The sequence below is a fragment of the Vibrio salinus genome (assembly GCF_021272385.1).
GTDB lineage: Bacteria > Pseudomonadota > Gammaproteobacteria > Enterobacterales > Vibrionaceae > Vibrio > Vibrio salinus.
Map to the genome: position 1 here is coordinate 173015 of NZ_JAJSDZ010000009.1, position 55259 is coordinate 228273.

66 protein-coding genes and 1 pseudogene (2 of these 67 running past the window's edge) are annotated in these 55259 nt (G+C 43.7%); 48 read left to right on the plus strand and 19 right to left on the minus strand.

Translation table 11 applies throughout. The annotated features are described in order from the left end of the window. Window positions 1–963: the 5' portion of a glycerol dehydrogenase gene (locus tag LRQ06_RS08835; protein ID WP_232766002.1), read on the minus strand. Its footprint begins 129 nt before the window's first position; the window shows 963 of its 1092 coding nt (coding positions 1–963); it begins with the start codon at window positions 961–963; its stop codon lies beyond the left edge, outside the window. Window positions 964–1301: 338 nt separating this feature from the next. On the opposite strand from LRQ06_RS08835, the gene motX reads away from it, so the two are divergent. From motX to rplQ, 32 genes are all read left to right on the plus strand, one after another. Continuing rightward, window positions 1302–1937, plus strand: a complete 636-nt coding sequence (gene motX, locus LRQ06_RS08840) for a flagellar protein MotX (RefSeq protein ID WP_232766003.1) — start codon at window positions 1302–1304, stop codon at window positions 1935–1937. Window positions 1938–2108: 171 nt separating this feature from the next. Continuing rightward, the gene (gene rnr, locus LRQ06_RS08845) at window positions 2109–4568 is read left to right on the plus strand and encodes a ribonuclease R (RefSeq protein WP_232766004.1); all 2460 of its coding nucleotides are present in this window, start codon (window positions 2109–2111) and stop codon (window positions 4566–4568) included. After that, window positions 4568–5308 carry a 23S rRNA (guanosine(2251)-2'-O)-methyltransferase RlmB gene (rlmB, locus tag LRQ06_RS08850; protein WP_232766005.1) on the plus strand — a complete coding sequence of 247 codons (741 nt, stop codon included), beginning with the start codon at window positions 4568–4570 and terminating at the stop codon, window positions 5306–5308. The genes rnr and rlmB overlap by 1 nt, the downstream gene beginning before the upstream one ends. Before the next feature lie 82 nt (window positions 5309–5390). Beyond that, window positions 5391–6170, plus strand: coding sequence for an outer membrane beta-barrel protein (locus tag LRQ06_RS08855; RefSeq protein WP_232766006.1), 780 nt, complete (start codon window positions 5391–5393; stop codon window positions 6168–6170). A gap of 329 nt (window positions 6171–6499) precedes the next feature. After that, window positions 6500–6811 (plus strand): 30S ribosomal protein S10, encoded by a 312-nt coding sequence (gene rpsJ, locus LRQ06_RS08860; protein ID WP_004410492.1) that lies wholly within the window; start codon window positions 6500–6502, stop codon window positions 6809–6811. 14 nt (window positions 6812–6825) lie between these two features. Then, entirely contained in the window at window positions 6826–7455 is a 630-nt protein-coding gene (gene rplC, locus LRQ06_RS08865) for a 50S ribosomal protein L3 (protein WP_232766007.1), read from the plus strand. Window positions 7456–7471: 16 nt separating this feature from the next. After that, window positions 7472–8074, plus strand: coding sequence for a 50S ribosomal protein L4 (gene rplD / locus LRQ06_RS08870; protein WP_232766008.1), 603 nt, complete (start codon window positions 7472–7474; stop codon window positions 8072–8074). Further along, a complete protein-coding gene (rplW, locus tag LRQ06_RS08875; protein WP_232766009.1) occupies window positions 8071–8373 on the plus strand; it encodes a 50S ribosomal protein L23 in 303 nt (100 codons plus the stop codon). The genes rplD and rplW overlap by 4 nt, the downstream gene beginning before the upstream one ends. A gap of 16 nt (window positions 8374–8389) precedes the next feature. Beyond that, window positions 8390–9214 carry a 50S ribosomal protein L2 gene (rplB, locus tag LRQ06_RS08880; protein ID WP_232766010.1) on the plus strand — a complete coding sequence of 275 codons (825 nt, stop codon included), beginning with the start codon at window positions 8390–8392 and terminating at the stop codon, window positions 9212–9214. Between the two features lie 20 nt (window positions 9215–9234). Beyond that, window positions 9235–9513 (plus strand): 30S ribosomal protein S19, encoded by a 279-nt coding sequence (gene rpsS / locus LRQ06_RS08885; RefSeq protein WP_004398469.1) that lies wholly within the window; start codon window positions 9235–9237, stop codon window positions 9511–9513. A 9-nt stretch (window positions 9514–9522) separates the two neighbouring features. Next, window positions 9523–9855 carry a 50S ribosomal protein L22 gene (gene rplV / locus LRQ06_RS08890; RefSeq protein WP_124938718.1) on the plus strand — a complete coding sequence of 111 codons (333 nt, stop codon included), beginning with the start codon at window positions 9523–9525 and terminating at the stop codon, window positions 9853–9855. Window positions 9856–9874: 19 nt separating this feature from the next. Then, window positions 9875–10573, plus strand: a complete 699-nt coding sequence (gene rpsC, locus LRQ06_RS08895) for a 30S ribosomal protein S3 (protein ID WP_232766011.1) — start codon at window positions 9875–9877, stop codon at window positions 10571–10573. A gap of 11 nt (window positions 10574–10584) precedes the next feature. Further along, on the plus strand, window positions 10585–10995 hold the full coding sequence (gene rplP / locus LRQ06_RS08900; protein WP_232766012.1) for a 50S ribosomal protein L16: 411 nt from the start codon (window positions 10585–10587) through the stop codon (window positions 10993–10995). Beyond that, window positions 10995–11186 carry a 50S ribosomal protein L29 gene (gene rpmC / locus LRQ06_RS08905; protein ID WP_232766013.1) on the plus strand — a complete coding sequence of 64 codons (192 nt, stop codon included), beginning with the start codon at window positions 10995–10997 and terminating at the stop codon, window positions 11184–11186. Before rplP ends, rpmC begins: the two co-directional genes overlap by 1 nt. Next, window positions 11186–11440 carry a 30S ribosomal protein S17 gene (gene rpsQ / locus LRQ06_RS08910; protein ID WP_232766014.1) on the plus strand — a complete coding sequence of 85 codons (255 nt, stop codon included), beginning with the start codon at window positions 11186–11188 and terminating at the stop codon, window positions 11438–11440. Before rpmC ends, rpsQ begins: the two co-directional genes overlap by 1 nt. Before the next feature lie 158 nt (window positions 11441–11598). Then, complete coding sequence (gene rplN, locus LRQ06_RS08915; RefSeq protein WP_232766015.1) at window positions 11599–11970, plus strand: 50S ribosomal protein L14; 372 nt, start codon at window positions 11599–11601, stop codon at window positions 11968–11970. Between the two features lie 13 nt (window positions 11971–11983). Beyond that, window positions 11984–12298 (plus strand): 50S ribosomal protein L24, encoded by a 315-nt coding sequence (gene rplX / locus LRQ06_RS08920; RefSeq protein ID WP_232766016.1) that lies wholly within the window; start codon window positions 11984–11986, stop codon window positions 12296–12298. Window positions 12299–12312: 14 nt separating this feature from the next. Next, window positions 12313–12852, plus strand: a complete 540-nt coding sequence (rplE, locus tag LRQ06_RS08925; RefSeq protein ID WP_232766017.1) for a 50S ribosomal protein L5 — start codon at window positions 12313–12315, stop codon at window positions 12850–12852. A gap of 17 nt (window positions 12853–12869) precedes the next feature. Further along, the gene (gene rpsN / locus LRQ06_RS08930; protein ID WP_232766018.1) at window positions 12870–13175 is read left to right on the plus strand and encodes a 30S ribosomal protein S14; all 306 of its coding nucleotides are present in this window, start codon (window positions 12870–12872) and stop codon (window positions 13173–13175) included. 29 nt (window positions 13176–13204) lie between these two features. Next, on the plus strand, window positions 13205–13597 hold the full coding sequence (gene rpsH, locus LRQ06_RS08935) for a 30S ribosomal protein S8 (protein WP_232766019.1): 393 nt from the start codon (window positions 13205–13207) through the stop codon (window positions 13595–13597). 15 nt (window positions 13598–13612) lie between these two features. Further along, a complete protein-coding gene (rplF, locus tag LRQ06_RS08940) occupies window positions 13613–14146 on the plus strand; it encodes a 50S ribosomal protein L6 (protein WP_232766020.1) in 534 nt (177 codons plus the stop codon). A 9-nt stretch (window positions 14147–14155) separates the two neighbouring features. After that, window positions 14156–14509: a 50S ribosomal protein L18 gene (gene rplR, locus LRQ06_RS08945; RefSeq protein WP_232766021.1), complete on the plus strand. Its 354-nt coding sequence runs from the start codon at window positions 14156–14158 to the stop codon at window positions 14507–14509. Window positions 14510–14523: 14 nt separating this feature from the next. Continuing rightward, a complete protein-coding gene (gene rpsE, locus LRQ06_RS08950) occupies window positions 14524–15024 on the plus strand; it encodes a 30S ribosomal protein S5 (protein ID WP_073579735.1) in 501 nt (166 codons plus the stop codon). 7 nt (window positions 15025–15031) lie between these two features. Then, a complete protein-coding gene (gene rpmD, locus LRQ06_RS08955) occupies window positions 15032–15208 on the plus strand; it encodes a 50S ribosomal protein L30 (protein WP_053438826.1) in 177 nt (58 codons plus the stop codon). Between the two features lie 5 nt (window positions 15209–15213). Further along, window positions 15214–15648, plus strand: a complete 435-nt coding sequence (rplO, locus tag LRQ06_RS08960) for a 50S ribosomal protein L15 (RefSeq protein WP_232766022.1) — start codon at window positions 15214–15216, stop codon at window positions 15646–15648. A gap of 20 nt (window positions 15649–15668) precedes the next feature. Next, on the plus strand, window positions 15669–17006 hold the full coding sequence (gene secY / locus LRQ06_RS08965) for a preprotein translocase subunit SecY (RefSeq protein WP_232766023.1): 1338 nt from the start codon (window positions 15669–15671) through the stop codon (window positions 17004–17006). A 41-nt stretch (window positions 17007–17047) separates the two neighbouring features. Further along, window positions 17048–17161, plus strand: a complete 114-nt coding sequence (gene rpmJ / locus LRQ06_RS08970) for a 50S ribosomal protein L36 (protein WP_039969906.1) — start codon at window positions 17048–17050, stop codon at window positions 17159–17161. A 147-nt stretch (window positions 17162–17308) separates the two neighbouring features. Then, entirely contained in the window at window positions 17309–17665 is a 357-nt protein-coding gene (gene rpsM / locus LRQ06_RS08975; RefSeq protein WP_232766024.1) for a 30S ribosomal protein S13, read from the plus strand. 19 nt (window positions 17666–17684) lie between these two features. Continuing rightward, window positions 17685–18074, plus strand: a complete 390-nt coding sequence (gene rpsK, locus LRQ06_RS08980; RefSeq protein ID WP_001118870.1) for a 30S ribosomal protein S11 — start codon at window positions 17685–17687, stop codon at window positions 18072–18074. A 27-nt stretch (window positions 18075–18101) separates the two neighbouring features. Beyond that, a complete protein-coding gene (gene rpsD, locus LRQ06_RS08985) occupies window positions 18102–18722 on the plus strand; it encodes a 30S ribosomal protein S4 (protein ID WP_232766025.1) in 621 nt (206 codons plus the stop codon). A gap of 24 nt (window positions 18723–18746) precedes the next feature. Continuing rightward, window positions 18747–19739 carry a DNA-directed RNA polymerase subunit alpha gene (locus tag LRQ06_RS08990; RefSeq protein WP_232766026.1) on the plus strand — a complete coding sequence of 331 codons (993 nt, stop codon included), beginning with the start codon at window positions 18747–18749 and terminating at the stop codon, window positions 19737–19739. Window positions 19740–19765: 26 nt separating this feature from the next. Further along, window positions 19766–20146 (plus strand): 50S ribosomal protein L17, encoded by a 381-nt coding sequence (gene rplQ / locus LRQ06_RS08995; RefSeq protein ID WP_232766027.1) that lies wholly within the window; start codon window positions 19766–19768, stop codon window positions 20144–20146. 86 nt (window positions 20147–20232) lie between these two features. Here the strand turns inward: rplQ and LRQ06_RS09000 are convergent, their stop codons facing one another. The 3 genes from LRQ06_RS09000 to bamJ all read right to left on the minus strand — a co-directional run bounded on the left by LRQ06_RS09000 (window position 20233) and on the right by bamJ (window position 22858). Next, on the minus strand, window positions 20233–21501 hold the full coding sequence (locus tag LRQ06_RS09000; protein WP_232766028.1) for an O-acetylhomoserine aminocarboxypropyltransferase/cysteine synthase family protein: 1269 nt from the start codon (window positions 21499–21501) through the stop codon (window positions 20233–20235). A gap of 122 nt (window positions 21502–21623) precedes the next feature. Beyond that, a complete protein-coding gene (locus tag LRQ06_RS09005) occupies window positions 21624–22130 on the minus strand; it encodes a DUF2780 domain-containing protein (protein ID WP_232766029.1) in 507 nt (168 codons plus the stop codon). A 107-nt stretch (window positions 22131–22237) separates the two neighbouring features. Further along, complete coding sequence (gene bamJ / locus LRQ06_RS09010) at window positions 22238–22858, minus strand: BamJ family beta-barrel-assembly machinery protein (RefSeq protein WP_232766030.1); 621 nt, start codon at window positions 22856–22858, stop codon at window positions 22238–22240. Window positions 22859–23091: 233 nt separating this feature from the next. Here bamJ and LRQ06_RS09015 point away from each other — a divergent pair, with 233 nt between their 5' ends. After that, a complete protein-coding gene (locus LRQ06_RS09015; RefSeq protein ID WP_232766031.1) occupies window positions 23092–23673 on the plus strand; it encodes a LysM-like peptidoglycan-binding domain-containing protein in 582 nt (193 codons plus the stop codon). Between the two features lie 11 nt (window positions 23674–23684). Here LRQ06_RS09015 and LRQ06_RS09020 read toward each other — a convergent pair whose 3' ends face one another. Further along, on the minus strand, window positions 23685–24152 hold the full coding sequence (locus LRQ06_RS09020) for a GNAT family N-acetyltransferase (RefSeq protein ID WP_232766032.1): 468 nt from the start codon (window positions 24150–24152) through the stop codon (window positions 23685–23687). Window positions 24153–24327: 175 nt separating this feature from the next. On the opposite strand from LRQ06_RS09020, the gene cobA reads away from it, so the two are divergent. The 5 genes from cobA to cysC all read left to right on the plus strand — a co-directional run bounded on the left by cobA (window position 24328) and on the right by cysC (window position 30053). Continuing rightward, window positions 24328–25209: a uroporphyrinogen-III C-methyltransferase gene (cobA, locus tag LRQ06_RS09025; protein ID WP_373054817.1), complete on the plus strand. Its 882-nt coding sequence runs from the start codon at window positions 24328–24330 to the stop codon at window positions 25207–25209. Between the two features lie 57 nt (window positions 25210–25266). After that, on the plus strand, window positions 25267–26169 hold the full coding sequence (cysD, locus tag LRQ06_RS09030; protein ID WP_232766034.1) for a sulfate adenylyltransferase subunit CysD: 903 nt from the start codon (window positions 25267–25269) through the stop codon (window positions 26167–26169). An 18-nt stretch (window positions 26170–26187) separates the two neighbouring features. Continuing rightward, the gene (cysN, locus tag LRQ06_RS09035; RefSeq protein ID WP_232766035.1) at window positions 26188–27615 is read left to right on the plus strand and encodes a sulfate adenylyltransferase subunit CysN; all 1428 of its coding nucleotides are present in this window, start codon (window positions 26188–26190) and stop codon (window positions 27613–27615) included. A 76-nt stretch (window positions 27616–27691) separates the two neighbouring features. Further along, window positions 27692–29422, plus strand: coding sequence for an SLC13 family permease (locus LRQ06_RS09040; RefSeq protein WP_232766036.1), 1731 nt, complete (start codon window positions 27692–27694; stop codon window positions 29420–29422). 10 nt (window positions 29423–29432) lie between these two features. Further along, window positions 29433–30053 (plus strand): adenylyl-sulfate kinase, encoded by a 621-nt coding sequence (cysC, locus tag LRQ06_RS09045; RefSeq protein WP_232766037.1) that lies wholly within the window; start codon window positions 29433–29435, stop codon window positions 30051–30053. Here the strand turns inward: cysC and LRQ06_RS09050 are convergent. The 6 genes from LRQ06_RS09050 to msrA form a co-directional block, all read right to left on the minus strand. Continuing rightward, window positions 30050–30937 (minus strand): TIGR03899 family protein, encoded by an 888-nt coding sequence (locus tag LRQ06_RS09050; RefSeq protein ID WP_232766038.1) that lies wholly within the window; start codon window positions 30935–30937, stop codon window positions 30050–30052. The two genes, cysC and LRQ06_RS09050, sit on opposite strands and share 4 nt — an antisense overlap. Window positions 30938–31200: 263 nt before the next feature. Further along, on the minus strand, window positions 31201–31695 hold the full coding sequence (locus LRQ06_RS09055; RefSeq protein WP_232766039.1) for a DUF3299 domain-containing protein: 495 nt from the start codon (window positions 31693–31695) through the stop codon (window positions 31201–31203). Between the two features lie 6 nt (window positions 31696–31701). After that, window positions 31702–32961 carry an ABC transporter permease gene (locus tag LRQ06_RS09060; RefSeq protein WP_232766040.1) on the minus strand — a complete coding sequence of 420 codons (1260 nt, stop codon included), beginning with the start codon at window positions 32959–32961 and terminating at the stop codon, window positions 31702–31704. Further along, window positions 32958–33674 carry an ABC transporter ATP-binding protein gene (locus tag LRQ06_RS09065; RefSeq protein WP_373054818.1) on the minus strand — a complete coding sequence of 239 codons (717 nt, stop codon included), beginning with the start codon at window positions 33672–33674 and terminating at the stop codon, window positions 32958–32960. The genes LRQ06_RS09060 and LRQ06_RS09065 overlap by 4 nt, the downstream gene beginning before the upstream one ends. 47 nt (window positions 33675–33721) lie before the next feature. Continuing rightward, window positions 33722–34363 carry a zinc uptake protein ZrgA gene (zrgA, locus tag LRQ06_RS09070; protein WP_232766041.1) on the minus strand — a complete coding sequence of 214 codons (642 nt, stop codon included), beginning with the start codon at window positions 34361–34363 and terminating at the stop codon, window positions 33722–33724. A 396-nt stretch (window positions 34364–34759) separates the two neighbouring features. After that, window positions 34760–35392 (minus strand): peptide-methionine (S)-S-oxide reductase MsrA, encoded by a 633-nt coding sequence (msrA, locus tag LRQ06_RS09075; protein WP_232766042.1) that lies wholly within the window; start codon window positions 35390–35392, stop codon window positions 34760–34762. A 146-nt stretch (window positions 35393–35538) separates the two neighbouring features. Here msrA and tamA point away from each other — a divergent pair, with 146 nt between their 5' ends. The 4 genes from tamA to LRQ06_RS09095 all read left to right on the plus strand — a co-directional run bounded on the left by tamA (window position 35539) and on the right by LRQ06_RS09095 (window position 42112). Beyond that, the gene (gene tamA, locus LRQ06_RS09080; protein WP_232766043.1) at window positions 35539–37251 is read left to right on the plus strand and encodes an autotransporter assembly complex protein TamA; all 1713 of its coding nucleotides are present in this window, start codon (window positions 35539–35541) and stop codon (window positions 37249–37251) included. Continuing rightward, complete coding sequence (gene tamB, locus LRQ06_RS09085; RefSeq protein ID WP_232766044.1) at window positions 37248–41021, plus strand: autotransporter assembly complex protein TamB; 3774 nt, start codon at window positions 37248–37250, stop codon at window positions 41019–41021. Before tamA ends, tamB begins: the two co-directional genes overlap by 4 nt. Before the next feature lie 10 nt (window positions 41022–41031). Next, the gene (locus LRQ06_RS09090) at window positions 41032–41388 is read left to right on the plus strand and encodes a gamma-glutamylcyclotransferase family protein (protein ID WP_232766045.1); all 357 of its coding nucleotides are present in this window, start codon (window positions 41032–41034) and stop codon (window positions 41386–41388) included. 193 nt (window positions 41389–41581) lie between these two features. Continuing rightward, window positions 41582–42112, plus strand: coding sequence for an inorganic diphosphatase (locus tag LRQ06_RS09095; protein ID WP_161156565.1), 531 nt, complete (start codon window positions 41582–41584; stop codon window positions 42110–42112). Between the two features lie 91 nt (window positions 42113–42203). Here LRQ06_RS09095 and fbp read toward each other — a convergent pair whose 3' ends face one another. Further along, a complete protein-coding gene (gene fbp / locus LRQ06_RS09100) occupies window positions 42204–43223 on the minus strand; it encodes a class 1 fructose-bisphosphatase (protein WP_232766046.1) in 1020 nt (339 codons plus the stop codon). Between the two features lie 273 nt (window positions 43224–43496). Here fbp and mpl point away from each other — a divergent pair. From mpl to thiQ, 5 genes and pseudogenes are all read left to right on the plus strand, one after another. Next, window positions 43497–44856, plus strand: a pseudogene (gene mpl, locus LRQ06_RS09105) (UDP-N-acetylmuramate:L-alanyl-gamma-D-glutamyl-meso-diaminopimelate ligase). Continuing rightward, entirely contained in the window at window positions 44849–45478 is a 630-nt protein-coding gene (locus LRQ06_RS09110; RefSeq protein ID WP_238483978.1) for a flavin prenyltransferase UbiX, read from the plus strand. The pseudogene mpl and the gene LRQ06_RS09110 overlap by 8 nt, the downstream one beginning before the upstream one ends. A 256-nt stretch (window positions 45479–45734) precedes the next feature. Further along, window positions 45735–46712 (plus strand): thiamine ABC transporter substrate binding subunit, encoded by a 978-nt coding sequence (thiB, locus tag LRQ06_RS09115; RefSeq protein ID WP_232767127.1) that lies wholly within the window; start codon window positions 45735–45737, stop codon window positions 46710–46712. A gap of 9 nt (window positions 46713–46721) precedes the next feature. Beyond that, window positions 46722–48308 carry a thiamine/thiamine pyrophosphate ABC transporter permease gene (gene thiP, locus LRQ06_RS09120; protein WP_232766047.1) on the plus strand — a complete coding sequence of 529 codons (1587 nt, stop codon included), beginning with the start codon at window positions 46722–46724 and terminating at the stop codon, window positions 48306–48308. 4 nt (window positions 48309–48312) lie between these two features. After that, on the plus strand, window positions 48313–49017 hold the full coding sequence (thiQ, locus tag LRQ06_RS09125; RefSeq protein WP_232766048.1) for a thiamine ABC transporter ATP-binding protein: 705 nt from the start codon (window positions 48313–48315) through the stop codon (window positions 49015–49017). A 39-nt stretch (window positions 49018–49056) separates the two neighbouring features. On the opposite strand, the gene yjgA is transcribed toward thiQ, so the two are convergent. Beyond that, window positions 49057–49584 carry a ribosome biogenesis factor YjgA gene (gene yjgA / locus LRQ06_RS09130; RefSeq protein ID WP_232766049.1) on the minus strand — a complete coding sequence of 176 codons (528 nt, stop codon included), beginning with the start codon at window positions 49582–49584 and terminating at the stop codon, window positions 49057–49059. Window positions 49585–49692: 108 nt separating this feature from the next. Here yjgA and pmbA point away from each other — a divergent pair, with 108 nt between their 5' ends. Then, a complete protein-coding gene (pmbA, locus tag LRQ06_RS09135) occupies window positions 49693–51036 on the plus strand; it encodes a metalloprotease PmbA (RefSeq protein ID WP_232766050.1) in 1344 nt (447 codons plus the stop codon). Between the two features lie 66 nt (window positions 51037–51102). On the opposite strand, the gene mgtE is transcribed toward pmbA, so the two are convergent. The 6 genes from mgtE to LRQ06_RS09165 all read right to left on the minus strand — a co-directional run. Continuing rightward, window positions 51103–52461, minus strand: a complete 1359-nt coding sequence (gene mgtE, locus LRQ06_RS09140) for a magnesium transporter (protein WP_232766051.1) — start codon at window positions 52459–52461, stop codon at window positions 51103–51105. Between the two features lie 117 nt (window positions 52462–52578). Continuing rightward, complete coding sequence (locus tag LRQ06_RS09145) at window positions 52579–52857, minus strand: HPr family phosphocarrier protein (protein ID WP_232766052.1); 279 nt, start codon at window positions 52855–52857, stop codon at window positions 52579–52581. Window positions 52858–52864: 7 nt separating this feature from the next. Further along, window positions 52865–53722: an RNase adapter RapZ gene (gene rapZ, locus LRQ06_RS09150; protein ID WP_232766053.1), complete on the minus strand. Its 858-nt coding sequence runs from the start codon at window positions 53720–53722 to the stop codon at window positions 52865–52867. Window positions 53723–53747: 25 nt separating this feature from the next. Further along, window positions 53748–54197 (minus strand): PTS IIA-like nitrogen regulatory protein PtsN, encoded by a 450-nt coding sequence (ptsN, locus tag LRQ06_RS09155; protein ID WP_232766054.1) that lies wholly within the window; start codon window positions 54195–54197, stop codon window positions 53748–53750. Window positions 54198–54199: 2 nt separating this feature from the next. Then, a complete protein-coding gene (gene hpf, locus LRQ06_RS09160) occupies window positions 54200–54487 on the minus strand; it encodes a ribosome hibernation promoting factor (RefSeq protein WP_232766055.1) in 288 nt (95 codons plus the stop codon). Between the two features lie 22 nt (window positions 54488–54509). Further along, window positions 54510–55259: the 3' portion of an RNA polymerase factor sigma-54 gene (locus LRQ06_RS09165; protein ID WP_232766056.1), read on the minus strand. Its footprint extends 732 nt past the window's final position; 750 of the gene's 1482 nt are visible here — the last part of the coding sequence; its start codon lies beyond the right edge, outside the window; the stop codon is at window positions 54510–54512.

A 55259-nucleotide genomic window follows, 5' to 3' on the forward strand; every position in this document is an offset into this window, starting at 1 on the left:
ATGAACTCGTTCAGGATTGGTCACACCGATATCCTTTAATGTTACTGGTAGTCCAACGGACAAACAGAAACGAATCACCTGGTTGATTTCTTCCATGGATGCATTTTCCAGAATCAGTTGAGCGATTGTACCGAAGGCGACCAGGCTTCCGTGCATGGTATCTTCGCATTCTTCCAAAGCGGTAAATCCATTATATACGGAATGAGAAACAGCTAATCCGCCATTATCTGCACCAACACCACTCAAATAAGTATTGGCTTCTATGATGGATTCTACCGCTGGGGTCAGCAAGCCTTGTTCAACAGATACTTTTGCTTTATACCCATCATTCAACAACGTTTCATAGCAGAGTTTGCAAAGCGCCATGGCTGATTTGGTAATGCCACCATTTTCAAGACTTGGCGAGTTTGTCTGATAACAGGCCCTGGCTTCGAAATAGGTACCGAGCGCATCTCCCATTCCTGCGATAAGAAATTTCACCGGCGCTTTGGCAATAATGGATGAGTCGACAATGACAGCATCCGGATTTTTAGGGTAGAAGATGTACTGATTGAATGTGCCATCATCGTTGTAAATAACGGAAAGTCCAGTACACGGCGCATCAGTAGCGACAACGGTTGGCATGATAACAACAGGCAGTCCTTCGTAGTATGCTGCAGCTTTTGCGGTATCAATTGCGCTCCCACCACCGATGGCACCGACGACTTCAATTTTGTTTTCCCGTATTATGTTTTGTATCCGTTTTATTTCGCCTGTTGAACTGATACCACTGAATACTTCAAAAATCAGTTTTACATTGGTTCCGGCAAAGCTTTGCTCGACTTTAGGTTTCCCTTGTTTATAACCACTGTTACTGCACACAAAGAGAAAGGACTTTCCTAATTCCTTCGTATTTTCATTTGTTTCAAGAAAAGCATCTTTCCCCTGTACATATTTTGCAGGTGCTCTCATCAGATTTAGCATATTTTTATACCTTTGTTTATAAACGTTTATTGGTAACTAATTATTTTTATTAAATTTATGGGGCTTATCTAACTACCTCTCCGTTTCCAGGGGTAGTGCTACTGATTTACTATGTGACTAACTGCTCATTTTTTGGGTTAGTTCAACATGAGTAACGTGCATCATAAGCGGGGGTGAGACAGTATTTTGTTTTCTGTCGGCTACAATGAAATTGAGTTGGTTGTTTTTTGTTCACATAAATTTTGTGCTAAAGTCTGGTTAAGCTAAGCCGATAGAGTATCTGAACCCGGACTGCTGTGGGTGATGAACAGGTTTTAATTCCAAATAAGAGTACGGCTATGATGCTACGGAAAGTGGCGGTTTCGTTATTATTGCTGACAAGTGCTTCGGTATATTCTGCTGATGTGGCGGATGTTGGAGCGCCTGTGCCCATTTATTCCGAAGCTGAACTAATAAAATTAATTAATCAGAATAAACATCTGGAACGAATCAAAGCCGATAAGTGTCAGCTGGTTGAAGATATTGTTGCGCGTGCCACCCGCATTAATCTGCCATCTTATGAATTTCTTTATGGGGATATGCTTGCCTGGGGGGTTTGTGTTGATCAGGATGTTGATCTGGGTATCTATTACATGGAAAGCGCTGCTCATCAGGGATTACCCGCTGCACTAGAACGTTTGGGAAGTTACTATGCTAACGGAATTCTGGTCCAGCAGGACAAAGAGCGGGCAATACCTTATCTTCGAGAAGCATCAGCGATGGGCAATCTGAATGCCCGTATTCAACTGGCCGAATTATTGTTGCGTAATTATGGTAGCCCGCTTGATTTTGAAGATGCTTACCGTTGGCTTTATCACTCTGTTACCGCCGATACCAGAATGCACAAACGAATTGCGTTACTGAGAAAAGGTTTGGCAGAGCGTATGCCTCAAAATATCATCGCCCGGGCGAAGACGCGGGAAACGTTTTGGTAAAGGACCAATTTTAAGCTTTTCATCTTTTCAAACATCTCTTTAAAATAAGCTACTGATTTATCACAAATCGTAGCTATTTCTGACTATATTTATTGATATATCCTAATTAGTGTTTAGAGTAGATACCTAAACGTAGTCGTTTACTAACGCAAGACCTACCTGGAATCCTATATGTCTGACACGATTCAAAATGATCCTTATGCCGATCGCGAAGCAAGTAATTATGAAAATCCAATACCGAGCCGGGAGTTTATTTTAGACTTTCTGAAGCAGGCGAATGTTCCGATGAACCGGAATGACCTGTTTGAAGCATTGGAGCTTTCCGGCGAAGAACAATATGAAGGACTCCGGCGTCGCTTGCGGGCAATGGAACGTGATGGGCAGCTTGTTTTTACAAGGCGTCAGTGTTACGCGCTTCCTGATAAGCTGGAGATGATCAAAGGATATGTGATCGGGCACAAAGATGGACATGGGTGGGTAAGGCCTGATGGTGTCACCGGTAAAGATGCTGATATCCTATTGCCTCACCACCAGATGCGGACGTTAATTCATGGTGACTTTGTTTTGGTTCAGCCGACAGGTAAGGATAAAAGAGGACGCAAAGAAGGCCGGTTGGTCCGGATATTAGAAGAGCGAAATGACCAGATCGTAGGACGGTTCTTTTTTGAACAGGGGTACTCTTATGTTGTTCCTGACGATTCCCGGATCAGTCACGATATTCTGATTCCTGATGAGCATAAATCCGGTGCCCGGATGGGGAATGTGGTTGTCATCGAAATTACGGACCGGGGTGGCCGGGGTCGAGGTATGATGGGCAGAGTGGTTGAAGTCTTGGGAGAAAATATGGCTCCCGGGATGGAAACCCAGATTGCGATAAGAACACATCAGATTCCCCATGAATGGCCGGAAGAAGTTGAACTTCAGGTCAGGCAGTTCGGTAATGAAGTGCCTGAGAAGGCGAAAACCGGCCGGGTGGATTTACGTGACTTGCCTTTGGTTACTATCGACGGAGAAGATGCCCGGGATTTTGATGATGCGGTTTTTTGTGAAGCGAAAAAAACAGGCGGATGGCGTCTGTGGGTTGCGATTGCTGACGTGAGCTATTATGTCCGGACAGACACTGCCCTTGATAAGGAAGCGATTAACCGTGGTAACTCGGTTTACTTTCCTTCTCAGGTTGTGCCAATGTTACCGGAAGTTTTATCCAATGGGCTATGTTCTCTGAATCCTCAGGTTGATCGGTTATGTATGGTTTGTGAAATGACCATTTCAGAAAACGGTCGGCTTTCCGGATATAAACATTATGAAGCAGTGATGAATTCGCATGCCAGATTAACGTATACCAAAGTGGCTGCAATACTGGATGGTGATGCAGAGCTTAGGGAGCGTTACTCGGATATCATCCCGCATCTTGAAGAGTTGCACCGTATGTATCAGGTGTTGAAAGTGGCCAGAGAGCAGCGTGGTGCCATTGAGTTTGAAACGGTTGAAACCAAATTTATCTTTAATGCACAGCGTAAGATAGAAAGCATTGAGCCCGTTATCCGTAATGACGCGCATAAGCTGATTGAAGAATGTATGATACTGGCCAATATTGCTTCGGCTTCTTTTGTGGAAAAAGCGAAAGAGCCTGCATTGTACCGTATACATGAGTCTCCGGGAGAAGAGCGTCTTACCGGATTCAGAGATTTTCTTGGTGAGCTGGGCTTAAATCTTGCCGGTGGGCTTGAGCCGGCTCCGACCGATTATGCGGCTTTAATGAAATTGATCAAAAATCGGCCTGACAGTGAATTAATCGGAACCATGTTGCTCCGGTCGATGAAGCAGGCGGTTTATAATGCTGACAATTGCGGCCATTTCGGTCTGGCATTGAAACGTTATGCTCACTTTACCTCTCCAATTCGCCGTTATCCGGACTTGCTGCTTCATAGAGCCATAAAATATCTGATTGCTAAACAAGACGGTCATAATACGGATCGCTGGACACCGACCGGAGGATATCATTATGGATTTGATGATATGGATTATTATGGTGAACAGTGTTCAATGACTGAGCGCCGGGCCGATGATGCGACCCGGGAAGTATCAGACTGGCTGAAATGTGAGTATATGCAAGACCATGTCGGCGAAGAGTTAGAAGGTGTCATTGCTAACGTTACCGGTTTTGGTTTCTTTGTCCGGCTGACCGAATTACATATTGACGGATTGGTACATATCTCTACACTAGCGAACGATTATTATCAGTTTGATCCTATCGGGCAGCGGCTGATTGGTGAAAGTTTTGGCCATATTTACCGGCTGGGAGACTCCGTAAAAGTGAAAGTTCTTGCCGTGAATCTGGATGAACGGCACATCGATTTTGAACTGACGGATACCAGCCGTCAGTTACGTGGCAAGGGCAAAACGGCGAAGAAAAGGGCAGCAGAAGCCCGGGCCAAAGTTCGTGGAAAAAAAGCTGCCGCCAAAAATAAAGCGGTACCTTTTATCGAACCGACACTCCGGCCGGATAGCTCCGAACGAAAGGATAGTGAAAGTAGTAAGTCTAAGTCACGTAAGAAAAAACCGGCAGAAAAAGCCCGTAAGAAAAAAGCGAAAAAAAAGCAGTCAAAAGCGGCAAGAAAAGGTAAATAATGAGTAACGAATTTATATACGGCATCCATGCAATTAATGCGGTATTGGACAAAAGCCCAGACCGGTTGATTGAAGCATTTGTTTTGAAAGGCCGTCATGATGAACGTTTGATGCCGGTGATTAATCAGCTGCAAAAAATGGGTATTTCCATTCAACAAATGGGAAGAAAAACTCTTGATGACAAAGCTCGGGGAGCTAACCATCAGGGGATTATCGCCAGAGTTAAGCCGGCGAAGGCTCTGAACGAATATGATCTTGATGACATCCTGGAACGTACCGAAAAACCGTTATTACTGGTGTTAGATGGTGTGACCGACCCTCATAATTTAGGCGCATGCCTGAGAAATGCGGATGCAGCGGGCGTTGCGGCTGTTGTTGTACCTAAGGATAAATCTGCACCAATGACTGCAACGGTCAGTAAAGTAGCCTGTGGCGCGGCAGAAACGGTGCCTTTGATCCGGGTGACGAACCTGGCTCGTACGATGCGGGCTTTACAGGAAAAAGGTATCTGGTTTGTCGGTACAGCCGGCGAAGCGACACAGAATATTTACCAGTCAAATCTGACGGGGCCGCTTGCTATCGTGATGGGCGCCGAAGGCGATGGTATGCGCCGTCTGACTCGTGAAACCTGTGATGATTTAATTAAGATTCCAATGGCAGGAAGTGTATCCAGTCTGAATGTATCCGTTGCTACGGGGATTTGCCTGTTTGAAGCGGTTCGCCAGAGATTAGAAAAGTAGAAGCCGTCCGATGATCGATTCCTTAACCGGTTACCATTGTTTGAAAGGCTTATACGATCTGTAAAGGATTGAGTGGCTTGAGATGAAAAAAAGAACCTATTTATTTTCTTCGGTGTTTCTGACATTAATTTCGGTGCAGGCTCTGGCGTCTGAGGCGCAATTTGATGTTGACCTGCTTGCATCGGATTACAGTTATAAAGAGCCATCTATAATGAGCCTGAAGGGAACGTTGATTGGTATCGGCGCAAATTTAACCCTTCGAAATGAAGGGTTGATGTACCGGTTGGAAGGAAGCTATCAGAAAGGCAATTTGGATTACACCAGCACATCAACTGGTTCAGATGATGGAATTCCTAACTACATCTACGAATTAAGAGGCATGCTGGGAGTGGATATGCCGGGTAGCGGTGCTTTAGTTACCCCATATACCGGACTGGGACTTCGCAGATTAGTTGATAAATCTTCCGGAAGACTAACCACAACAGGGAATTGGGGCTATGAACGGACTCAGGATTACGTATATATCCCTGTCGGCGTTTTTTGGCAATCCGCCGTTAATGGTTGGGCTATTAAAACAAATCTAGAATATGACTACCTTGTATACGGACATAACCGTTCCGAAACCGGGTACGTTACCGGTTATGATTTAACGTTTGAACAAACCAGTGGTTATGGACTCAGAGGGTCAGTTTCCCTTGAAACACCATTGCAATGGGGAGCCATTTCTTCTGTCGGGATTACACCTTATATTAACTACTGGAATATCGATTCATCAGACCGTAGGGTTGTGGGAAATCAGGCGTATATTGAGCCGAAAAATACCACGGAAGAATTGGGTATAAAAATCCGATTTGGTTTCTGACTCTAAAAGTGTTTCTGGTGTTGTTTGTTTTTTATTCAGTGCTTGCAAGTCATTCGTAAGTCTGTATAATACGCCCCCACTGACGTTATGTCAGTTGTGAACCAATGAGCAGCGAGGAGTAGGCCCGGCCTAGTAATGTATACTCAGCTTATGTTCGCAGTTAATTAAAATTTAGCTCAAGTGAGTTAATCATCTATTAGCTGACAACGCGCCCGATTTGGGTGCTACGGTTTCACATAAATCAATCGACATTCTCTCATTTTGAAAAGAAAGTGAGTCAGAGTGGCGATATTGTTTGTGTAATTTAATTAGAATTGGAGCTCTGTCTCATGCAGAACCAACGTATCCGTATCCGCCTTAAAGCTTTCGATTACAAATTGATCGATGCTTCTACAGCGGAAATCGTTGAAACAGCAAAACGTACCGGCGCACAGGTTCGTGGTCCAATCCCACTGCCTACCCGTAAAGAACGTTTCACTGTTCTTATCTCTCCACACGTCAACAAGAAAGCTCGTGATCAGTACGAAATCCGTACTCACAAGCGTCTAATCGATATCGTTGAACCAACAGATAAAACTGTTGATGCATTGATGCGTCTAGATCTAGCTGCTGGCGTAGATGTACAAATCAGCCTAGGTTAAGGGAGATTAGAAGAATGATTGGTCTAGTCGGACGTAAAGTGGGTATGACCCGCGTTTTTACTGAAGAAGGCGTTTCTATCCCAGTAACTGTTGTTGAAGTGCAAAACAACCGCGTAACTCAAGTTAAAACACTTGAAAGCGATGGTTATGCTGCAATCCAGGTTACTGCAGGCGCTAAAAAAGCAAGCCGTGTAACAAAACCAGAAGCTGGTCACTATGCGAAAGCAGGTGTTGAAGCTGGTAACGGTTTGTGGGAATTCCGTTTAGAAAACGGTGAAGAGTTTGAAATTGGCGCTGAGCTGAAAGTTGAACTTTTCAATGAAATCAAGAAAGTAGACGTTACTGGTACATCGAAAGGTAAAGGTTTCCAGGGTGCTGTTAAGCGCTGGAATTTCCGTACTCAAGATATGACTCACGGTAACTCATTGTCTCACCGTGCTCCTGGTTCTATCGGTCAATGTCAGACTCCAGGTCGCGTATTTAAAGGCAAGAAAATGGCAGGTCACATGGGTGATGAGCGTGTAACGACTCAGAACCTGGAGATCGTACGTGTTGACGCTGAGCGCAATCTGCTTCTTATTAAAGGTGCAGTCCCAGGCTCAACTGGCGCTAACGTGATCGTTAAACCAGCTGTTAAAGCATAACGTCTAGGAGTAAGTAATGGAATTGATGGTTAAAGGTGCTGACGCACTAACTGTTTCCGAAACTACTTTCGGACGTGAGTTCAACGAAGCTCTTGTTCATCAAGTAGTTGTTGCATTTGCAGCAGGTGCTCGTCAAGGTACTCGTGCTCAAAAAACACGTTCAGAAGTTTCTGGCGGCGGCGCTAAACCATGGCGTCAAAAAGGTACTGGCCGTGCACGTGCTGGTACAATTCGTAGCCCAATCTGGCGTACAGGTGGTGTTACTTTTGCTGCGAAACCACAGGATCACAGCCAAAAAGTAAACAAAAAAATGTACCGCGGTGCTATGAAAGCAATTCTTTCTGAGCTGGTTCGTCAAGAACGTTTAATCGTTGTTGATAACTTCTCAGTAGAAGCACCAAAAACTAAAGAGCTAGTAGCTAAGCTTAAAGAACTTGAACTTAACGATGTTCTTATCGTTACTGGCGAAGTAGACGAGAATCTATTCTTAGCTGCGCGTAACCTGTATAAAGTTGACGTACGTGACGCTGCGGGTATTGACCCTGTTAGCTTAATCGCGTTTGACAAGGTTCTAATGACTGCAGCCGCAGTTAAGCAAGTTGAGGAGATGCTGGCATGATCAGTGAAGAGCGTCTACTAAAAGTTCTACGTGCTCCACATATCTCTGAAAAAGCGACATTGGTTGCCGAAAAAGCAAACACAGTTGTTTTTAAAGTATCAATCGATGCAACTAAAAAAGAGATCAAAGCAGCGGTAGAAAAACTATTTGAAGTTGAAGTTGAATCTGTAAATACCCTTATCACTAAGGGTAAGACCAAACGTCAAGGTCTACGCCAGGGTCGCCGTAGCGACGTTAAAAAAGCGTACGTTACTTTGAAAGAAGGTCAAGATCTTGACTTTGTTGGCGGCGCGGAATAACAGGAGTAGTTGAAAAATGGCTATTGTTAAATGTAAGCCGACTTCGGCTGGTCGTCGTCACGTAGTTAAAGTTGTTAACGCTGACCTTTACAAAGGTAAGCCTTATGCACCACTTCTAGAGAAAAACTCTAAAAACGGTGGTCGTAACAACAACGGTCGTATTACTGTTCGTCACATTGGTGGCGGTCATAAACAACACTACCGTGTAATCGACTTTAAACGTACTAAAGATGGTATCCCAGCTAAGGTTGAGCGTATTGAATACGATCCAAACCGTAGCGCGAACATCGCTCTAGTACTATATGCAGATGGTGAACGTCGTTACATCATCGCACCAAAAGGCATCCAAGCTGGTGATTCAATCCAGTCTGGTGTTGATGCACCAATTAAAGCAGGTAACACGCTTCCTATGCGTAATATCCCTGTAGGTTCTACAGTTCACAATGTTGAACTTAAACCAGGTAAAGGTGCTCAGCTAGCTCGTTCTGCTGGTGCATACGCGCAAATCGTTGCTCGTGATGGTGCATACGTAACTATCCGTCTACGTTCTGGTGAAATGCGTAAAGTTCTTTCTGAAGGCCGTGCAACTATCGGTGAAGTTGGTAACCATGAGCATATGCTACGTGAACTGGGTAAAGCCGGTGCTAAACGTTGGCGTGGTGTTCGTCCAACTGTACGTGGTGTTGTAATGAACCCGGTTGACCACCCACATGGTGGTGGTGAAGGTCGTACTTCTGGTGGTCGTCACCCAGTATCTCCTTGGGGTATGCCAACGAAAGGCTTCAAGACACGTAAGAACAAACGCACTGACAAGTACATTGTACGTCGTCGTAATAAGTAATCTATTTAAGAGGATAAGCCATGCCACGTTCTCTCAAGAAAGGTCCATTTATTGACCTACACTTGCTGAAGAAGGTAGAGAAAGCGGTGGAAAGCGGAGACAAAAAGCCTATTAAGACTTGGTCCCGTCGTTCAATGATCATTCCATCAATGATTGGATTGACCATCGCTGTCCATAATGGTCGTCAGCACGTTCCAGTTTTTGTAACTGACGAGATGATCGGTCACAAGTTGGGCGAATTTGCACCTACTCGTACTTACCGCGGTCACGCTGCGGATAAGAAAGCTAAGAAGAAATAAGGAGTGAAAATGGAAGCTTTAGCTAAACATAACTTTGCTCGCATTTCTCCTCAGAAAGCTCGCTTAGTTGCAGATTTAATCCGCGGTAAGAATGTTGACCAAGCGCTAGAAATTCTAACTTTCAGCAACAAAAAAGCTGCTGATCTTGTGAAGAAAGTTCTTGAGTCTGCTATCGCTAACGCGGAGCACAACGAAGGTGCAGATATTGACGACCTACGTGTCGCTAAGATCTTCGTAGATGAGGGCCCTGTCATGAAGCGTATTATGCCTCGTGCCAAAGGTCGTGCGGATCGTATCTTGAAGCGTTCAAGCCACATTACTGTGGTTGTCGCAGATCGCTAAGAGACTAGGAGAGTAAGCAATGGGTCAGAAAGTACATCCAAATGGTATTCGTCTGGGCATCGTTAAGCCTTGGAATGCTACATGGTTTGCTAACACCAAAGAATTCGCTGACAACCTAGACGGCGACTTCAAGGTACGTCAGTTCCTGACTAAGGAATTGTCAAAAGCGTCTCTATCACGCATCGTTATCGAGCGTCCTGCTAAGAGTATTCGTGTGACTATTCACACTGCTCGTCCAGGTGTTGTTATCGGTAAGAAAGGTGAAGACGTTGAGAAGCTACGCGCAGCTGTAGCTAAAATCGCAGGTGTACCAGCGCAGATTAACATCGCTGAAGTACGTAAACCTGAGCTAGATGGCCAGTTAGTGGCTGATAGCATCGCGTCTCAGCTAGAACGTCGTGTTATGTTCCGTCGTGCAATGAAGCGTGCGGTACAAAATGCAATGCGTCTAGGCGCTAAAGGTATCAAAGTAGAAGTAAGTGGCCGTCTAGGCGGTGCTGAAATTGCGCGTACTGAATGGTATCGTGAAGGCCGTGTGCCTCTACATACTCTTCGTGCTGATATTGATTACGCAACTTCTTCGGCTCACACTCAATACGGTGTGATCGGCGTTAAAGTTTGGATCTTCAAAGGTGAAATCCTTGGTGGAATGCCAGCAGCTAACGCAGTTGAGCCAAAGGCTGACAAGCCTAAGAAGCAGCGTAAAGGCCGTAAGTAAGGAGTCGACAGATGCTACAACCTAAACGTACAAAGTTCCGTAAGGTTCATACAGGTCGTAACCGTGGTCTAGCAAAAGGTACTGAAGTATCATTCGGTACTTTCGGTTTGAAAGCTGTAGGCCGTGGTCGTCTAACTGCTCGTCAGATCGAAGCTGCACGTCGTGCTATGACACGTGCCGTTAAGCGTCAAGGTAAAATCTGGATTCGTGTATTCCCAGACAAACCTATCACAGAAAAACCGCTTGAAGTTCGTCAGGGTAAAGGTAAAGGTAACGTTGAGTACTGGGTAGCCCAAATCCAACCTGGAAAGGTTATGTACGAAATGGGTGGTGTCCCTGAAGAGTTGGCTCGTGAAGCATTTGCTCTTGCAGCAGCTAAACTGCCATTCAAGACTACGTTTGTAACTAAACAGGTGATGTGATGAAAGCACAAGATCTACGCGAAAAAAGCGTTGAAGAGCTAAATACTGAGCTTATGGGTTTACTACGTGAACAGTTTAACCTGCGTATGCAGGCAGCAACTGGTCAGCTACAGCAAACTCATACTCTGAAAGCTGTACGCCGTGATATCGCACGTGTGAAAACTGTTTTGACTGAGAAGGCAGGCGCATAATGAGCGACAATATTCGTACTCAACAAGGCCGTGTTGTTAGCGACAAAATGGACAAATCTATTGTTGTTGCTATCGAACGTTTCGTAAAACATCCAATTTACGGAAAATTCGTAAAACGCACGACCAAAATTCACGCACATGACGAAAACAACGAGTGTAGCCAAGGCGATACTGTTGAAATTCGTGAGTGTCGTCCACTGTCTAAGACTAAATCTTGGACTTTGGTGAAAGTTTTAGAAAAAGCGAAAATGTAATTTGCTGATTCTATAACAAAGGCGGCTCCCAAAAATTTTTGGGGCCGCTTATTTTTTGACTACCCATTATTAAAAAAGGGTGGTACAATTCGCGTCCCTTTAAAGAGGCAGCCCGACCCGAGAGGGTCTAGTTTTTTAATATTTAGCGGAGCACTAACATGATCCAAATGCAAAGTATGCTGGACGCAGCTGATAACTCAGGCGCCCGCAGCGTAATGTGTATTAAGGTTCTGGGTGGCTCTCACCGTCGTTATGCACATATCGGTGACATCATCAAAGTTACTGTTAAGGAAGCAATTCCTCGCGGTAAAGTGAAAAAAGGTGATGTACTGAAGGCGGTGGTAGTTCGCACCCGTAAAGGCGTACGTCGTCCAGACGGTTCTGTCATTCGCTTCGACCGTAATGCTTGCGTATTGCTAAATAACAATACAGAGCAACCAATCGGTACACGTATCTTTGGTCCAGTGACTCGCGAACTTCGTAATGCACAATTTATGAAGATCGTATCTCTGGCTCCAGAAGTATTGTAAGGAGCGTTCAAAGATGGCAGCTAAAATCCGTCGTAACGACGAAATCATCGTTCTTGCTGGTAAAGATAAAGGCAAGAAAGGTAAAGTAACTAAGGTTCTGACAACTGGTAAAGTTATCGTTGAAGGTATCAACCTTGTTAAGAAACACCAAAAGCCTGTTCCGGCTCTAGGTCAACAAGGTGGCATCGTTGAAAAAGAAGCAGCAATTGACGCTTCTAACGTTGCAATTTTCAATGCGGCAACTGGTAAAGCAGACCGTGTAGGTTTCCGTTTTGAAGAAGGCAAAAAAGTGCGTTTCTTCAAATCGAATGGCGAAACAATTAAGTAATTTGGAGTTCTACTATGGCGAAACTGCATGATTACTACAAGTCGTCTGTAGTCGCTGAATTGACCAAACAGTTCAGCTACTCAAGCGTCATGCAAGTCCCTAGGATTGAGAAAATCACCCTAAACATGGGCGTTGGTGAAGCAATCAACGATAAGAAACTGCTGGAAAACGCAGCTTCAGATATGGCTACGATCTCTGGTCAAAAGCCACTTATCACTAAAGCGCGTAAGTCTGTTGCAGGCTTCAAAATTCGTGAAGGCTACCCAATTGGTTGTAAAGTAACCTTGCGTGGCGAACGTATGTGGGATTTCTTAGAGCGTTTAATCTCTATTGCTCTTCCACGTGTACGTGACTTCCGTGGTGTTAGCGCTAAGTCTTTTGACGGTCGCGGTAACTATAGCATGGGCGTTCGCGAGCAAATCATCTTCCCGGAAATCGACTACGATAAAGTCGATCGTGTACGCGGTCTTGATATCACTATCACGACAACTGCGAAATCCGATGAGGAAGGCCGTGCTCTGCTGGCTGCCTTTAACTTCCCATTCCGTAAGTAAGGTGAAGGGTTACTGTTATGGCTAAAGTATCAATGAAAGCACGTGAAGAAAAACGTGCAAAGCTAGTAGCAAAGTATGCTGAAAAGCGTGCAGCGCTAAAAGCAACAATTAACGATGTAAACGCATCTGAAGAAGAGCGTTGGAATGCGGTTCTTAAACTGCAAGCACTTCCACGTGATTCAAGTGCATCTCGTCAGCGCAACCGTTGTAACCAAACTGGTCGTCCACATGGTTACCTGCGTAAGTTCGGTTTAAGCCGTATTAAAGTTCGTGAAGCTTGCATGAAAGGCGAGATTCCTGGGCTTCGTAAGGCTAGCTGGTAATTGCCACTTAATCATTTGGAGTAAAGTTTATGAGCATGCAAGATCCGATTTCGGATATGCTGACCCGTATTCGTAACGGTCAGGCAGCAAACAAAGTTGCTGTAAAAATGCCTTCTTCAAAGCTGAAAGTTGCAATTGCTGCACTTCTAAAAGCTGAAGGCTATATCGAAGATTACGCCGTTGACGGCGAAGCAAAACCTGAGCTTGAAGTTACTCTTAAGTACTTCCAGGCTAAACCTGTAATCGAGCAAATCAAACGTGTATCACGTCCTGGTCTGCGCGTTTATAAGAAAAAAGACGACCTACCATCTGTAATGGGCGGTTTGGGTGTTGCTGTTGTTTCCACTTCCAAGGGTCTTATGTCAGACCGTGCTGCACGTAAAGCAGGTCTTGGTGGTGAAATCATTTGCTACGTAGCTTAATAATAGGAGTAGGATATGTCTCGTGTTGCTAAAGCACCTGTCGCTATTCCAGCTGGCGTAGAGGTGAAATTAAACGGCCAAGAGATCACTGTAAAAGGTCCTAAAGGTGAGCTAGTTCGCGTATTTAATGACGCGGTAGTTATCGCTCAGGAAGACGGTCATTTTACATTTGGTCCTCGTGAAGGCGTTGCTAACGCATGGGCTCAAGCAGGTACTGCTCGTGCTCTAGTTAACAACATGGTTAAAGGTGTTACAGAAGGCTTTTCTAAGAAGCTTGAACTTAAAGGTGTGGGTTACCGTGCTGCTGTTAAAGGCAACTCAGTATCTCTGACTTTAGGTTTCTCTCATCCTGTTGATCATGAATTACCAGCAGGCATTAAAGCTGAATGTCCAACTCAAACTGAAATTGTTATTTCTGGTTGTTCTAAAGAGTTGGTCGGTCAAGTGGCTGCGAATATTCGCTCTTACCGCGAACCTGAACCATATAAAGGTAAAGGTGTGCGTTACGCAGATGAATATGTGCGTGTTAAAGAAGCTAAGAAGAAGTAAGGTAACGCTATGGATAAGAAAGCATCTCGCATCCGTCGTGCCACTCGTGCACGTCGTAAGATTGCAGAACTGGGTGCAACTCGCCTAGTCGTACACCGTACTCCTCGTCATGTGTACGCACAGGTAATTGCAGCTAACGGCTCTGAGGTTATCGCAGCAGCTTCTACTGTAGAAAAAGCGATCCGTGAGCAAGTTAAGAATACTGGTAACGTTGATGCAGCAAAAGTAGTCGGTAAGGCTATTGCTGAGCGCGCTCTTGAAAAAGGCGTTGCAGAAGTTGCATTTGATCGTTCTGGTTTCCAATACCACGGTCGAGTAGCGGCGCTAGCAGAGTCTGCTCGCGAAGCTGGTCTGAAATTCTAAGGTAGGGTTGGAAGATGGCTAAAGAACAACAACAAGCTAGTGATTTGCAAGAAAAGCTGATCGCTGTTAACCGTGTATCAAAGACGGTTAAAGGTGGTCGAATCATGAGCTTCACCGCACTGACTGTCGTTGGTGATGGTAATGGTCGCGTAGGTTTCGGTTACGGTAAAGCACGTGAAGTGCCTGCCGCGATTCAAAAAGCAATGGAAAAAGCGCGTCGTAATATGACAACTATCGCGCTTAACGAAGGTACCCTTTTCCACCCGGTTAAAGGTCGCCACTCGGGCTCTAAAGTTTACATGCAGCCAGCTGCAGAAGGTACAGGTGTTATCGCCGGTGGTGCGATGCGTGCTGTACTTGAAGTTGCAGGTGTACACAACGTACTATCTAAAGCATACGGTTCTACGAACCCAATCAATATCGTTCGTGCAACGATTGATGCTCTGGGTAGCATGAAGTCACCAGAAATGGTTGCAGCTAAACGTGGTCTAACTGTTGAATCTATTTCGGAGTAAGAACACCATGGCAACTATTAAAGTAACTCAAACTAAAAGCTCAATTGGTCGCCTACCAAAGCACAAAGCGTGTCTTAAAGGTCTGGGCCTTCGTAAAATCAACCACACAGTAGAACTTGAAGATACTCCGTGTATTCGCGGCATGATCAACAAGGTTTACTACATGGTTAAAGTTGAGGAGTAATCAGAATGCGTTTGAATACTCTATCACCGGCTGCGGGTTCTAAACCTTCTAAAAAGCGTTTAGGTCGTGGTATCGGTTCTGGCCTTGGTAAAACAGGTGGCCGCGGTCACAAAGGTCAAAAGTCACGTTCTGGCGGTAAAGTTCGTCCAGGTTTTGAAGGCGGTCAGATGCCTCTGAAACAACGTTTACCTAAGTTCGGTTTCAAATCTCGTAAGAGCTTTGTTTCTGCTGAAGTTCGTCTAGGCGAACTGGCAAAAGTAACAGGTGAAGTTGTTGATCTAAACAGCCTTAAAGCAGCTAACGTTATCACTAAAAATATTGAGAATGTAAAAATCGTTCTTTCTGGTGAAATCGCTAAAGCTGTGACTGTTAAAGGTCTACGCGTGACAAAAGGCGCTAAAGCTGCAATCGAAGCTGCAGGCGGTAAAATCGAGGAATAATCTCGAGGAACGAGGTACAGATGGCTAAGAAACCAGGACAAGATATTCGTAGTGCTCAGAGCGGCGTCAGTGAATTAAAGTCGCGCTTATTATTCGTATTGATCGCACTTTTAGTTTTCCGAGCGGGCTCTTTTGTGCCGATTCCTGGTATTGACGCAACTGTACTTGCCGAATTGTTCGAACAGCAAAAAGGGACCATCGTAGAAATGTTTAACATGTTCTCCGGTGGTGCTCTTTCGCGTGCATCTATATTAGCATTGGGTATTATGCCGTATATTTCGGCATCAATTGTTGTCCAATTGCTGACTGTAGTTCATCCTGCGTTAGCTGAACTCAAAAAAGAGGGTGAAGCAGGCCGTCGTAAGATTAGCCAATATACGCGTTATGGCACGCTTGTTCTTGCAATATTCCAGGCGTTAGGTATTGCAACTGGATTACCAAATATGGTCAACAATCTGGTCGTTATCGATCAAACCATGTTTACATTCATTGCAACCGTGAGTCTAGTAACCGGCACCATGTTTTTGATGTGGTTAGGTGAACAAATTACAGAACGCGGGATCGGTAATGGTATATCATTACTGATTTTTACTGGTATTGTTGCAGGGTTGCCAAAGGCAATCGGACAAACTATTGAGCAAGCGCGTCAAGGTGAATTGCATGTACTTCTGCTATTATTGATTGCGGTAATCTCATTTGCTGTTATTTACTTTGTTGTTTTCATGGAACGTGGTCAACGCCGTATCGTTGTTAACTACGCAAAACGTCAACAAGGTCGTAAAGTATTTGCAGCTCAGAGTACTCACCTACCATTGAAAATTAATATGGCAGGTGTTATTCCGGCAATCTTTGCATCAAGTATTATTTTGTTCCCAGGCACACTGGCACAGTGGTTTGGTAACGTGGGTGGCGAAGGCTCAGCATTTAGCTGGTTAACGCAAGTTTCTCTGGCATTGAGTCCTGGTCAGCCCCTTTATGTAATACTTTATGCGGTAGCGATTATCTTTTTCTGTTTCTTCTATACAGCGTTGGTGTTTAATCCTCGTGAAACAGCTGATAATCTTAAGAAGTCTGGTGCATTCGTACCCGGTATCCGCCCAGGTGAGCAGACAGCAAAATACATTGATAAAGTGATGACACGTTTAACTCTTGCGGGTGCGTTGTATATTACCTTTATCTGTCTGATTCCACAGTTCATGATGTCCGCTTGGAATGTTAGATTCTATTTTGGTGGAACGTCGCTACTTATCGTAGTGGTAGTTATTATGGACTTTATGGCACAGGTACAGACTCATCTGATGTCTAATCAGTATGATTCTGTGTTGAAAAAAGCGAATCTGAAAGGCTATGGTCGTTAATTACGATTTAGCTGCTAAGATTCTATTTACGGAGTTTAGCAATGAAAGTTCGTGCTTCCGTTAAAAAAATCTGCCGTAACTGTAAAATTATCAAGCGCAACGGTGTTGTTCGCGTAATTTGCAGTGAGCCAAAGCATAAACAGCGCCAAGGCTAATTAGCAGAAATTTTTACTTGAAAAATAAGGGTTGGTCGAGTATATTCCTCGGCCTACCTTTTGCGTGCAAAAGAAGTAGTCTTCCGCAACGTATCCTCAGCGGGCTTTGTTGCGGATAATTTCTTATTAGAGTACTAGGAGTGAATAGTGGCCCGTATAGCAGGCATTAACATTCCTGATCAGAAACATGCTGTAATCGCACTTACTGCGATTTACGGTGTCGGTAAAACTCGCTCACAAGCTATTCTTGCTGAAGCGGGTATTGCTGAGAATGTTAAGATCAGTGAACTAACTGAAGATCAGATCAATCAGCTGCGTGATGGTGTAGCTAAGTACACTGTAGAGGGTGATCTACGTCGTGAAGTTTCCATGAACATCAAGCGTCTTATGGACCTTGGCTGTTACCGTGGTCTTCGTCATCGTCGCAGTCTACCACTACGTGGACAGCGTACTAAAACCAATGCTCGCACCCGTAAGGGTCCGCGTAAGCCGATCAAGAAATAGTCGGGAAGGGTAAAGTACAATGGCTAAACAACCAACACGCGCACGTAAGCGCGTACGTAAGCAAGTCGCTGATGGCGTTGCGCATATTCATGCATCTTTTAACAACACAATCGTAACCATCACTGACCGTCAAGGTAACGCTCTGGCTTGGGCTACTGCAGGTGGTTCAGGTTTCCGTGGTTCTCGTAAGTCGACTCCGTTCGCTGCACAGGTTGCTGCAGAGCGTTGCGCAGAAATGGCTAAAGAATATGGCCTTAAGAATCTAGAGGTTATGGTTAAGGGTCCAGGTCCAGGTCGTGAATCTACTGTTCGCGCACTGAACGCTGCTGGTTTCCGTATCACAAACATCGTTGATGCGACACCAATCCCTCATAACGGTTGTCGTCCACCTAAGAAACGTCGCGTTTAACGTTTCGAGGAAGATTGGAGAAAGATCATGGCAAGATATTTGGGTCCTAAGCTTAAGCTTAGCCGTCGCGAAGGCACTGACTTGTTCCTTAAGTCTGGTGTTCGTGCGATCGATACCAAGTGTAAAATCGATAATGCACCAGGTGTACACGGCGCTCGTCGCGGCCGTTTGTCCGACTATGGTGTACAGCTTCGTGAGAAGCAAAAGGTACGTCGTATTTATGGCGTTCTGGAAAAACAATTCCGTAACTACTACAAAGAAGCTGCTCGTCTTAAAGGCAATACAGGTGAAAACCTGCTTCAGCTTCTTGAAGGTCGTCTAGATAATGTCGTTTATCGCATGGGCTTTGGTGCAACTCGCTCTGAAGCACGTCAGCTAGTTAGTCATAAAGCTATTCTAGTCAACGGCCAAGTGGTAAACATTCCTTCTTTCAATGTTGCGGCTAACGACGTTGTTTCTATCCGTGAGAAAGCGAAAAAGCAATCTCGCATTAAAGCGGCTCTTGAAGTTGCTGAACAACGCGAAAAACCAACTTGGATTGAAGTAGATGCAGGTAAGATGGAAGGTACGTTCAAGCGTTCGCCTGAGCGTTCAGATCTGTCAGCTGACATCAACGAACAATTGATCGTCGAGCTTTACTCTAAGTAAGGTTTAAATTAAAGAGAGGACACAATGCAGGGTTCTGTAACAGAATTTCTTAAGCCACGTCTTGTTGATATTGAACAGGTCAGCACGACACACGCAAAAGTAACTCTTGAGCCATTAGAGCGTGGTTTTGGCCATACTCTTGGTAATGCACTTCGCCGTATTCTTTTATCTTCTATGCCTGGTTGTGCAGTCACAGAAGTCGAAATTGAAGGCGTACTACACGAGTACAGCACAAAAGAAGGCGTTCAGGAGGACATTCTTGAGATTCTTCTAAACCTGAAAGGGTTAGCTGTTCGCGTTGCCGAAGGCAAAGATGAAGTGTTCATTACACTAAACAAATCAGGCTCGGGCCCTGTTGTTGCAGGTGACATCACTCATGAAGGTGATGTCGAGGTCGTAAACCCTGAGCACGTGATTTGTCATCTTACTGATGACAACGCTGAGATCGCTATGCGTATCAAAGTTGAACGTGGTCGTGGTTATGTTCCGGCTTCTGCTCGTATCCATACCGAAGAAGATGAGCGTCCTATTGGTCGTCTGCTTGTTGATGCTACCTACAGCCCAGTCGATAAAATCGCCTATGCTGTTGAAGCTGCACGTGTAGAACAACGCACCGATTTGGATAAGCTTGTTATCGACATGGAAACTAATGGAACGATCGAACCTGAGGAAGCTATTCGTCGTGCAGCAACAGTTCTTGCTGAGCAATTGGATGCATTCGTAGATCTTCGTGATGTACGAGTTCCTGAGGAAAAAGAAGAGAAGCCTGAATTCGATCCGATCCTATTGCGTCCTGTAGACGATCTTGAACTAACAGTTCGCTCTGCTAACTGTCTGAAAGCAGAAGCGATTCACTACATCGGTGATCTTGTACAGCGTACAGAGGTTGAGCTTCTTAAAACGCCTAACCTTGGTAAGAAATCTCTTACAGAGATTAAAGACGTACTTGCTTCACGTGGTCTGTCTCTGGGCATGCGCTTAGAAAATTGGCCACCTGCATCAATCGCTGAAGATTAATCGATAATAGTTAGAAGGATTTGGTCATGCGCCATCGTAAGAGTGGTCGTCAACTCAACCGCAACAGCAGTCATCGCAAAGCGATGTTCAGCAACATGGCTAGCTCTTTAGTACGTCATGAATTTATCAAGACTACTTTGCCAAAAGCAAAAGAGCTTCGCCGCGTAGTTGAGCCTTTGATTACACTAGCTAAGACTGACAGCGTTGCTAACCGTCGTCTGGCATTTGCACGTACTCGTGATAACGAAGTTGTTGCAAAATTATTTAACGAATTAGGTCCACGTTTTGCTAGCCGCCAAGGTGGCTACACTCGTATCCTAAAAGCTGGTTTCCGTGCTGGTGATAAAGCTCCAATGGCTTACATTGAGCTTGTTGATCGTCCAGAAGCTGAAGAAGCTGCTGAGTAATCAGTTTCGTGATTGAAAAAGCCGGGCATTTGCTCGGCTTTTTTGTTTTCTGTTAACACCAAGAGCTTTGTTTGCAATAATAAAATTTATGCATTCAGTGCCTGGTCAAGATCAGCAATAATATCATCTGAGTGTTCAATACCTACAGACAGGCGGATCATTTCAGGTAAGACACCAGCTTGTTTCTGCTCATGTTCGTCCAATTGTCTGTGAGTTGTTGAGGCCGGATGACAGGCCAGTGTTCGTGTATCGCCAATGTTGACAAGGCGTTTAATCATTTTTAATGAATCATAAAATTTCACACCAGCTTCGTATCCCCCTTTAAGACCGAATGAAAGAATACCGGATGGTCTCCCATCCATGTATTTCTGAGCCAGTGGATAGAATTCTGATTCTTCAAGCCCCGCATAACTTACCCAGCTGACCATCGGATGCTTCTTGAGATATTCAGCAACTTTGATGCTGTTTTCACAGTGTCTTTCCATCCGCAAAGGTAACGTTTCTACACCTTGTAAAATCAGAAATGAGTTCATTGGTGATAGAGTTGAGCCTGTATTTCTCATAGGGACAGTTCTTGCCCGGCCGATAAAGGCGGCATTCCCAAACGCTTCTGTATAAACGACACCGTGATAGGATGGTTCTGGCTGATTAAAAGCAGGAAAGCGGGATTTGTGTTTGGCCCATGGGAACTTTCCTGAATCAATAATAACGCCACCCAAAGAGTTACCATGCCCCCCGATGTATTTGGTGATCGAGTGGACAACGATATCTGCACCGTATTCAATAGGCTTACATAGCACAGGGCTTGCAACGGTATTATCGACAATAACCGGTACACCACGGGCGTGTGCTAATTTAGCGATACCTTCGATATCTGCGATGTTTCCGGCTGGATTACCAATTGATTCGCAATAGACAGCTTTTGTTTTGTCATCGATTAATTTTGCCAGACTTTCTGGCTTATCATCCTTAGCAAATTTTACGGTAACCCCCTGTTTTGGAAGCATGTGAGCAAATAGTGTATATGTACCACCGTATAACTGAGGGGTTGATACAATATTATCTCCAATTTCCGCCAGTGTCTGAACGGCATAATTAATAGCAGCGCTTCCTGAGCTGGTGACCAGCGCCCCTATTCCTCCTTCTAATGCCGCCAGTCGTTTTTCTAATACATCATTCGTTGGATTCATCAAACGGGTGTATATGTTTCCCGGGACCTCAAGATTAAATAAATCCGCCCCATGTTGAGCACTGTCAAACTCGTAGGATACTGTCTGAAAAATAGGAACTGCAACGGATTTTGTTGTTGGGTCGGTTTCGTAACCGAAATGTATGGCTAACGTATCGTCTTTCATTCTCGCTTTTCCTTAATGCAAAATACATACTTCCGATGAGTGTAAAGTAAGAGATTGAGCGTGAAAGGGATGTCAGCCAACCATTTTCACGCTTGATAAGGATAGATAATATACGGAGTTAATTATTGTTGCCAGAGAGAGGTGAGAGATGTGATAAGTTCTGAGGATGCGCCCTGGCCTGACAGGTATTTCAGGATTGTCGGTGCGAACTGGCTGACCATAGCAGAATCCATACCCAGTTGATTAAAAATAGTTGAGACTCCGCTCATGTCAGTTGATGTGTTAGAGAGTCCGGGAAGAGAACTGGTGAGTTTGTCCATGCCCGGAACAAGACTGGTCAGTTCACTGGACTGTGTTGATGATAATGCGCTTGATGCATAAGCCAGTAACGAACCTGAGCCTGCCGTTGCCTGAGCAGAGGACACGTCCAGAGAGTCGGTCAAGGCACTGACAAGTGGAGAGCCTGACTGAGTATTAACTTTACCGGCGAGACCGGTGGCAAGGGAAGAAAGAGTACTGCTGTCTAATTTTGATGCCGCATCGGTGGCTGAGCCCAGATTAAACGCGGCATAGGCAGGAGTGGCTGAGAGTAGTGCAGTAAGGGATAAGGTGACGAAAGGTTTATTCATTGTAGTGACTCCACAAGAAGAAATTCAATAAAACACCTATAGTATAGTAACCACAAAAAAGCGGTGTAAATAACACCGCTTCATGTTCTTATCTTTGTTCTTAGATATTAAACAATATCAAGAAGTTCTACTTCAAAAACAAGCGCTGCGAATGGTGGAATTGCTGCGCCTGCGCCTCGTTCTCCATAAGCAAGATCCTGAGGAATAAACAGTTTCCATTTAGAACCAACAGTCATAAGCTGAAGCGCTTCAACCCAGCCCTTAATAACGCCGGTTACCGGGAATTCAACTGGTTCACCACGAGAAACAGAGCTGTCGAAAACCGTGCCGTCTGTTAACTGTCCATGGTAATGAACACGCACGGTGTTATCAGCTGTTGGTTTAGCACCTTCACCTTCAGTAATCACTTCATACTGTAGTCCTGATTCAAGAACGTTCACTTCTTCGCGTTTTGCATTTTCCTGCAGGAATGCTTCACCTTCTGCTGAAGCGGCTTTAGCCGATTCTTCACGGACTTTTTGTGCACGGGCATGGATTTCCTGAAGGGCGTTGTTGATATCATCAACTTCAAGTGCTGGCTTTTCACCTTTCAGTGCAGTTGCAATACCTTCAGAAATCGATGAAATATCAAGACCTTCAAGGCCGCTTCCTGCTAATTGCTGACCCATTTGCAGGCCAATACCATAACTTGCTTTTTGTTCGACTGTTTCAAATTTTACTTCAGACATTGGTCTGTCTCTCTTATTCGATGTATAAAGTTGGCTAGGATAACAGTTAAAGCGGGCGGATTAAATGATGATTTGTTATAACTTGTTGTCAACCACACAAATGCCAATCAATGCAATCATTTTGCAAAACACGTTCAGATTTATGTCAACGTTTCGATTCTTTTACTAATTGCTCTATACTAGGAAGGCTGGAATTCATATACTTATTTCAGGCAGGAAGGAGACGGACAACGATGAATCATCGGCGTAGTAAAGAAAGTAGTTATTCAGGGTATTTCACTGTTTTACAACAGAAGTGCTCTGAATTTGACTTTCAGTTATCTCTGGCCGGTATCCGTAACCTTTGGGATGATTTTCCCACCCGCCATAAGCGGATTTTAATGGGACTGGTCACTTTTGTTATTGTGATGATGTTTATCCCTTTACCCTCGGTTTCGGATCAAAAGGCTGATGATACTGTTACGGGGCAGCAGCCAAAGCGCATTCCATTGACTTTGAACGCTCAGGATATGTCAAATCAGGCTGAAATGACCGAAAAGCGGGCGATTCGTTCTTCTGCCTGGGTCACATATACCATTAAAAATGGTGATACATTATCGAAAGTATTTCGTAATAATGATTTATCAATAGCGGATTTGCACGCACTTGTCAGAGCTGAAGGGCCTGATAAACCATTGAGCAATATCAGACCGGGTCAGTTAATTCGTTTTAAATTCGCTAAAAATGGTCAGTTAGACATTCTTCAGTTAGAAAAGAGCGACCAGTCAGTCATGTTTTTCCGTTTATCTGGTGGTGGCTTTGGCCGCAGTAAATAGTTTTCCTGTAGTCAGTTTTCGTTAACAGATAAGAATGTCATACTTACGTGAGGGATCCCATCTTCCAGGTAGGGCTTACCGCAGCAGGAAAAGCCATGAGCGCGGTAAAATTTTTCCAGATGCAACTGAGCACTGATTTTTATTGTGTTATCCGGCCATTGTAGGTGGCAGTGTTTAATCGCTTCATTTAACAGTTCATGACCTAAGCCGTTGGCTCTTTGATCTTCTCTGACAATGACCCGTCCGATACTTGGGTATTGATAACTGATACCGGGGGGTAATAACCGGGCGTACGCAAGAATCTCGTCCGATTCCGATAAAGCCAACAGATGCATTACACCATCAGCCATATCTTTATCATCCAAATCTGAATATGGACAATTTTGTTCAACAACAAAAACATCAATACGCAATTTAATCAATTCATAAAGTTGCTTATTTGAGAGCGCTTCGAATGCGATGGTTTTCCAGGTAATCATTATTTCCCTTTCCGGTATCAACAGGAAAGAAAATCATCGCCCATCAAAAATTGAAATTCAAACGTTTAATTTATTTTTATATTTGTTTTTGGAATAAAAAATAAAATTATAGAATTTCGCGCAATAAGACTATATCGCCATAATGCACTTATCAGATGGTTAGGAGTTGAGCAAGATGGAGAAGGATAAAACGGTTATTTCACTGCATGAGAATTACCCGCCGCGATTCGTGGAGGATTCTTCACGTCGTGATATGAGTTTATCTCAATATTCGAAAGCTCAGCTTCATCCGGGAGAAGTTGCGCTAATCGGGGCAGGACCTGGTGATTCGGAGCTTCTCACCCTGAAAGCATTAAGTTTTCTTCAGCAAGCTGATGTTGTTCTCTATGACTATCTTGTTTCAGATGAAATTATGGCGCTCATCCCCGGTGATGTCATTTTGGTTTGTGTTGGGAAAAGAGCCGGTCACCACAGTGTTTCTCAGGATAAAACCAATCAGTTATTAGTCGACTTTGCCAGACAGGGGCATCGTGTGGCCCGGATTAAAGGTGGCGATCCCTTTATTTTCGGCCGGGGAGGTGAAGAGTTAGAAGTTCTGTTTGATGCCGGAATTTCTTTTCAGGTCATTCCGGGAATTACAGCGGCTGCAGGCGCAACGGCCTATGCAGGGATACCGTTAACGCATAGAGATTTTGCTCAATCTGCCATTTTTGTTACCGGTCATGTGAAAGAAGACAGCGATGAAATGCAATGGTCAACATTGGCAAAAGGAAATCAGACACTGGTTATTTATATGGGGCTGATGAAGTCTAGCTACATTCAGGAGCAGCTTATTTTTCATGGACGTGCTGCTGAAACACCAATCGCCATTATTGAGCGTGGTACTCAGCTTTCTCAGAAAGTCTTTAAAGGGAAGTTAAGTGAACTTGCTTTGTTATCCTCTGATGCGAGATCGCCCTCTCTGATCGTTGTGGGAGAAGTCGTTTCATTATCGGAAAAACTGAATTGGTTTGGAAATGAACAACACATTGCTGAGAGAAAATATCAGCTTGCATAAACAAAATAAAACGCTAATAGCAAAATGCTTGCACAGTGATTCAAAAGGAAGCAAGAGATGGATCAACGCTTAACACATTTAAAACAGTTAGAAGCAGAAAGTATTCACATTATTCGTGAAGTGGCAGCGGAGTTTTCTAATCCGGTCATGATGTATTCCATCGGTAAAGATTCATCTGTCATGCTGCATCTTGCCCGTAAAGCTTTTTATCCTGGAAAGATACCTTTTCCACTACTCCATGTCGATACGGACTGGAAATTTCAGGAAATGATCAAATTCCGTGATGAAACGGCTAAAAAGTACAATCTGGATTTGATTGTACATAAAAACCCGGAAGGGTTAGCGATGAATATTAGTCCGTTTGAAAATGGATCGAAGCACACAGATCTGATGAAAACACAAGGGCTTAAACAAGCCCTTAATAAGTATGGTTTTGATGCCGCTTTCGGTGGTGCCCGGCGTGATGAGGAAAAGTCCCGGGCTAAAGAACGGGTGTATTCATTCCGTGATAAAAATCATGCATGGGATCCTAAAAATCAGCGTCCGGAGTTATGGCGTACTTATAACAGTCAGATAAATAAAGGTGAAAGTATTCGGGTTTTTCCGCTTTCAAACTGGACTGAACTGGATATCTGGCAATACATCTATCTGGAAGGTATTGATATTGTGCCGCTTTATTTTGCTGAAAAAAGGCCGGTTGTTGAGCGTGATGGCATGTTGATAATGGTTGATGATGATCGGTTTAAGCTCGAACCGGGAGAAAAAATAGAAAGGAAAAATGTGCGTTTCCGGACTCTGGGGTGTTATCCATTAACGGGGGCCATTGAATCTGAGGCAGACACGTTGCCGGAAATCATCGAAGAAATGTTGGTTGCGACATCCAGTGAGCGACAGGGGCGGGCGATCGACCATGATCAGTCCGGATCGATGGAACTGAAAAAACGCCAGGGTTATTTCTAAGGATCTAAGGAAAGTACGATGAATAATGCAGTTCAAATTCAATTAGATGAGTTAGGTATCGAGGGATACCTGAATCAGCATCAACATAAGTCACTACTTAGATTCCTGACATGTGGTTCGGTTGATGATGGAAAAAGTACACTCATTGGCCGTCTTCTACATGATTCGAAGCAAATTTATGAAGATCAACTGGCTGCAGTTAAAACGGACAGTCAGCGGGTAGGAACAACCGGGGAGCGTCCTGATTTAGCATTACTTGTTGATGGGCTACAGGCAGAACGTGAGCAGGGTATTACGATTGATGTTGCTTACCGGTATTTTTCAACACAAAAGCGGAAATTCATTATTGCGGATACTCCGGGGCATGAACAGTATACCCGGAATATGGCAACAGGTGCTTCAACGTGTGATCTTGCCGTTATTTTGATTGATGCCCGTAAAGGGATTCTGGATCAGACTCGTCGGCACTCATTTATTTCCAATTTGTTAGGGTTAAAGCATTTTGTTGTTGCGGTTAATAAAATGGATTTAGTGGATTACTCTGAGGATGTTTTTGAAAAAATAAAACAAGACTATCTGGATTTTTCTGAGAACCTTAAGGGTGACATTGATATTCGAGTTATTCCTATTTCCGCTCTTGAAGGGGATAACGTCGTCGAGCCAAGTGTTCATATGGGGTGGTATAACGGAAGTTCTCTGCTTGATGTTCTGGAAACGGTGAATATCGATGAAGTGAAAGGTAAGGGAGAGTTTCGTTTCCCTGTGCAATATGTAAGCCGCCCTAATCTGGATTTCAGAGGGTTTGCCGGTACAGTTGCTGCTGGAAATATTTCAGTTGGTGATACCGTTAAAGTGCTTCCATCCGGTAAAACATCGACGGTTTCTCGTATTGTGACTTTTGATGGTGATCTACAGAAGGCGATGTCCGGTCAGGCTGTAACCCTGACATTAGCCGATGAAATTGATATCAGTCGCGGAGATCTGATTCTTCGTGCTGACGATGAAACCGAGGTAACAAACCATTTGCTTGCGGATGTTGTATGGATGACCGAAGCTCCGCTTGAGACCGGGCGTGAATACGATATCAAAATTGCCGGTAAAAAAACCATCGGTAAGGTGAAAACGGTTCGTCATCAGTATGACATTAATAATATTTCGACGTTTGAGTCAGAACAGCTTCCTTTAAATGGGATTGGCTTATGTGAATGGACCTTCAATGAGGCTGTTTCGCTTGATCGTTACCTCGATTGTGCTGATACGGGGGGCTTTATTATTATTGATCGGTTAACCAATGTGACTGTCGGAGCCGGACTGGTACGGGATGGCCTTCTGTCTGCAGAGCATCCGGTTAATGATGCCCCCACATTTGAAATTGAGCTGAATGCCTTGATCCGCAAACACTTCCCTCATTGGGAAGCAAAAGATATCAGTCAGTTTTTTCGTTAATTGACTATCGATAAAGGGAAATCCAGTCAGGTGATTAATCTCTGTCTGGTTTTCCTTTCTTTTTCTGAGGTGAGAGATGTGGGAACAGGATTTAGTCATTGCTATTTTGGTTGGTACGATGGCCTGTCTGGTAGTGACACACATTAAACCAAGCAACATTTTTGCCGGGGCTGCGTTTATTGCGTTTATCAGCGGTATGCTTGATTTACACAGCGTGACCGCTAATTTTACGAATTCTTCTCTGCTGACATTGGTATTACTGATTTTGTCTTCTGTGGCATTGGAGAAGACGCGTTTGATTGGCTGGATGGGACGGTGTATTTCTCAGGGCAAACTTGGCGTTGTCGTTGCGAAACTGGGACTTTCCACCGCTCTTCTTTCTTCATTTACGAATAATACTGCAGTGGTTGTTTCGCTTATTGGTACAATAAAAAGAAATCAGCAACACTCGCCGTCAAAATTATTGATCCCGCTTTCTTATACTGCCATTTTTGGTGGTACGTTAACGCTGATTGGTACATCAACAAACCTGATCATCAACAGTTTTGTTGAAGATGCCGGATTGCCGAGTCTTGGCTTTTTCTCTCCGACGCTGATTGGGTTGGCTGTTCTTGCCGGCGGGCTGATATTATTGATACCACTGAGTTATTTATTGCCTAACCGCGAAGAAAATTCGCAGGAAGAATTACCCTACTTTTTGGAAGCAAAAGTGGAAAAAGGGTCATCACTGATCGGGCGGAGCATCAGTGAAAATAAGCTCAGAGCACTGCGAAAATTATTTCTTGCCGAAGTCATTCGTGATGGGGAAAGTGTGCCTTCTGTTCATCCTGATTTTGTTCTGCAGTCAGGGGACCGGCTTTTGTTTTGCGGGGATATCGAGAGCGTATCCATACTGCAGGAAATACCCGGGTTAACTTTATTTGGTCAGCATCAACTCAATGGGCAGAGTTTTATTGAGGTTGTGATCAGCTCATCGGCCAGTTTCTGCAGTAAAACACTGAAATCAAGCCGTTTCAGGGAACACTATGATGCTGTTGTTATCGCCATTCGCCGTGGACATGAACGTCTGGAAGGGGGATTGGGTAATATTTCCCTGATGGCCGGTGATACATTGATTCTTGTTCCGGGCAAACGGTTTGAAACGGAGCGAAAGAAGAACCGCAGAGACTTTGTTGTAATGAATGATCTGGAATCTGGTGTAAAGCTGGATACCGCTAAATCCAGTGGAGTTCTGGTGGGGTTTGCCGCGGTTATCGGGTTAGCATTGTTTAATGTTTTGCCAATTATTAAAGGTTTGTCTGTCTATCTTCTCTTTCTGGTGGTTTTTGGCATCGTTCACTTGAATGAATTAAGGCGCCGTTTCCCCATCGATATAGTGGTTATTGTAGGCTCAGCTCTGTCTCTGGCTCAGTTGATGATTTCAACCGGAGTTTCGAATGAAATGGGCAATGTTTTAATTCAGGCTTTTAACGGTTGGGGCGTTTATGGTGCTTTGATAGCCACTTATGTGATTACACTGGTGCTTACTGAATTAGTTACTAATAATGCTGCGGCTGCTTTATCGTTTCCAATCGGTTACAGCATGGCTGTTGCTTATGGGGCAGATCCTATGCCGTTTGTGATGGCGGTTCTGTTTGGTGCGAGTGCAAGCTTTGTGTCTCCGTACGGATATCAGACAAATTTACTTGTTTATACTGTAGGAAATTATCGGTTAAGTGATTATGTCCGGGTCGGATTACCTATCTCTCTGGTGTACTCTGTGCTGGTGCTGTTACTGATACCGCTATTTTTCCCTTTTAATGTTTAAAGGAATGATTATGAGCACGACAATGAAGACGAAAGATGAAAATATCGTATGGCATCAACATGCTGTCGATAAAAATTTTCGCGCTCAGTTAAAAAAACAGAAACCGGCCGTATTATGGTTCACCGGTCTTTCTGGTGCCGGTAAATCAACGGTGGCGGGCGCGCTGGAAAATAAACTGGCGCAATTGGGTTATCATACTTATCTTCTCGATGGTGATAATGTGCGTCATGGTTTATGTAGCGATCTGGGTTTTTCAGCTCAGGATCGGCGCGAGAATATCCGCCGGATTGGTGAACTGGCAAAACTTATGGCAGATGCGGGACTGATTGTGTTAACTGCCTTTATCTCTCCCCATAGGGCTGAACGTCAGTTGGTTCGGGAATTATTACCTGAGGGTGAGTTTTTGGAAGTGTTCGTCAATACGTCTTTAGCGGTATGTGAGCAACGTGATCCGAAAGGGTTATATAAAAAAGCGCGGACCGGAGAAATTACTAATTTTACCGGTGTCAGTGCCGAGTATGAAGAACCGTTAAATCCTGAAATTGACCTTCCGGCCGGAGATTTGCCGATTGAACAGCTGGTGGAATTTTGTCTTCAGGCTTTACGGAAACGCAGTATCATCCCTGACTAAACAACGTGGTGGAAATTTTCATTTGCATCACTGTGTAGTGAAAATTTTTGGTTTAACAGGGCAACTAACTGATCGTAGTATTCCTGATTTTGTTTATTTCCAAGCAGGCGGCATAACTCGTTTCCTGTCGGACTGAATCGATAATAAAGAATACGAACACCTTTAGTATTAGCGGTGAGTGATAATTGTTTACCCTGATACTGAAGATGAAGAGGAGTACTGGGTTCGATTTCACCTGATTCCAGCTCAGTTGCATGGAGTAATCCCAGTTCGGTTAAAACCATAATGCTGGAGTAAGGCAGACTGAAGGAACCCAAATTTAGAGAATAGGTCGATTCTCTTTTTCCCAGACTAAAAAAGCCGTTGTGACTTTTAAGCCCGATAAAAAGTTTGCGATGGTGATCCTGGCCAAAGGAGCAGGATAAAGAGGCCGCACGCTGCAAAACCTGTGCTTCTTTTGGGGTCATGTCTTTTAATATCTTTAATGCTTTGAGAGAAGTAGAACCGGGGTTGGTTACTTCTCTTTTCAGTACCTGTGCCCATAGTTTTTGCATCGAAGAATTTTGAATATCCTGAGCCAGTTCGAAAAAACGATATAGCCAGTCCTGGTCTGGCTCTCCGGCCGTTTCTTCATGGCAGGATTTAAAGCTAAAGTGAAGAATTTTCTCCAGGTTTTTTTGTCTTTGTTCTTTGATTTTTCGTTCTCTCTTGAGTGCCCGGTCAATTAAAAGTGTTTCGTTTTGATTGGAACTTAATTCCGCATCCAATCCATAGGTTGTTGCGATGGACTTGATACGGTTACCACTGTCTTTGATGTAGCTTGTTTTTGCTTTTTTGCTATTGGCGGCGTGCTCTACGACAACCGCAGTTGATTTTTCCGTCATAACCCCAAGCCTGTCTATTTATGGTTTTCTTTTTTTCTATTTAACCTGAAATATTAAATTCGACCAACTGAATGTTTTAGAGTTAGCTATCATTTTTACTGAAATCTTGTAAATAAAATGTTAATGTATTGTTTAATATGTAAGTTTAGGCTAGAGGTTAACTTTTGGATACAACGAAAGTGAAAAAGAAGAAGATCGTTACGGGAGCGATACTTCTTCTTTATGTCGTTTTACTCGGCATTTTATTTCAGCATTCTTTTTAATTACTGATCATCGTAGGGTTCTATTGAGTCCGCTTGGATGGTATATCCGGCCTGGGCAATATCATTACTCATCTCACTGGCTTTCAGTGTGCCAATCACATAAATAATATCCCACAGACGTTGCACGGGTGCGCCTTGTGGCATGTTTACATAGATTATCTGATTTGGCGGTGGTGGTGGTACGTGTATACAGGCGCCGAAATACGGAACAAGAAAAAACTCGGTGACCGTATTTTCATCGCCTTCCAGAGGAATGACGAATCCTGGAATTTTGACCAGTGATCCATCAAGTTCTTTTCTTACTGAGCCTATTTTATTTTGTTTTGCCGGGCCACCTTCATGGTTAATTTTCGGCATCCCCTGTTCATTAAACTGATTGCGTTCACTTTGTGGAATCAGTTCTATCCAGTCTAATTTTAGCGGTTGTGCGGCGAAGGTCTGGTCTGTTGCAAATAAGCAGAAAAGTAGCCAGGAAAAGGACAGTTTTAATTTCATATTTATCTAAATCCGAATTGTCATTCCGTCACTCAGTGACTGCCGATAAGCTCTAACAGAAGGAATGATACCTACAATCATACCGGCGAGCTGAACAAACCCAATAAGCAGCCATTCATGAGCATTTAATATTGAAAGTGTAATTACGATACCATAATGAGAATGGATCACCGGAGCGAGTACTGACATTGTGCCGTATAATCCGATAATACCAAACAGAATACCAACCATTGTCAGGGCTGTTGCTTCACTCATTAGCAGTGCAAAAACATGTTTGGGTTGTGCGCCCATTGCTCTCAGAATTGCCATTTCTCTGCGCCTTTCCTGCAGACTGGTCAGCAAACTGCTCAACATTCCCAGCAATCCGGCAATCACAACAAATCCGGAAATAAACATCAGGGCCTGTTCTGCCACGGACATCATTCCCCATAGTTCATGAAGCGCTACACCGGGCATGATGGCACTGAGCGGTTCCTTTCTGTAATTGTTGATTGCTCTTTGCAACGCAAATGTCTGGATGCGGGACTTCAATCCCAATAACATGGCCGTAATCTGATTCGGCGTAAAATCGTATTTTTCCAGTGTTTTCGCATCGGGCGTTTTCCCAACGTGCGCACCCGATTCCCAACCGACATGAATGGCTTCAATGGCCTGCAATGATACGTGTACGGTTTTATCAACCGGCGTTCCTGTGGGGGCAAGGATTCCGGTAACAGTAAATGGGAGGTTGTCATGCCGGCTGAAAGCCACATCATTGATTCCATGAGCAATGATTATTTTACTGCCAACGTGGTAGCCCAGAGATTTTGCAACATCAGAGCCTATCACAGTATCAAATAATCCTTTAAATGCCTGGCCTTTTTGAAAGGTAAGTGCTTGCTTATGTCCAAATTTATAATACTTAAAGTAGTCTGTATTGGTTCCCATCACCCGGAACCCTCGGTGCGAATCGCCAAGTGAAATAGGAATTGCCCATTTTACGGCCCGGTTATTGCGGAAATACTTATAGCTGCTCCAGTCGATATTATTGGTTGCATTTCCAATTCTGAAAACTGAATACAGTAATAAATTCACCTGCCCTGAGCGTGCACCAACGATTAAATCTGTTCCGGAAATGGTATTGGAAAAACTGTCTTTTGCTTCAGTCCGGATTTTCTCCACACCCAATAACAATATGACGGAAATGGCGACAGTGAGAACGGTCAAAAAAGCGGTCGATTTTCTGTTGAGAACACTCTTCCATGCTAAACGAGCAATGATTTTCATTGGTTCTTCCTCACTTTATTGATCTCATTGAGACTGAGGGAGGTGGAAAACAGTGGTTCCAGTGTCGGGTCGTGACTGACAAAAACCAGTGTGGAGTCAGTTCGGCCTGCTTCTTCTTTTAAAAGTTCAATAAAGGAGGTTCTGTTTTCAAAATCGAGGGCAGAAGTTGGTTCATCGGCAATGATCAATTCAGGGGAACCCATGAGTGCTCTTGCTGCAGCGACTCTTTGCTGTTGGCCTATACTGAGTTTAACAATCGGTGTTTCCATTAATGATTCAGTGAGTTTTAACCTGCCTAACAGCTCTTTCGCTTTATCTGTGGCAGAGCCGGTTATCTGCCGGGATCTTTTCCGGGAAAATTGACAGGGGAGAAGCGTGTTTTCAATGACAGAAAGGTATGGAAGAAGATTAAATTGTTGAAAAATATAACCAATATTATCAGCCCGGAAGCGATCTCGCTGACTGGATGATAGCTGAGAATAAGATTGTCCTAAAACACTGACTTCGCCATGCTGAGCAATGTTTATCCCGGTAAGTAAGCTGAGCAGTGTTGATTTCCCACATCCACTGGGACCTTTAATAAAGACATGCTCTCCCCGTTTTACAAGAAAAGTATCAATATCAATAATTGGTGGTTGATGCTTATTCCACTGAAACTGGCAGTGACGCATTTCAATGATAAAAGCACCGCTCTCCCGTTTTTCAATACTCATCGGACTGTCCTTATTGCCCGCTCGTTAGTCAGAGCGGGCTGGTTATTTTATAGTTTTACTTTGGTATTCGACGGGGTCAGAGTTGCAGAAGTCTGCACATTATCGGTAAAGATATTTGCGTCAATCTTATGGGTATTTGTAAACTGTTCAAACCAGTTTACGCTCAGCTCAGACAATTGTTCTGCATTTTTACAAGAATACTGGTATTCAATATCAAAAGCGGAATGCTCAGCATGCTCATGCTCATGCTCATGCTCATGCTCATGCTCATGCTCATGCTCATGCTCATGCTCATGCTCATGCTCGTCATGATCTGCATCGTCATGCTCGTGATGTTCATGGTCTGCATGCTCATGATGTACATGTTCATGATGAGCGAGGGCAGCATGGGCTTTGACCAGACTGCATTCCGCTTCCGGGTTAATTGTTAAAATTGAACCGGCATCTTCCAGAATTTCAATTGACTGATTAAACAGATTTTTTTCTTTCTGATTCGATGGTGCGTGTTCAAAGCCTAATACATCCATACCAGGGGCATTGATTTCGATCAGAACATCAGATCCATCCTGAGCCAGGTTCAGTTCGACCTGACCATGAACGTGAGCATCATGTTGAATGAATTCGTCGGCATTTGCATAAAACGCACAACTCAGACCAATGATTGTTGCTAAATAGTGTTTTTTAAACATGTGTAAATCTCCAAAAATTAAGGTGAAAAATCGGGGTTCAGCTTAATTTGGCTATCGGAGGTGAACGGACACAGTAAGTATAAAATATGCGGGCAAATGATCTTACTTTTGTCAGCGGTTCTTCAAAACTGTGTGTTACAACTATAGGTAATGAAATCGTATGTGGTGTGATAGCACACACTACATTGGCAAACTGATTGCAGTTGTGATGCTGATGGTGGACTTTATTGATGTCAATCTTATGAAGCTCTGCTGCAAAACTTAAACAAATGAATAAGATGAGTAGCAGGCAAGCCAATGTTTTTTCTTTGGATTGTCTAACCATAGGACAGAGCTATATAAATAAGCAAAAGTATTTAGATGTTATAATATAACATCTAAATACACGTACAAGTCTTATTTTTCTGGTGGGAAGCAAACACCGGTTCCATTCAGGCCACAGTAGCCTGCCGGATTTTTAGCCAGATACTGTTGATGGTAGGTTTCCGCATAATAATAAGGACCTGCCGGGCCGATTTCTGTTGTTATCCGGGCTATGCTTTTTTCGTTTAACGCCTTCTGATATATTTTCTGTGATTTTTCAATAGAGTGTTGTTGCTGCTCGTTATAAAAATAAATAGCGGAGCGGTATTGACTGCCGATGTCATTTCCCTGTTGCATGCCCTGAGTGGGGTTATGATGTTCCCAAAATACATTTAGAAGCTCTGGCAGAGTAATAATCTGCGGGTCATAGATAATCCGGACAACTTCAGTATGACCGGTTCTTCCGGTACAAACTTCATCGTATGTCGGATTGGGGGTATAACCACCGGAATATCCAACGGCAGTAGAAATAACCCCCTCTAACTGCCAGAAGAGTCGTTCTGCTCCCCAAAAACAGCCCATACCAAACAGAATTTTTTGCTGATTCTGCGCCGGTTCTGCTGTGATATCATTTTTATTCACGTAATGTTTTTTTTCGATGAGCATTGAATCCGAGCGACCGGGTAAGGCTGTATCCGGTGTTACCATAATTTGCTTTCTGAGCATGTTGTATCCTCTATTCAGAGTCAGATAAAACTATCTGAATCTAATAATGTAGACCAGATTTAACGTTTTGCATACAGACGGGTTGGTAACAAAAGGTTAAGATAGCCGCTAGTCAGACCTGTCATTCTTTTGTCAATTATGGACGTATGAATTACCGCTTATTGTTTTCTTTTATATTGATGTTGCTATTCTCATTTAAGAGTTTTGCTGATACAAAGCTGGTTATTCAGGGGCTGGACAGTACCGCTGAAGACAATGTTGAGCAATACCTTTCTTCTATTTCACCATCCGATTATTCAACCGGTTTACGTTTTAAATCTCAGTTAGAGCGCCGGATAAAAAAAGCGTTGAATGCCTTAGGATATTATAACGTCCGGTTTCACTTTACTGAGCAAGACGATCAGTTGATCGTTCATATTGAACCGGGACCTGTCGTTAAAATTGTTAAAGTAGATTTTAAAATATCAGGGGAAGCCGAAGATGACCGTGACTTTTTGGCGCTTCTTCAGAATAGTTCAATTAAAGAAGGTGCGCCGCTAAGTCACCGCGATTATGAATCATTGAAGTCAAAAATACGAAATCTGGCCTTAGAAAAGGGGTATTTCAATGGGCGCTTTGATGTCAGTAAAATTGAAGTATCTCCCGAACGGAATCAGGCGAAAATTATTCTTCACTTTGACAGCGCGAAACAATATTTGTTTGGCGAAACTCTGGTTAAAGGTAATCAAATTGCTTTAGACCGTGTATTGTCATTGCAGCACTTTAAACAGGGCGAACCCTATCAGATAAGCAAGGTGGGCGACTTTAGTCAGAAACTTTCCAATACAAACTGGTTTTCATCTGTGTTGGTTGAACCTGATTTTTCAGAACTAAAAAGTAAAAGAGAATTGCCTGTTCGTGTGACCCTCGTCCCGGCCGCGAAAAATCAACTGGAAACCGGACTTGGTTATTCGACGGATGTCGGTCTTAAAGGAACACTCAAATGGAATAAACCCTGGCTTAATTCTCAGGGGCACAGTTTCAGCAGTAGCTTTTCTTTATCCGGTCCGGAACAAACTATTACAGCAGCTTATAAAATTCCTCTGGAAGATGTATTACACGATTATTACCAGATACAGTATGGATTGAAGAAAGTGGATAATCTGGATACTCAGAGTCTGGAGTCCAATTTGTCCTTTGAACGTCACTGGTTAGAAGATAATAGCTGGAATAAGACGGTCTTTGTTCGTTATCTGATAGAAAATTACGAACAGGGGGTTCTGGATGACATCGGACAGTTTGTTCTTCCTGGTGTGACGTTTTCCAGAACACGTGTGCGTACCCGGCACTCACAACTTATTTCATGGGGAGATAAGCAAACCTTTACCGCTGAATATGGTAATGAAGCACTGATATCAGAAACGGATCTTTTAAGGTTTCAGGGCAGCACCTCATGGATTCGTTCTTATGGAGATAGTCAGCGAGGCGTGATCCGTTTATCCGGAGGAGTAAATCTGGCCGATGATTTTAATAAGGTACCGCCATCATTACGTTTCTTTGTCGGTGGAGATAACAGCATTCGCGGATACAGCTATGAGTCAATTTCACCCCGAGATGAAACCGGTGCATTAACCGGAGCCAAATATCTGGCTACGTCTTCCGTTGAATATCAATACCGGTTTGTCGGAAAATGGTGGGGTGCCGTATTTTTTGATTATGGGGATGCCTTTAACCGTCAGCCTGACTGGATGAGAGGAACAGGTATTGGTTTAAGGTGGATTTCACCTTTGGGGCCATTACGCCTTGATTTTGCCTGGGGGCTGGATTCAGATCCCGGGGATGAATTTAAAATTCACTTTACTTTAGGTCCTGAACTATGAGGAAGCGTTTATCCCGGTGGAGTAAATGGCTGTTTATCTATTCCGGTTGCCTGATGGTATTGATCATAGGGATTATGGCTTTTCTGTTGTACTCGTCCTATGGATTGAATACGGTCATCTGGGGTGCGGAAAAGATGGTATCAGGGCTGGTGATAGATTCCGGTGATGGCCGGCTGGCAGAGCGTTTCTCTTTGCATGACATTTCCTACCGTGATAAAGGAAATGATATCAGAATTGACGACATGTCATTATCGGTTGATATATGGCAACTGCTACGGCCTGTTCTGAAAATTAATTATCTTTCGGTAAATGGTGGGTCTTTTACTTTAATTCCCTCTCGGAAGGGAAGAGATCAGGGTACGTTACCGTCGTCAGTTCATCAGATATCCAGTCCGGTCCCGGTTGAAATTGAACATGCGAATCTGAATAACATTCATGTGACTGTCGATAATGTCAATAGTAACTGGAAAACCTTATCCACAGTAATGTCATGGCATCGTTCCAGACTGACGTTGTCTTCGACACACTGGCAGGGAATTGTAGTCCGTCTTCCTGAACCAAACGATGAGTCCTCAACTGTCAGTCAATCAGGCAAGGACGCTCATTCGACTCCTGCTTTTCATTTTCCCGGAATGGATTTACCCGATATTGTCTTACCTGTATCGGTTACCCTTTCCCCATTTTCAGCCCGCGATATCCGGATTATTCAGGGGCATCAGATTTATCCGGTTGATTCTCTGGATCTCGGAATGTCAGCTGAGAAAAGTCAGATAACAGTCTCTAAGTTGAGTATTGCAACCCCCAGAGTTCGGACTTCTTTGCATGGGAAAATCCGGTTAGAGGGGGATTACCCTTTATCGTTATCCGTTCAAACACAGTATTCAGATAAGCCTGTTCAGGCACAAATGGTAGATTTGGTGGCAAAGGGCAGTCTGGCAAATCTGTCTTTGGTGGTGGTCGCAAAAGGGAGTGTGAATTCGAAAGTGAATGCGAATGTGTCACTGACGGAAGATAACCTGCCATTTAAGTTGAGTGCCGAAAGCACTGATGGTCAGTGGTCTGTAAATGGTCACAGGCAATTCCGGTTTCATTTCGATACGTTATCTGTTGCAGGAAACCTGCAGAAGTACGCTTTTTCAATGAAAGGAAATGTGACCGGTGATGATATTGCACCAGTGATGACCGATATGAAAGGTCAGGGAGATTTAACGAATGTTTCCATTGAGTCGTTTGTTCTGACGTCGTTGGGTGGGCAAATTTCCGGGCATATTAAGGTTGGTTGGGCTGATGATGTGAACATGTCTTCCAGCATTAAATTAAAAGATTTCAGGCCTGAATCGCTGATTAAAAATGTGTCCGGCAACATTAACGGTGATGTTATTGCCAGCGCTGATGTTCATTCTGATGGTCAGTGGAATATGGATGTGAGTAAGCTTGATATTTTTGGGAGATTCAAAGGTTATCCACTGAAAATAAAAGGGTTATTGAGTGCCAAAACAATAGCATCCGGATATGGGGTCGATATCCGTACACCAGGAATCATGGTTTCACATGGTATGAACAAAATTCGTTTGTATGGTCGATTGGCGAAAAATTGGAATATGAATGCCAGTATTCATATTCCGGATCTGTCAAAAAGTGTGGCCCATTCGTCCGGACAGGTTTTCGGTAAAATTCGCCTCACCGGAGATTCAGCCAGACCATTTATCAGTATTCATCTCAATGGTCGTCAGGTCAGATGGCAGGATCTTTTTTCTACAAACAAAATTTCTGTGAATAGCAAGGTGACATCATTTATTCATCCTGATGGTCACCTGCAAATTGCCCTGAGTCATGGTGCTATCTATCAGGAGCCGTTTGATTCTGCTTCTCTGGATTTATCCGGTGGATTAGAAAAACATCGCCTGTCTTTAGCTGTGTTATCCCGGGGGATGACGGGGAACGTGCTTTTAACCGGTGAATTGGCTTCGGGTTATCACCAATGGCACGGTCTTTTAAAGCAAGCAGAGTTCAATCATCATCAAGAAACTTTGAAATTATTAACGCCAGTGTCTTTGACAGCGGATATTTCTCATCAAACAATGTTGGTTGATCCTCACTGCTGGGGATTAGATGATGCCTCTTTATGTCTTCTGTCGAAAGCCAGTTTTTCTCCAAATGATGTTCAGGCTTCTTTGATGCTGAAACATCTATCGTTGTCATCGCTATCCGAATGGATACCGGAAAATCCAGTGGTGGTAAAAGGGATAGTGAATGGGACATCGTCTGTGAAGTGGAGCAAAGGAAAGGATGTTCATATCGCCAGTGTGTTAGATGTCAGTAAAGGTAAAATAGTAACCCATGGTGCACAGTCTGTGACGGTCGGTTGGGATAGTGCTTCATTTCACTCAACGCTTCAACAGGGGAAGCTGACAACGAATATGTTCGTTAATTTATCGGATAATGGCCAACTAAGTCTGGATGCGATGATTCCGGATGTAACAAGAAAACACAAACAGGTACGGGGAAATTTGAACATCAGTCAATTTAATCTGGATTTTCTGCAGCCCCTGGTCGGGGAATATAACAAAGCCGGAGCATTGATTAATAGCCGTATTCGTTTGAGTGGAGAACTGCTACATCCTAAAGCTTTTGGTCAGATTGATGTTACCCGCTTGCTTGCTTCCGGGGGGGCGTTTCCTGTGGAAGTACAACAAGGCAATGCCCGTGTTGCTCTGGCCGGATATAAAGCCAAACTGACCGCATTAGTGAATACTCCCGATGGAGACTTAAATATTGAAGGAAAAGCCGATTGGAGCGATCTATCAGAATGGTCTGTGAATAGCCATGTTTTTGCAAAAGGGTTAAAAGTAGCTTTGCCACCAATGGTGAAAGTTAAAGTAATTCCGGATATTACGCTAACTCTGAATCCGGATATTGCCCGTATTGATGGTGATATTTCTTTACCATGGGGAAGAGTCCAGGTGGAAACCCTTCCTGAGTCGGCGATAGAAGTTTCTTCGGATCAGGTCATCGTGGATAAAAACTGGAAGCCTATTCAAAAACAATCACTGCCTTTTAAGATTGATACAAATGTAAAACTGAGAATTGGTGAGGACTTTGCATTGCAGGCGTTTGGTCTGAAAGGTTATCTGGATGGGGTATTAAAAATCTCTCAAAAAGATAATGCTCCGTTTGTGGTTGGTGATGTCAATATTGTTAATGGAACTTATCGATCCTTCGGGCAGGATTTAGTTATCCAGCAGGGGAAAGTTATGATGAATGGATCGGTGAATAAACCCTATGTTTCCATTACAGCAATTCGGAATCCGGATAACATTGAGGATGATGTGACCGCTGGAATTAAAGTGTCAGGGCCCGCTGATCATCCTTCTGTAACCGTTTTTTCCGATCCTGATATGGCTCAGGCAAATGCCCTTTCATATCTTCTCCGTGGTCAAAATTTAGATACGGAAAGTAATGGGGACAACTCGATGACGACGGCGTTAATTGGCTTAAGTCTGGCTCAGAGCGGACACATTGTGGGAGAGTTGGGGCAGGCTATAGGGGTTCAGGATCTTCAACTGGAAACATCTGGTTCGGGAGATGAATCTCAGGTCAATGTTAGTGGCTATGTATTGCCGGGCTTGCAAGTAAAGTATGGGGTAGGTATTTTTAATTCGGTCGGTGAATTCACATTGCGTTATCGGTTAATGCGGAATTTATATGTTGAAGCGGTTTCGGGACTAACGAGTGCTGTGGATATTTTATATCAATTTGAATTTGACTAAGGAGTAAGTCATGCAATTGCATTTGGTGTTTGTCTATGGCTCTTTACGAAAAGGAGAACCAAACCACGTTTATTTGGACAGTTGTCAGTTTATCGGCGATTTTTCCACTCAACCTCAATTTGCAATGTATGACCTGGGAACCTATCCTGCGATTGTAGAAGGGCACTTTTCGGTGAGGGGCGAAGTTTATCAGCTCGACGATGATCAGTTACATCGTCTGGATGAACTGGAAGGGGTTCCGGTTGAATACCGCAGAGAGACCATTGCAACACCATTTGGTGATGCGTGGATTTATATTTATCAGGATGTGGCTTCTGCAGATCTAAGTCAGTTGGTCTCTTCCGGAGACTGGTGTGACCGAATTTAGCGTGAAAAGCCGGTAATACAAAAGAATAGTTTTGTCTATTTTGGATATCGGTCATAGAGAATGATTCTTTCTACCAAGCGAGTTCGTATGAAGTGATGATTTCATTACGAGCTTCATCTGTGGATGATTATCGTTACCGCTGGATAACAAAAACTGTTAAAATGCGGCCGAAACATTGATATAGGAAGCTGAAATGGCAGATTTTAATAAAATTTTAACTCCAGGCGATTATGAAAATGGCCTAGTGAACGTCGTTGTAGAAATCCCAACTGGTAGCAACCACAAAATTGAATGGAACCGTGAGCTTGCTGTGTTCGAACTAGACCGCGTTGAACCACAGATTTTTGCGAAACCAACTAACTACGGTTTTATCCCGCAAACTCTTGACGAAGACGGCGATGAGCTTGATGCTCTGATCATCACTAGCGAACCTTTGACAACCGGTATCTTCCTCAAAGCTAAAGTTATTGGTGTAATGAAATTTGTTGATGACGGTGAAGTGGATGATAAAGTTGTTGTTGTTCCTGCAGATGACCGTAGCAATGGTAACGCGATCAACTCTCTGGAAGATCTTCCTGCACAACTTATCAAGCAGATCGAATTCCACTTTAATCACTATAAAGATCTGAAGAAAGCTGGCACAACAACTGTTGAAAGCTGGGGTGACATTGCTGAAGCGAAAGAAGTGATTGCTGAATCAATCAAACGTTGGAACGACCAATAATTGATTGAAACGAGTAAGTAATATGTGCCTTCATAGCCCGGCACAGCATCAAACCAGTAAAAAAGCGCCCTTTTGAGCGCTTTTTTACTTTTTATGATAAATCGTCAGGATATTTTTCTAAAAACTCATGCAGTTTTTTAACCATATTAACGGATCCGACAAAGAAGGGCGCGCGTTCATGCAGTTGTTCAGGGTCGATATCCAAAATACGGCGATGTCCGTCAGTGGCGACACCACCAGCCTGTTCCATCAAAAATGCCATAGGATTGCATTCATAAAGCAGTCTTAATTTCCCTTTTGGATAGGCCAGACTGCTTGGATACAAGTAGATACCACCTTTCAGTAAGTTTCGGTGAAAGTCGGAGACTAATGAACCGATATAGCGAGACGTATACGGACGGTTATCTTCCGGAACATTTTCCTGGCAATACTTTATGTATTTTTTTACCCCTTGAGGGAAACGAATATAGTTACCTTCGTTGATAGAATAGATACGTCCATCCTGAGGAATCATTAGATTCTCGTGCGATAGTAAAAATGTTCCCAGTGACGGGTCGTAAGTAAATCCATTGACACCATTACCTGTTGTATAGACCAGCATGGTTGAAGAACCATAGACAACGTAACCGGCAGCAACCTGTTTATGACCAGGCTGTAAAAAATCCGCCTCGGTCGGGGTTGTTCCAATTGGGGATATTCTCCGGTAAATGGAGAATATGGTACCAACAGAAACATTAACATCAATGTTGCTTGACCCATCTAAAGGGTCCATAAGAACGACATATTTGGCGTTTTTGTTGAGTTGTTTATTGAAAATGACCGCTTCATCTTCTTCTTCACTCAATACTCCACAAACCTGATCGCGAGCTTCCAGTGCTGACTTAAACTTTTCATTCGCGTATAAATCCAGTTTTTGTTGAGCCTCTCCCTGAACGTTTTCTTTGCCCGATGCTCCGGTAATATCAGCCAGACCGGCTTTGTTGATTTCTCGGTTTACAATCTTTGCAGCCAAACGAATAGACGAAAGTAGTGAAGATAAATCTCCAGATGCATGTGGAAAGTCTGCTTGTTTCTCAATAATGAACTCTCCAAGAGTTTGCATTTTAGACATGTTATTTCCTTTAGCATGAAGTTATGGGAATAGCATCTGGTTTAAATTATCTTTATTAATTTCAGATGCCTGTTTAAATACTAATGAACAGAACTTTTTAATGGTACTGAAGTAAGTGACGGACTTCACGTTTTTGATTTTGAAATAAAACATCGATTTCATTGCGTTTTTTAGTATGAAAAACTCATTTTACAATCTCTTTTTTCCAGCTCGATTTTCTTATTTTTACGTTCATAATAGAGCCAGGAAAAGATTCAATGATGGGACAAATGAATGCACGTACATATACTGGGAATTTGTGGGACATTTATGGGAGGAGTGGCCTTACTGGCTCGTCAGTTAGGTCATAAGGTGACCGGTTCAGATAAGAATGTTTACCCGCCGATGAGCACACTCCTTGAGTCTCAAGGTGTTGATATTATTGAAGGATATGATGTTTCTCAGTTTGAAGTGAAGCCTGATTTAGTTATCGTCGGGAATGCAATGAGCCGGGGCAACCCATGTGTTGAATATGTACTGAATAATAACCTTAAATATACTTCCGGTCCGCAGTGGTTACAGGATTATCTTCTTAATGAACGGTGGGTTCTTGCTGTTTCCGGTACGCATGGAAAAACGACCACGGCGAGCATGCTGACATGGATTCTTGAGCATTGCGGTTATGAACCAGGTTTTCTTGTTGGTGGGGTCCTTGGGAACTTCGGGTTATCAGCCAGACTGGGAAAAAGTATGTTTTTTGTTGTTGAGGCTGATGAATATGACAGTGCTTTTTTCGATAAGCGATCTAAGTTTGTTCACTATCATCCCCGTACATTGGTGATAAATAACTTAGAGTTCGATCATGCTGACATTTTCGATGATCTTGAAGCGATTAAGCGGCAATTTCATCATTTAGTCAGAACGGTTCCGGGAGATGGTATGATTATGATTCCGTCTGGGGATGATGTCATTGAAGAGGTAATTTCCCGCGGTTGCTGGAGCAATATTCAGACTGTTGGCCGTGATGGGTTATGGGCTGTGAATAAAGTGAAAGCGGATGGCTCTGTTTTTGATATTGTTCTCAAGAATGAAACAGTTGGCCGGGTGGAATGGGATCTTATCGGGGATCATAATGTTAATAATGCACTAATGGCTATTAGTGCTGCTCATCATGTTGGCGTTCTACCCGAACTATCATGCGAAGCGTTGAATCAGTTTATTAATACAAAACGACGTCTGGAAGTGAAAGGGGAAGTCCGTGGTATTACTGTCTATGATGATTTCGCCCATCATCCAACTGCAATACAGTCAACTCTCAGTGGATTGCGGAATAAGGTTGGAAAAAAAACGGATTCTGGCCGTATTTGAACCGCGCTCGGCAACCATGAAATTAGGTGTTCACAAAACCATCCTGGCGGCGTCAATGGCATCTGCCGATGAGGTGTTTATCTATCAGCCAGATAATATAGACTGGTCGGTAGAAGACATTGCCATTCAGTGTTCTCAACCGAGTATTGTCCGTAATGATATCGATACGTTAGTGAAAGATATCGTTTCTCATGCCAGAAGTGGAGATCATATTCTCATTATGAGTAATGGCGGATTTGGCGGTATTCATCAAAAGTTGCTGGGAGCATTAGCAAAACATGAGTGAAATTAATCAGAATAAACGGGTGACATTAGCCTGGACCGGCGCTTCCGGAGCGCCTTATGGGATCCGGTTATTGCAGTGCCTTCTGGCGGAAGGTTTTCAGGTTTATTTACTGATATCTTCTGCTGCGAGAGTGGTGCTGGCCACTGAACATGGGCTTAAACTGTCTAACCATCCTGAAAAAGCACACAAGCAGTTATCTGATTATTTTGATTGTGATGATGAACAGTTAGTTGTATGTGGTAAAGAAGACTGGTTTTCGCCTGTTGCTTCCGGTTCTGCAGCTCCGGACAAAATGATTGTTTGTCCTTGCTCCGCCGGCAGTGTGGCGGCCATTGCTCATGGTATTTCTGATAACCTGATTGAACGGGCTGCGGATGTAGTCATTAAAGAGCGGGGACAGTTATTGCTCGTTGTTCGGGAGACGCCTTTCTCGACAATTCACCTTGAGAACATGCTAAAATTGTCTCAGGTTGGCGTAACGATAATGCCGGCCGCTCCCGGATTTTATCACCAGCCTGAATCGATTGAGGATTTGGTCGATTTTCTGGTCGCCAGAATATTAGATCATCTTGGCATTTCTCAGACTATCGTTCCCCGATGGGGATACGATTACAGACAATAGCAGTAGCATGTTGTTGAGATAAACAGTAAAATTCTTCGAACTCACGGGGAGCTAACCACCTGAAGGTGGCGCTGAGATCAAGTTAACCTTGGAACCCGGACGTCTTCTTACAGACAACAACCTGAACCAGATAATGCTGGCGTAGGAATTGAGTTAGGTATGACCTTATTAAATATAAATATCACACCTTTCCCAAGCCTGTGCCGCTCATAGAATTGGAGAGCGCTCAGTGAAATTTTCTTCTTTACTTCCTGTTATTGGTGCGGCTGCAACCACCTTTGTGACTTCTGCTGTTTTTGCTGCTACACCGACCCTGACAGTCTATACCTATGATTCATTTGCTTCTGAATGGGGACCCGGCCCACAAATTAAACAGGCATTTGAAAAAGAGTGTGGCTGCGACCTGAAATACGTGGCACTGGATGATGGAGTGTCTATCCTTAATCGCTTAAAAATGGAAGGCTCGTCAACCAAAGCCGATGTGGTCCTCGGACTGGATGATAGCCTGATGGCAGAAGCGAAACAGACCGGATTGTTAGACTCAAGTCATGTGAACCTGAGTCAGGTAAATTTACCTGATGGTTGGTCTGACTCGGTATTTGTGCCATTTGACTATGGCTATTTTGCTTTTGTTTATAATAAGAAAAAACTGCAAAATCCACCATCAAGCCTGAAAGAGCTGGTTGAAAAACGTGATGATATTTCGATTGTCTATGAGGATCCGCGCACCTCGACTCCGGGGCAGGGATTAATGTTCTGGGTTAAAAATATTTATGGTGATGATGCCTCTTCTGCCTGGAAATCACTGGCGAAAAAAACCGTGACGGTAACCAAAGGCTGGTCAGAAGCGTACTCTATGTTTCTGAAGGGGGAAGCCGATATGGTGCTGTCTTACACAACATCGCCTGCATACCATCTGATTGCTGAAAAAGATGACAGCTATGCTGCTGCCAACTTTTCAGAAGGTCATTATATTCAGGTAGAAGTGGCGGCCAAAGTCAAAGGTACTCAACACGCTAAGTTAGCGAAGCAGTTTTTACAGTTTATGCTGAGTAATCAGGTGCAGAGTATCATTCCAACCACCAACTGGATGTATCCGGTGACCAAGGTTGACTTACCTGCCGGTTTTGAAACCTTAACTGTACCGACAAAAGTGTTGCACTCCAGCTCAGACAGTGTAGCGAAAAATCGCAAACGTTGGGTACGTGAATGGCAATCGGCGTTAACTTTCTAAGGATCCGGTTTGTCAGCTGTTCCTAAAATAGGATGGTGGGCCACTGCAGTTGTAGTGGCCTTTGTTATTGCATCCATATCCTCGTTATTGTCGCATTTGTCTTTAGATCTATTGTCTGAATTCTGGAGTGATGCGTATTTCAGACACGTTGCATTTTTTAGTTTTTATCAGGCGCTGTTTTCAACGTTGTTAAGTGTCTTTCCTGCAGTGCCGGTCTCTCTGGCGTTGTATCGGCGGCGTTTTTATGGCCGCAATCTGTTACTTAAATTGTGCTCGATTACTCTGGTACTACCGGTTCTGGTCGGAGTGTTCGGCATCATGGCTATTTATGGTAATAGCGGTTTGCTCAAACACTGGCTGTCTCACTGGGATGTTATCAGGCATTTTTCTATCTACGGACTGAGTGGTATTCTGCTGGCTCATGTCTTTTTTAATCTTCCTTATGCCAGTCGTCTGTTACTGCAGATTCTGGAAACCATTCCGGTCGAACAAAATCAGCTTGCTGCCCATTTGGGGATGAGTGCCTGGCAGCGTTTTCGCTGGATAGAGTGGCCGCGTTTAAAGCAGTCGCTGGTGCCCGTAACCGGTTTGGTCTTTATGTTATGTTTTACCAGCTTTGCCACGGTGATGACGCTGGGTGGAGGTCCTAAGTCAACCACAATCGAATTGGCTATCTATCAGTCGATCAAATTTGATTTTGATTTAACCACAGGCGCCATTCTGGCTATTGCGCAAATGGCCTTTTGCGGTGGTTTGTATTTTCTGTTTCAGCGTAACTCGAAAAATCTCAGTGTCGAAATTGAAACGCCGGACAGGCAGGTACCATTAGTTAAACCGGGCGTCAGGTTATTGGTATGGGATAGCGTCTGGCTGGTCGTGCTGGGGTGGATTATCGTACCGCCGTTAATCGCTGTGCTCGTCTGGGGAATCAACCCCAAAAGTATCAGTGTCTTAGTTCAGGCCGATTTTTGGCATGCGATTGCACTTTCCGTTGCGATTGCTTTTTGTGCTGGTGTGGTCGCGACCTTGTTTGGCTATTTCATTGTGGTGACCAGCAGAGCACTTAAACTCAAGGAACGGCGTAAAACCGCTGATGGCGTTGAGCTGCTCGGTAGTCTTGTCCTGATCACACCGAGTCTGGTTATCAGTACCGGATTGTTTTTACTATTGCGACGTTTTGCTGACGTATACAGTTTTTCTTTTTTCATCGTTGTACTGGTAAACAGTCTGATGGCGTTACCATTTGTGATTAAAATTTTAAGTCCGCCAATGTGGTTAGCGGAAAAACAATACTCGTTACTTTGTGCGAGTCTGGGTATGAAAAACTGGAATAAATTTTATCTGGTTGATGTGAAAGCCAGTAAACCCGCGCTGGTTTACGCGTTTTCTCTGAGCTTTTTATTGTCTCTTGGCGATTTAACTGCCATTTCGATGTTCGGTTCTCAGGATTTTCAGACCTTACCTATGTACTTGTATCGGCTGCTTGGCAGTTATCAGATGGATGCCGCTGCGGTCGTAGCGTTATCGATGATGCTGTTCAGTTTGTTCTTTTTTGCGTTATTTGAGCGCGTATCCCGTCTTTCCGGCAGAAGGTGATTCAATGTTAGTAGCTAACCGTATTCGATACCAATATGAACATGACTGGTTTGATTTTTCTCTTCAGGTGGTTCGTGGCGATATCATTGCGTTAATTGGTCCAAGCGGAGCTGGCAAGTCAACGCTGTTAAGCCTGCTGGCGGGATTCATTGCTCCGGTGACTGGCGATATTAAAATTGAAGGGGAGTCTATTCTGGATTTGCCGGTTTACGAGCGGCCTTTTTCCATGCTGTTTCAGGAATATAATCTGTTTCCGCATTTGTCGATCAAACAAAATATCGGGTTGGGTATCCATCCGGGTTTAAAATTAAATCGTACTCAGTGGGATAGTATCAGTCATGCCGCACATCTGGTCGGTATTGGTGATTTATTGGATAAAAAACCGGAACATCTGTCTGGTGGACAGAAACAAAGGGCGGCTCTGGCGCGCTGCTTCGTGCAAAACCGGGATTTCTGGCTTCTGGATGAACCGTTTTCTGCTTTGGACCCGGTGATTCGCAGTGAGATGCTGCAGTTGGTCAAGGCGCTGGCGAAAAAACAGAATGTAACTGTGATTATGGTGACCCATCATTTGAACGATGCTCGTAAAATTGCCAACCGGTTTGCCTTTGTTGCGAATAATACTGTGGCGGAAGTGGGAGGAATTGAGACATTAACAGCCGGGCATCATAACCCGTTACTGAATGAGTTTATTTCGGTCGGTGAATAATAAAAACCACGCTGGTGAGCGTGGTTTCTTTGTGAGTCTTTAAAACTCTTCTGTTTCCAGATCTTTCAGCGTCTGGAAGATTTCTCTGGATGCTTTTGGTGGTTTCGAGCTTTGCTGTTCCTTTTTCGCCTGACGAGCTAATTGACGCAGACGTTGGCGATCAGCGGTCGGATAAAGCTCTAGTACTTCTTCGATTGCCGGGTCGCCCTCTTCAATAATTTTATCTCTCAGTGTTTCCAGTTTGTGAAGAACCGCGGTAGCCTGAGAGTGTTTATTGCGTAATTTATCCAGAGCCGCCTGAATCGGTTCGGGATCAATGTTTCGCATTAGTTTGCCAATGTACTGAAGCTGACGACGCTTTGCCTCGTTTTTAAAGCGCTGGGCATCTTTAATTGCATCAAACAATTCTTCAGATAAAGGGAATTTTTCCAATACTGCCTGCTTTAATTCCACCAGCTCTTCGCCAATTTTCTGCAAAGCAATCATATCGTTTTTCATTTCGGTTTTGCTTACCCAAATGATATCGTCTTCCTCTTCCCAGGGGGCTTTTTGGTTTTTTCGGGCCATAATTTCTTCTGTTTAGTTACCTATAATGCTTATTTTAGCAAGAATGATGGGGAGAAAGCGAAATTCTTGTTATTCTATCTATATCGGTCATTTAAGATTAAGTACGTTATGGATATTAAAGAGCAAGTTGCACAACACAGAGAAGAGCTGGAATCTGCTGTGGATCGTGCGTTAAAGTTAGCTGCCGGTAATTCCGATGCCGCTGAAGTTGCGATTACGAAAAGTACTGGCCTGAGTGTCTCAACCCGACTTTGTGAAGTTGAAAATGTTGAATTTAACAATGATGGTGCGTTGGGTATCACGGTCTATCGGGGAAATAAAAAAGGCAGTGCTTCAACATCTGATTTAAGCGAAGAAGCAATTCAGAAAACGGTGATGGCTGCATTGGATATTGCACATTATACCTCTGAAGATCCTTGTGCCGGTCCCGCCGATAAAGAGTTTCTGGTTCAGGATATTCCAGATTTAGACCTGTTCCACCCAGATGATATTGATCCCGATAAAGCGGCAGATATTGCTATTGCAGCCGAAAAAAGCGCTTTGGATTTTAGTGATAAGATAAAACAAAGTGATGGTGCCAGTTATGACAGTCACTATGGAATCCGGGTTTATGGTAACAGTCATGGTTTGCTGGCCAGTTATCCATCAAGCCGGCACAGTATCAGTTGCAGTGTTATCGGGGCGGATGATCACGACGGTATGGAACGTGACTACAGCTATACGGTGGCAAGACATGTTGACGATCTGTGGAGTCCGGAAAAAGTAGGACAACTGGCTGCAAAAAGGACGGTTGAAAGATTAAATCCTCAAAAACTGAAAACAGGCAGCTACCCCATTATGTTTGCTCCGGAAGTTGCGACCGGATTGATGGGGCATTTTGTTATGGCGATCAGTGGCGGTAATTTGTACCGTAAATCAACGTTTTTACTTGATTATCTGGGGAAACGTGTTTTTCCGGAGTGGTTTAATATTACTGAAAAGCCACATGTTCTCAGAGGTCTGGCTTCAACACCTTTTGACAGCGAAGGCGTGAAGACCGTGGATACCGATATTGTCGTTGATGGTGTGGTAAATACCTATCTGCTGACGAGCTATGCGGCCCGCAAGATGAATATGAAGCCAACCGGGCATGCCGGCGGGATCCATAACTGGTATGTGGCCTCAACCGGACAAAACTTTGAGCAAATGTTGCAGGAATTAGGGACAGGATTCTTTGTAACCGAAGTCATGGGACAAGGAGTGAACATTGTAACTGGTGATTATTCTCGTGGTGCTTCTGGTTTCTGGGTTGAAAATGGACAGATTCAGTTCCCTGTTTCAGAAATTACGATAGCCAGTAATCTGAAAGAGATGTTTGACAAGATTGTTGCTGTTGGCAACGATGTTGAAACCCGATCTCAGATTCAAACAGGTTCGATTTTGATTGAATCGATGAAGATAGCAGGGGAGTAATCTGTTTATTTTATAGTAGTACAGGGAAAAGAACTCCCTGTACTACTACCTTATTTATCATCGGATTTAGCAAATCAGTATTGTAGCTAACCCCAGGAAAGCAAACAATCCGACGACATCTGTGACAGTCGTTAACGCCATACCACCTGCCAGCGCCGGATCAATTTTCATTTTCTTCAGAAATACGGGAATGACAACTCCGGCAATCCCTGCGACCAGCAAATTCGTCAGCATAGCGGCAGAAATAATTGCCCCCAGTTGAATGTTTCCTTTCCAGACTACAACAATACTGCCAATGATGAGTGCCCAGAGAATGCCATTTAGTAAACCCACCGCCGCTTCTTTCAGTAACAGTTCCCGTTTGTTACTGTCACCAATGTGTCCCAGCGCCAGACCCCGGATAACAAGCGCTACGGTCTGGTTACCGGCAACGCCACCCATTGACGGTACGATGGTCATTAAAACAGCAATGGATGCCATTTGTGAAAGTGTGGACTCAAACATATTGGACACAGAGGCGGCGGCTAACGCGGCAAGCACATTGGCTCCCAGCCAGATGCTGCGTTTTTTGGCCGATTTAAAGACTGGGGCAAATGTGTCTTCATCATCATCCATACCGGCCATGCTCATCATCGAGTGCTCGGCATCTTCCCGGATAACATCCACGACATCATCAATGGTAATACGTCCGACTAATTGCTCGTTTTCATCGACGACCGGTGCAGAGACCCAGTTACGGCGTTCGAAAAGGCTGGCTATATCCGATGCTTCGGTTTCAACAGAAATGGCTTCATCCGCATCGTCCATGATTTCACTGACCGGCGTTTCCGGTTGTGCCGTCAATAGACTAATCAGAGATAGGTGACCGGTCAGTTTGTTGTCCGGGTTAATAACGTATAGGGCATCTGTTGTCTGAGGTAATTCGCCTTTGATTCTCAGGTAACGCAATACGACATCGACGGACACATCAGCACGGATAGTGATGACATCTGTACTCATTAACCCGCCGGCGGTATCTTCCGGATACGACAATGCCATTTCGATTCTAAGACGATCGGCGGCGTCCATCTGAGACAGGATTTCTTTTGATAAATCATCCGGCAGGCTACGAAGTACGTAAGCGACATCGTCTGTATCCATGCCTTCGGTGGCTTCTGCAAGCCTTTCCGGAGCCATTTTCGACACTAATGCGTCTTTGACGTCTTCGTTTAATTCGTCAAGAATTTCACCGTAATCTTCGGGATCTGTCAGTTGCCATAATACTTCACGGCTTTTTCGCGGCGAGGCTTCCAGAAGATGAGCAATATCTTCTGGCTCCATATCCTGGAGTTGGCGACGGACATGAACAAATTGTCCATTTTCTAAAGCTTCAGTGACTTCTTGGAGGGTTTGATGGGCTTGGTCAAACTCTATTTGATCGGCCATAATATCCTCCTTAAAGTGAGTAGTTATTATCTGTATTAAATAGTAACTTAATTCTAAGCCTTATTTAATAAGAACTTTTTACCGGGAGGAACTTATTTCGATAAAAAGATGTGAGAACTATTCCGCTTCGTCGAATTTGTCTTCAATCAGATGACATATTGCATCCAGAGCCTGCTCTGCATCGGTACCTTCCGCGGAAATCGTCACGTATTGCCCCTGAGCGGATTCAAGCATAAGAAGCCCCATAACGCCGTCTGCTGTCGATTCTTTTTCTTCCTGGTTCTTTATGGTGATAATTGAATTGAATGATTGAGCGAGCTCTACGAGTTTCATTGCGGCTCTGGCATGTAATCCCAGTCTGTTTTCAATAAGAACGGTTCTGCTTAATGCTGCCATAAAACACCTATTGGTTTTTTTCTAACGAGGTATGCCTTATCTGTACGTTATAGTTCAGTTGAGAAAAATATTCTCCGATTTGTTGTGTCAGGTAGACTGAACGGTGTTTTCCACCTGTGCAACCTATCGCAATAGTCAGATAACTTCTGTTATTGGTTTCTAGTAATGGTAGCCAATATTCAACAAAATGCTGGAGTTGTTTCTTCATTTCCATGACGTCGTGTTGCGCTTCTAAAAATGATTTAACCGGCGCATCGAGTCCGGTGAAAGGCCGTAAATTGGGATCCCAGTGTGGGTTTGGAAGAAAACGAACGTCAAATACGAAATCAGAATCGGTTGGAATACCGTATTTGAATCCGAAGGACTGAAAGATCATAATCAGTTGTTTTCGCTCTCTTCCATCAACGTAAGTCCGGACGGTTTCACTTAGGTCATGAATAGATTTCAGAGTACTGTCAATAATGAAATCAGCATGTTCTTTGAGGGGTTCAAGTATTGATTTTTCAAGCTTTATAGCCTGAGCCAGTGTCAGTTTCCCATCTCCAAGAGAAAGAGGATGAACCCGTCTGGTTTCGCTGTAGCGTTTTAACAGGGCATCTTCATTGGCATCGAGAAAGATAACATTGACATCGTTAGACTGTTTTAATGGCTCTAATTTTTTTCCTATCGATGAGGGATCTTTGGGTAAGTTACGGATATCAATACTGACAGCAACATTTTGTTTGCTTGATTGTGTGGATTGAATAAAAGCGTCGAATAAATCAACGGGCAGGTTATCGACACAGTAGTAGCCAAGATCTTCCAGAACACGTAATGCAACGCTTTTCCCGGCTCCGGACTGGCCGCTGACAACGATAAGGCGCATATAAATTATTCCTGTCTAAGAGTAATTAATACTCATCCACCATAATAGAATACAGTTCCTGATCTGACTGAGCTTTACGTAGCTGTTTTAATATTTGTTTATTATTCAGTCTTTCTGCCATACATGCCAGTGTTTTCAGATGTTCTTTACATTGTTCTTCCGGAACCAGCAGAGCGAAAAGAATATCAACGGGCCGGTTATCGATGGCATCAAACTCGATGGGTTCTTCACACTGGATCAGTACGGCCAGAGCTTTGTGAGCGGATGCCATTCTGGCATGAGGAATGGCGATGCCATTGCCAATACCTGTACTGCCCATTTTCTCGCGCGCAAGCATACCGGAAAACAGCTCGGAGGCTTCTTGTCCACAATGTTCAGAAGCTATCTCACAAATAATTTCTAAAGCTCGTTTTTTGCTTGAGCATGGGACTGCACTTTTTGTGCAGTCCAGCGTTAGTACATCAGTTAGTTGCATGATTAGTGGCTACTTAATTTTTCTTTATGCTTATTCAATTGACGAACTAGTTTATCAACTAAATTATCGATAGCAGCATACATATTTTCATTTTCTGCTGTCGCGTGTATCTCGCCTTGGCTAACGTGCAATGTTGCTTCAGCAATTTGCTGGAGTTTTTCGACACGTAATATTACTTGGACATTACTGATTTGATCAAAAAATCGTTCAAGCTTTTCAAACTTCGAGTGAACATAGTCTTGCATTGAATCGGTGAGATCAATGTGATGGCCATTAATATTGATTTGCATAGACTTTCCTTCTCTGTTAGGCCTAAAGCAGGCGTTTGCGCTGACTGGAAGGGGCAATCCCTAAAGACTCACGATATTTTGCAATGGTTCTTCGGGCTACCTTAATTCCCTGGTCAGCGAGTAGTGCTGCAATTTTGTTATCACTTAATGGCTTGGCCGGATTTTCTGCCGCAACCAGTTTTTTTATAAGTGCTCTAATTGCAGTCGATGAACATTCTCCACCACTGTCAGTACTGACATGGCTTGAGAAAAAGTACTTCAGTTCGAAAATTCCCCGAGGGGTATGCATAAATTTTTGTGTGGTCACTCGTGAGATCGTTGACTCATGCATATCAACAGCCAGAGCAACATCATTGAGGACCATTGGCTTCATCGCTTCTTCACCATACTCAAAGAAATCACGTTGATGTTCAACTATACATCTGGCAACTTTGAGTAAGGTCTCGTTTCGACTCTCTAAACTTTTAATTAACCATTTTGCTTCTTGTAAATTCGTTCGGATATAGTTGCTATCGGCACTGTTTCCTCTGCCTAGCTCTGCATATTGCTGATTTACTTTTAAACGGGGAACGCTATCTGGATTAATTGTTACTTTCCATTGACCACGTTCTTTGGTGACTGATACATCCGGAATGACGTATTCTGCGTGCTCGGTATTTATTTCATTACCCGGACGAGGATTCAGTTCCTGTATTAGTTGCAGAGCATCAATTAATTCTTCTTCTTTCAGTTTAGTTTCTTTTAAGATTAGCTTGTAATCCCGGTTTCCCAA

Bases quoted from the DNA above. Each gene is read 5' to 3' on its own strand.
- motX (WP_232766003.1), top strand. From the start codon at position 1,302: ATGATGCTACGGAAAGTGGCGGTTTCGTTATTATTGCTGACAAGTGCT.
- rnr (WP_232766004.1), top strand. From the start codon at position 2,109: ATGTCTGACACGATTCAAAATGATCCTTATGCCGATCGCGAAGCAAGT.
- rlmB (WP_232766005.1), top strand. From the start codon at position 4,568: ATGAGTAACGAATTTATATACGGCATCCATGCAATTAATGCGGTATTG.
- LRQ06_RS08855 (WP_232766006.1), top strand. From the start codon at position 5,391: ATGAAAAAAAGAACCTATTTATTTTCTTCGGTGTTTCTGACATTAATT.
- rpsJ (WP_004410492.1), top strand. From the start codon at position 6,500: ATGCAGAACCAACGTATCCGTATCCGCCTTAAAGCTTTCGATTACAAA.
- rplC (WP_232766007.1), top strand. From the start codon at position 6,826: ATGATTGGTCTAGTCGGACGTAAAGTGGGTATGACCCGCGTTTTTACT.
- rplD (WP_232766008.1), top strand. From the start codon at position 7,472: ATGGAATTGATGGTTAAAGGTGCTGACGCACTAACTGTTTCCGAAACT.
- rplW (WP_232766009.1), top strand. From the start codon at position 8,071: ATGATCAGTGAAGAGCGTCTACTAAAAGTTCTACGTGCTCCACATATC.
- rplB (WP_232766010.1), top strand. From the start codon at position 8,390: ATGGCTATTGTTAAATGTAAGCCGACTTCGGCTGGTCGTCGTCACGTA.
- rpsS (WP_004398469.1), top strand. From the start codon at position 9,235: ATGCCACGTTCTCTCAAGAAAGGTCCATTTATTGACCTACACTTGCTG.
- rplV (WP_124938718.1), top strand. From the start codon at position 9,523: ATGGAAGCTTTAGCTAAACATAACTTTGCTCGCATTTCTCCTCAGAAA.
- rpsC (WP_232766011.1), top strand. From the start codon at position 9,875: ATGGGTCAGAAAGTACATCCAAATGGTATTCGTCTGGGCATCGTTAAG.
- rplP (WP_232766012.1), top strand. From the start codon at position 10,585: ATGCTACAACCTAAACGTACAAAGTTCCGTAAGGTTCATACAGGTCGT.
- rpmC (WP_232766013.1), top strand. From the start codon at position 10,995: ATGAAAGCACAAGATCTACGCGAAAAAAGCGTTGAAGAGCTAAATACT.
- rpsQ (WP_232766014.1), top strand. From the start codon at position 11,186: ATGAGCGACAATATTCGTACTCAACAAGGCCGTGTTGTTAGCGACAAA.
- rplN (WP_232766015.1), top strand. From the start codon at position 11,599: ATGATCCAAATGCAAAGTATGCTGGACGCAGCTGATAACTCAGGCGCC.
- rplX (WP_232766016.1), top strand. From the start codon at position 11,984: ATGGCAGCTAAAATCCGTCGTAACGACGAAATCATCGTTCTTGCTGGT.
- rplE (WP_232766017.1), top strand. From the start codon at position 12,313: ATGGCGAAACTGCATGATTACTACAAGTCGTCTGTAGTCGCTGAATTG.
- rpsN (WP_232766018.1), top strand. From the start codon at position 12,870: ATGGCTAAAGTATCAATGAAAGCACGTGAAGAAAAACGTGCAAAGCTA.
- rpsH (WP_232766019.1), top strand. From the start codon at position 13,205: ATGAGCATGCAAGATCCGATTTCGGATATGCTGACCCGTATTCGTAAC.
- rplF (WP_232766020.1), top strand. From the start codon at position 13,613: ATGTCTCGTGTTGCTAAAGCACCTGTCGCTATTCCAGCTGGCGTAGAG.
- rplR (WP_232766021.1), top strand. From the start codon at position 14,156: ATGGATAAGAAAGCATCTCGCATCCGTCGTGCCACTCGTGCACGTCGT.
- rpsE (WP_073579735.1), top strand. From the start codon at position 14,524: ATGGCTAAAGAACAACAACAAGCTAGTGATTTGCAAGAAAAGCTGATC.
- rpmD (WP_053438826.1), top strand. From the start codon at position 15,032: ATGGCAACTATTAAAGTAACTCAAACTAAAAGCTCAATTGGTCGCCTA.
- rplO (WP_232766022.1), top strand. From the start codon at position 15,214: ATGCGTTTGAATACTCTATCACCGGCTGCGGGTTCTAAACCTTCTAAA.
- secY (WP_232766023.1), top strand. From the start codon at position 15,669: ATGGCTAAGAAACCAGGACAAGATATTCGTAGTGCTCAGAGCGGCGTC.
- rpmJ (WP_039969906.1), top strand. From the start codon at position 17,048: ATGAAAGTTCGTGCTTCCGTTAAAAAAATCTGCCGTAACTGTAAAATT.
- rpsK (WP_001118870.1), top strand. From the start codon at position 17,685: ATGGCTAAACAACCAACACGCGCACGTAAGCGCGTACGTAAGCAAGTC.
- rpsD (WP_232766025.1), top strand. From the start codon at position 18,102: ATGGCAAGATATTTGGGTCCTAAGCTTAAGCTTAGCCGTCGCGAAGGC.
- LRQ06_RS08990 (WP_232766026.1), top strand. From the start codon at position 18,747: ATGCAGGGTTCTGTAACAGAATTTCTTAAGCCACGTCTTGTTGATATT.
- rplQ (WP_232766027.1), top strand. From the start codon at position 19,766: ATGCGCCATCGTAAGAGTGGTCGTCAACTCAACCGCAACAGCAGTCAT.
- LRQ06_RS09000 (WP_232766028.1), bottom strand. From the start codon at position 21,501: ATGAAAGACGATACGTTAGCCATACATTTCGGTTACGAAACCGACCCA.
- LRQ06_RS09005 (WP_232766029.1), bottom strand. From the start codon at position 22,130: ATGAATAAACCTTTCGTCACCTTATCCCTTACTGCACTACTCTCAGCC.
- bamJ (WP_232766030.1), bottom strand. From the start codon at position 22,858: ATGTCTGAAGTAAAATTTGAAACAGTCGAACAAAAAGCAAGTTATGGT.
- LRQ06_RS09015 (WP_232766031.1), top strand. From the start codon at position 23,092: ATGAATCATCGGCGTAGTAAAGAAAGTAGTTATTCAGGGTATTTCACT.
- LRQ06_RS09020 (WP_232766032.1), bottom strand. From the start codon at position 24,152: ATGATTACCTGGAAAACCATCGCATTCGAAGCGCTCTCAAATAAGCAA.
- cobA (WP_373054817.1), top strand. From the start codon at position 24,328: ATGGAGAAGGATAAAACGGTTATTTCACTGCATGAGAATTACCCGCCG.
- cysD (WP_232766034.1), top strand. From the start codon at position 25,267: ATGGATCAACGCTTAACACATTTAAAACAGTTAGAAGCAGAAAGTATT.
- cysN (WP_232766035.1), top strand. From the start codon at position 26,188: ATGAATAATGCAGTTCAAATTCAATTAGATGAGTTAGGTATCGAGGGA.
- LRQ06_RS09040 (WP_232766036.1), top strand. From the start codon at position 27,692: ATGTGGGAACAGGATTTAGTCATTGCTATTTTGGTTGGTACGATGGCC.
- cysC (WP_232766037.1), top strand. From the start codon at position 29,433: ATGAGCACGACAATGAAGACGAAAGATGAAAATATCGTATGGCATCAA.
- LRQ06_RS09050 (WP_232766038.1), bottom strand. From the start codon at position 30,937: ATGACGGAAAAATCAACTGCGGTTGTCGTAGAGCACGCCGCCAATAGC.
- LRQ06_RS09055 (WP_232766039.1), bottom strand. From the start codon at position 31,695: ATGAAATTAAAACTGTCCTTTTCCTGGCTACTTTTCTGCTTATTTGCA.
- LRQ06_RS09060 (WP_232766040.1), bottom strand. From the start codon at position 32,961: ATGAAAATCATTGCTCGTTTAGCATGGAAGAGTGTTCTCAACAGAAAA.
- LRQ06_RS09065 (WP_373054818.1), bottom strand. From the start codon at position 33,674: ATGAGTATTGAAAAACGGGAGAGCGGTGCTTTTATCATTGAAATGCGT.
- zrgA (WP_232766041.1), bottom strand. From the start codon at position 34,363: ATGTTTAAAAAACACTATTTAGCAACAATCATTGGTCTGAGTTGTGCG.
- msrA (WP_232766042.1), bottom strand. From the start codon at position 35,392: ATGCTCAGAAAGCAAATTATGGTAACACCGGATACAGCCTTACCCGGT.
- tamA (WP_232766043.1), top strand. From the start codon at position 35,539: ATGAATTACCGCTTATTGTTTTCTTTTATATTGATGTTGCTATTCTCA.
- tamB (WP_232766044.1), top strand. From the start codon at position 37,248: ATGAGGAAGCGTTTATCCCGGTGGAGTAAATGGCTGTTTATCTATTCC.
- LRQ06_RS09090 (WP_232766045.1), top strand. From the start codon at position 41,032: ATGCAATTGCATTTGGTGTTTGTCTATGGCTCTTTACGAAAAGGAGAA.
- LRQ06_RS09095 (WP_161156565.1), top strand. From the start codon at position 41,582: ATGGCAGATTTTAATAAAATTTTAACTCCAGGCGATTATGAAAATGGC.
- fbp (WP_232766046.1), bottom strand. From the start codon at position 43,223: ATGTCTAAAATGCAAACTCTTGGAGAGTTCATTATTGAGAAACAAGCA.
- LRQ06_RS09110 (WP_238483978.1), top strand. From the start codon at position 44,849: ATGAGTGAAATTAATCAGAATAAACGGGTGACATTAGCCTGGACCGGC.
- thiQ (WP_232766048.1), top strand. From the start codon at position 48,313: ATGTTAGTAGCTAACCGTATTCGATACCAATATGAACATGACTGGTTT.
- yjgA (WP_232766049.1), bottom strand. From the start codon at position 49,584: ATGGCCCGAAAAAACCAAAAAGCCCCCTGGGAAGAGGAAGACGATATC.
- pmbA (WP_232766050.1), top strand. From the start codon at position 49,693: ATGGATATTAAAGAGCAAGTTGCACAACACAGAGAAGAGCTGGAATCT.
- mgtE (WP_232766051.1), bottom strand. From the start codon at position 52,461: ATGGCCGATCAAATAGAGTTTGACCAAGCCCATCAAACCCTCCAAGAA.
- LRQ06_RS09145 (WP_232766052.1), bottom strand. From the start codon at position 52,857: ATGGCAGCATTAAGCAGAACCGTTCTTATTGAAAACAGACTGGGATTA.
- rapZ (WP_232766053.1), bottom strand. From the start codon at position 53,722: ATGCGCCTTATCGTTGTCAGCGGCCAGTCCGGAGCCGGGAAAAGCGTT.
- ptsN (WP_232766054.1), bottom strand. From the start codon at position 54,197: ATGCAACTAACTGATGTACTAACGCTGGACTGCACAAAAAGTGCAGTC.
- hpf (WP_232766055.1), bottom strand. From the start codon at position 54,487: ATGCAAATCAATATTAATGGCCATCACATTGATCTCACCGATTCAATG.